This window comes from Photorhabdus sp. HUG-39 (genome assembly GCF_963878365.1).
Lineage (GTDB): Bacteria > Pseudomonadota > Gammaproteobacteria > Enterobacterales > Enterobacteriaceae > Photorhabdus > Photorhabdus kayaii.
On the sequence record NZ_CAWNWY010000035.1, the window covers coordinates 1 to 57,671 of the forward strand.

The following is a 57,671-nucleotide window of genomic DNA, read 5'->3' on the forward strand; positions in this document are numbered from 1 at the left end:
TATTGGCATATTAACGTCTCCTGTTTAGCTTATTTTTTGCCATAATAGGTACACCATTGTGAGTACATTCATCAATAACGGTAATAACCTTACTGCCATGATCTGTCATATCACCTAACAGAATAACCGCTTTTGACATGAAAGTTCTCCATCGTTTTTCGATTGGTAAATAACATCACTCCCATTAAACTTCGGTAATTAATGGCAGTAATCCCAGATTCACCAACTGTATTTCAACATCATTGGATTTATCAATATCCTCTTGATTTCTTCCATCAAAGATGCCTTTTTTGGTAATAATCAGGGTGCCGATCTGTTCATTATTTTGATACACAGGGAGCATATCTTCCGCCATAGGCAGGTAAGACTTATCAATAATGCGGGGTTGGTAAAGCATCCAACCAACACTTAAGCGATCAGGGAAAACTTGTTTATTCCGTAATGTATATTCGTTGGTTTCGACCTGAATATAAGGGAAGTCACGGCTGGTCACTAGATATTTGACAAGCTCAATTAACTGGGAAATACCAAGCTGACTACTGTCAATTTTCAAATTGAGTTCTAACCTAACCCAGTTAGGACCTTTTGTTGACAATTTATTATAACTAACACTACTAGATAACTCATCCTTTTCACCATCCCATATACCTTCAATAAGTGAAGGAAAGTCTTTTTTATAAGATTTTTCAAAATAACTTACTGCTTCGTCTGTAGGCCCTTGTTCATCAAACACAATATGTTTTAATGCCTCTTTTCGGGAATATCCTTTTAAAAACCATGTTTTTTTCTTCCCGAAAAATATATCGATTTGCTGTGTGATATGAAACAAATCCATCAATGCCGTATTAGCAGTAATAGTTTTTTGCTGTTCATAACGTACATTTATTTCTATACGAACTATTGTCATGTTGACCTCAGATTAAAATAAACTGTCGTAGGGGGTATAATGAACTCTGATATTTTTATACTCGCTAAACTGTACCTTAAAATAAGCATAACTGATTGGTTGTAAAAAATGCCATTCTACATAAGGTGTGCCTTCTAGAACATCACAGACTTTTTGATGCCTTTCAGCCTGTTTTTTGCCTGATTCATCACCTTTCCACCAACTTTTGGGTTTCCCCTCACTATTAAAAAACTGGTCATACCGCGCTTTGGCCTCTAGAAATAAACAATACGCTGGCCGCCAGCCATCAAACGTCACTTTCAGGCACTGAAATTCCTGAATCATTTGTGTGGTCGGGTCATATTTAGTTTTCGCAATAAATCGCTGATAGTTAATCGTGATGGCGCTCCAGCGACTCACCTTGCGATATTTTTCACTCGTCACCGGAATAGCAAGACAAGCCTGACACTCTTTTTTAGTTTCCGTTTTTTCACACTCTTCCGTCTTAGACTGAGCCTTAACTTGAACCGCACTGGTATCAACGGATTCTTCCCCTAAATCATCGTCCTCCCAAAAATCCGCATAGACCTCAGCATTCCAGACAATATTTCGATCTTCATCCGTGATGTCAGGGCTGATTACAAAGTCAGTTTTCTTATGTTGAATACTGTCATCATCTATAACGGATTTATCTTTACCCGCTTCAATGATACCGACTGCAATTAATACCCCGGCACAGGCGCTTGCGACATATTCAGCCGCACCCACTGCGACCGGAGCTAATAAGGGTATTGGCATATTAACGTCTCCTGGTTATCTTATTTTTTGCCATAATAAGCACACCATTGTAAGTCTATTCATCAATAACGGTAATAACCTTACCGCCATGATCTGTCGGATCACCTAACAGAATAACTGCTTTTAACATGAAAGTTCTCCATCGTTTTTCAATTGAGAAATAATATCCCTATTAAACTTCGGTAATTAATGGCAATAATCCCAGATTCACCAACTGAATTTCAACATCATTGGATTTATCAATATCATCCTGATTCCTTCCATCAAAAATGCCTTTTTTGGTAATAATCAGCGTGCCGACCTGTTCATTTTTTTGATACACAGGGAGCACATCCTCCGCCATTGGCAGATAGGCTTTATCAATAATACGGGGCTGGTAAAGCATCCAACCGACACTTAATCTGTCAGGAAAAACATGATTGTTCTGCAATGTATATTCGTTTGTCTCCATCTGAATATAAGGTGAATCACAGATCACAGCCAAATATTTAATCAAGTCAATTAACCGATAAAAATCAAGATGATGACTCTCAATTCTCAGATTCAGCGCTAACCAGACCCAATTGGGGCGATCCGTTTTTATTTTCGAATAGTCAATGCTGCTAATTAATTCATCCTTTTCACCATCCCATATTCCTTCCACAAGTAGGGGAAAATCTTTTTTATAAGATTTTTCAAAATAAGCCATTGCTGTTTTTGTTGGTCCATGCTCATCAAAAACTATATGTTTCAGCGCCTCCCTCCTGGAATAACCAGTTAAAAACCAGATTTTCTTCCGATTAAAAACAGTATTGAGCTGCTGAGTAACATTAAATAAATCCATTAACACCGTATTAGCGGTAATGGTTTCACGTTTTTCATAACGAACATTGATATCTATACGAACTATAGTCATCTTTAACCTCTTATTTGAACCGTACTGCTCAATTCAGGACATGGAGTATAGTGAGCACTAATATTACCCATAGCTTCAAGCAGCGGTTTAAAATAGTTATAGCTAATCGGCTGCAAAAAATGCCATTCTACGTGTGGAATGCGGTTTAACAGATTACATACCCCTTGTTGTCTGCCCGCTTGTTTACTTGCAGAACGATACCCCTTCCACCACCCTTTAGGTCTACCCTCACTATTAAAAAACTGGTCATACCGCGCTTTGGCCTCTAGAAATAAGCAATACGCTGGCCGCCAGCCATCAAAGGTCACTTTCAGGCACTGAAATTCCTGAATCATTTGTGTGGTCGGGTCATATTTAGTTTTAGCAATAAATCGCTGATAGTTAATCGTGATAGCGCTCCAGCGGCTAACCTTACGATACTTTTCACCTGTCACCGGAATAGCCAGGCAAGCCTGACACTCTTTTTTAGTTTCCGTTTTTTCACATTCTTCTGCCTTAGACTGAGCCTTAACTTGAACCGCACTGGTATCAATTGATTCTTCCCCTAAATCATCGTCCTCCCAAAAATCCGCATGAGCTTCGGCACTCCAGACAATATTTCGATCTTCATCTGTAATGTCAGGGCTGATTACAAAATCCGTTTTCTTATGTTGAATACTGCCATCGTCTATAACGGATTTATCTTTATCGGCTTCCATGATACCGACTGCAATTAATACTCCGGCACAGGCGCTGGCGACATATTCAGCCGCACCCACTGTGACCGGAACTAATAAGGGTATTGGCATATTAACGTCTCCTGTTTATCTTATTTTTTGCAATAATAGGAACACCATTGTGAGTATATTCATCAATAGCGGTAATCACCTTACCGCCATGATCTGTTGTATCACCCAGCAGAATAACCGCCTTTGACATTAAAGTTCTCCATCGTTTTTCGATTGGTAAATAGCATCATTCCTCATCAAATTTCGGTAATTAATGGCAGTAATCCCAGATTCACCAACTGAATTTCAACATCATTGGATTTATCAATATCATCCTGATTCCTTCCATCAAAGATGCCTCTTTTGGTAATAATCAGGGTGCCTATCTGTTCATTATTTTGATACACAGGAAGCACATCCTCCGCCATAGGCAGATAAGATTTGTCAATAATGCAGGGCTGGTAAAGCATCCAGCCAACACTGAGGCGATCAGGGAAAACTTGTTTGCCTTTTACGGTATAACCATTATTTTCGACTTGAATATAAGGAAAATCACGACTAGCCGCTAAATATTTGACAAAATCAATTAATCGAGAAACATCAAACTGATGACTGTCAATCCTTAGGTTCATTTCCAGCCAGACCCAATTAGGGCGATCAATTAACATTTTTCTATAACTCATGCCACTGGATAATTCATCCTTTTCACCATCCCATATTCCATTAATAAGAGCAGGAAAATTTTTCTTATAATCTTTTTCGAAACTTTTTATGGCAACCTCCGTTGCTCCCTGTTCATCAAACACAAGATGTTTTAGGGCCTCCTTTCGGGAGTAGCCAGTTAAGTACCAAGCTTTTCCTTGGTTAAAAAAGACATCAATTTGCCGTGTAATATGAAACAAATCCATCAAAGCTGTATGGGCGGTAATGGTTTCTCTCTGCTCATAATATACATTAATTTTTATACGAACTATTGCCATGTTTACCTCGTGTTAAACTAAACTGTCGCAAGGGGTATAGTGAACACTGATATTTTTATATTTACTAAACAGTACTTTAAAATATCCATAACTGATGGGCTGTAAAAAATGCCATTCCACATGAGGAGTACTATCCAGTACATCACAGACGGCCTGATGTCTGACAGCCTGATTTTGTGCTGATTTAACACCTTTCCACCAACCCTTAGGCTCATCCTCACTAATAAAAAACTGGTCATACCGCGCTTTGGCTTCCAGAAATAAGCAATACGCTGGTCGCCAGCCATCAAACGTCACTTTCAGGCATTGAAATTCCTGAATCATTTGTGTGAGCGGGTTATATTTAGTTTTCGCAATAAATCGCTGATAGTTAATCGTGATAGCGCTCCAACGGCTAACCTTACGATATTTTTCACTTGTCATCGGAATAGCAAGGCAAGCCTTGCACGCTTTTTTAGTTTCCGTTTTTTCACACTCTTCCGTTTCAGACCGGGCTTTAGTTTGAACTGCACTGGCATCAACAGATTCATCTCCTAAATCATCGTCCTCCCAAAAATCCGCATGGGCTTCGGCGCTCCAGACGATATTTCGATCTTCATCTGTGATTTCAGGGCTTACCACAAAATCCGTTTTCTTATGGTGAAGGTCGTCATCCTCTATAATGGATTTATCTTTACTGGCTTCCATCAACCCAACCGCAATTAATACTCCGGCACAAGCGCTGGCGACATATTCAGCCGCACCCACTGCGACCGGAGCTAATAAGGGTATTGGCATATTAACGTCTCCTGTTTATCTTATTTTTTGCAATATAAAGAATATCTTTAAACTGCTGTTCGGATTTTTGATCAGAGGATTCCAGGGCTGTCTTGATTGGCAAAGCGTGCTGAAAATCAGGATTAAACGCGACCAGAGATAAATAGGATTGAATCAAGTATTTATCCTGAAAGTTTAATGTCAGCAAATAATCATAGGCAGCCATTAGCCGTTCGTTCAGCGAAGATGGGGAAGGAATTAAATCCGCATGTTTGGCAAGAAGTTCGGCCTGTATATGATCAATCACCGTCTGTTTTTCCAGTTTGGTAATAATATCAAACTGCTCCTGAGTCAATTCAATCATAGTGGAACTCCTGACACCGAATAATAAGTGGCATTGTATTGATAAACCCATTTATTAATACAATGTGTGAATGCAGACAATTGCTCATGGCTAAAAATGTCACTGATGCGATGCAAAATACGAGGATCATAAAAACGTAGAAGCGCCATCTGTTTTGTCGGCAGTTGAATATTTAAATATGACACAAGATGGCGGGTCAGCTTATCTAATGACAGAGAGGTTAATAACCATGATACTGCCGGATACGTTTCTTCAAGTATTGACAATTTCTCTTGCCATTGATGCGCATATTCCATATCAAACAGCCACGGGCCTGCAAACGCAATTTTTGAATCTGGATAGTGCCGAAATAGTGGGTTGTTGACACTCGCGATATAATTAATTTCCTCACCAAAACAGCGCTCATACTGTAAACCATTCACCAACGCATAAAGCCGAATGCCGGGATGTTCTTTCTGATAATTAACCAGTTTTTCGTTTAATTCAGGTGTCATAATTACCCCCGGATAACGGTTATTGCTTCTTCAAGCTCAGCTTTCATCAAACAACTGAGACAAATTTCTTTAAGTGGTGCTTTAGCAACAGGAGTTGGTATTTCAGCACTGACCTGTTTCAGTTTATCCAGCTTATCTGGCAGTTTTCCTCCCCAACCCGAGCCTGTGCCCGGTGTTCCACTGGCAAAACTGATCCCGGCACTACTGCTGATACCACTGGCATCAATTTTAATAAAATGCCCCGCAGCCTGTAAGGTGAGCTCACTGCCGGCATCAATGACTACCTTCGCCCCGGAACTGAGATGAATTTCATTTCCACTTTGTACCAACAACGCATCGTCAGCTTTGATATGAAGTTTTTGCCCGGTTGAAACGGAAATGTCATGCTGCGCCAGAACACGATATTCATTATCAACACGTAAGTGGGCGTCGTGTTTAATATGATGAGTCTGATTATGCGCAATATTGACCATTTCATCGTTTAAAATCTCCGTTTTCATGTTCTTCTGAGCATGAATATAGATTTCCTCACCGCCTTTATCATCATCAAAACGAAGTTCATTAAACCCTTCCCCTTTATGGGTTTTTGATCGGATTACCATCTGCGTTTTTGCCATCGGTAAACGGTTCGGTGGGAGATTAATGGCATTATAGGTACGACCAATAATAATCGGCTGGTCAGGATCGCCATGCATGAAATCAACCAGTACTTCCTGACCAACACGCGGGATGGTCATCATTCCCCAACAGTGTCCAGCCCAAGCTTGGCTAACTCTTATCCAGCAAGAACTTTGATCATTAAGCTTGCCATACCGATCCCAGGCAAATTGCACCCGTACCCGTCCATATTCATCACAAAATATTTCTTCTCCCTCTGGCCCCACCACGGTGGCAATTTGCAGGCCATCAATACGTGGCTTCGGGTAAGGCAAGGGACGCCATACCCGATTGGGACTACCAAAGGTAAAACCATTCGTCAAAGTCGTCCCTCTGCTACCAAAATGGGACTCATCTGCTTGAGGTTGATGACCGCGGTGAGTAATTTGGATTATTTGCCACGGCGCATTAAATTTTTCTTTCGGATGATCGGTAAGCGTAAACCACATGCCCGGTAAAAGAGCAAAACTGTCACTTTGCCCACTGCCGAGCAAAGCATCATTACGCAATGCCTCCAACCGGTACTGACTTATTCGCTGCCCATTTTCATCTTTATAACGTCCGGGAAAGTCATAGTAATAGTAGCTATTTAAATCCGAACGCTGATTGCCGATGTACCTGTGATTTTCATGGAATTGAAAATCGGAAAGCCACCGGGGATGTTTAAATGTGTAATCTCTCACCGAAATTTCAGCAATGCCCACTCGTTCTCCCCAACGAAACTGGCTGATGCAACACTGGTTGCCTGTGGCATCAGGTTCTGGGTTGTAGGGCAGTGAAAGAGAGCCATTCTGGGCATAAGAGTCGACAAAAATCATTGTCGGCTCGCCCTTATCCTGATTGAAGTTATAGTAATAAAAGATCCCTTCATCAGCTAACAGACGCTGTAAAAAAGCCAGATCACTCTCATCGTACTGAACACAAAACTCCCGTGCTGGATGTTCATAACGCAATAGACAAGAGAATTGCCGAACGCCATTTTCTTTCAATAACCTATCAATAATATCGGAGACGGATTTATTCTGAAAAATACGGGAGTTAACCCGCAATCCAGCACGCCACAAGGAAGGGTGGAGAGTCAGGTAATAACAACTACGATAACGGCCCGTTGTTTCCTGCACAAAATGGGTCACAATCCCGGTGATATAACGCTCAGGCTGACCGTCACGATAAACGGTCAATGTGGCGTATTGATCCAGAACATCCGCAAAATCAATATCTGAATTGGCACAAGTCACTGTGGCTTGCAAACTGAATAACGTTGACAAGGCTTCATTCAGTGTAAATTCAACCACAGCAAAAGTTTTCGCAGGGAGATTACCGGCCGTGAGAGTAAAAACCAGCCCAGTTCGTTCCACATTTAAATCATTAGCCATAAGCAACTATTACCTATAATTGAGTTATCAGCCTGAAATATACCCTAAACGAAATGATCACAAAAGAAGCAATTATGATGTTTTTTAATCAATCAGGCAATAAAGTCGTAAGGAAATATGATGAAATAGCGGAAGACAGAAGACAGAAGACAGAAGGAATATATTTCTATTTCCATAGTCCAGTCCCCTTTATGCAATATGTCGCTAAACAGTTATTGGATGTGGTTGGATATGGGAATTGATAAACAATTTATTCACTATGAATGTCTTGGTTCATATAAAGTGATTTAAATTTTTAACTTAATACTAAACGATGAAACACTCTTACGTTTTTCGAGCCAAAACGGCGATCCTGTTTCAGGCGAAAAGCGCCAATACATGATTTGAGACAAATGAACGCCAACGCTATGAAAATCAGTCATATGTACCGCCTCATTATTAAGCCAAATTGACAGGTACGAATGTTCAGTTTAAAAAAGATAATAAATTTAAATTGAGAATAGTCATTAAGGTTAAATAATTTATTTATACCCGTCATCTTTCAAATTGCCTCTTTGTTGGCTGCACTCTCTCACCCCGGTCACATAGTTATCTATGCTCCCGGGGATTCACTCCCTTGCCGTCGCGATCCATCTTGAAATCCATTGGGTATATAACTGTATTTTCAAATGATTATTTAATTAACCACATTCCTGATTATGGCTGATTAAAATATTTATCTAATTTTTATATTATTAGGGTGGCCTTTTTATCTACCTGTCACCACCCCAAAAAATTTAAATTAAGTTAAATCGCCTCTTCGTCCTGCTCACCAGTACGGATACGCACAACACGCGCCACGTCGAATACAAATATTTTACCATCACCGATTTTCCCGGTCTGTGCCGTCTGCATAATGGTTTCAACACAGGTATCGACAATATCATCTGGCACGACAATTTCTATTTTCACTTTTGGCAGAAAATCCACCATATATTCCGCACCGCGATATAGCTCTGTATGACCTTTTTGGCGCCCAAAACCTTTCACCTCTGTTACCGTCATTCCGGTGATACCCACTTCCGCCAGAGCTTCACGCACATCATCTAGTTTGAAAGGTTTGATAATCGCATCAATCTTTTTCATGAAGTTTTCCTGTTGTTACCAGTTTTTACGGCCGAAACCAGAGGTAATCGGGTAGCGTCTGTCTTTACCAAAATTACGTGGCGTAATACGCGGCCCCACCGGAGCCTGACGACGTTTATATTCGTTGATATCAACCAAACGAACAACTTTACGTACAATTTGTTCATCAAATCCTGCCGCCACCAGCTCATCAACCGACTTATCCTGTTCCACATAACCTTCCAGAATATCATCCAGAATGTCATAAGGCGGTAAACTGTCCTGATCAAGCTGTCCAGGCGCCAATTCTGCCGATGGCGGACGATCAATGACTCTTTGAGGTATCGCCGGCGAAACGGTATTACGATATTTTGCTAATTCAAATACCAATGTTTTCGGTACATCTTTCAGCGCATTAAAACCACCCGCCATATCACCATATAATGTTGAATATCCCACCGCTGATTCACTCTTATTACTGGTCGTCAGCACAAGACGATGGCGTTTATTAGACATCGCCATCAGAATAACGGCACGGCAACGCGCCTGTAAATTCTCTTCGGTGGTATCTTTGGCCGTTCCGGCAAACAGAGGTTCAAATTGTGCCATAAATGCATCAAATACCGGTTCGATCGACACCACATTAAACTCAACACCCAACATATCAGCCTGTTCTTTAGCATCTTCTATACTCATTTCAGATGTATAGCGGAATGGCATCATAACGGCCTGAACATGATCTTTACCCAATGCATCAACCGCAATTGCCAACGTTAAGCCAGAGTCAATCCCCCCAGATAAGCCTAACAACACGCCTTGAAAGCCATTTTTGCGAACGTAATCATGTACTGAAAGGACTAATGCTTGATATACCTGCTGCAATGGCGGTAATTCGGGTGCCGGATTAACCATAGGTTCAATCCCTAATTCATTAAAGCGGCATTGTTGGATTTGTTCATTAAATGCGGCTAACCGATGAGTCATTTCACCACTTGCATTAAAAACTTTAGAGCAGCCATCGAAAATCAGCTCATCCTGACCACCAACCTGATTAAGATAAATCATGGGTAAATCTGTACGTTGGCAATGTTCTTTAATCAGCTCATAACGGATATAAGGTTTTTCACGATTATATGGAGAAGCGTTGATAGAAAGAACTAAGTCTGCACCAGCCTGTTTCAAGGCATCAATCGGCTCATCAAACCATAAATCTTCACAAATCAATAAGCCGAGATTGTAGCCCTTAAATGGCACAACACAGCTTTGATCGCCCGCTTTAAAATAGCGTTTCTCATCGAAAACACCATAATTTGGTAACCGTTGCTTGAAATAACGGGCCAAGATCTCCCCTTGCCAGAATAAGGAAAGTGCGTTGTAAATCTCCCCGTCCTGCTCCCAAGGATGACCAACTAAAATAGCAGTTTGGCAACTGGACGCCTGTAAACGTGCTAATTGCTCACGGCAACGCTGATGAAAATCAGCCCGGAATAAGAGATCTTCTGGAGAATAACCGGATATCGCCAGTTCAGAAAACATCACTAAATCAGCACCTTGGTGCTGTTGTTCCTGTACTGTCTGCAACATACGTTCACAGTTGCCTTCAATGTCACCAATCATCCAATTAAGCTGTGCAAGGGCAATATTAAGAGTACGGCTCATACAATTTGGCTCTCCCAAGCCACCAATTTTTATGCCAGTGTAAAAACTTCCTGAGCAGCAGAAAAGTTATTCTTTAAAATCATTCGCATCCAATTCATGGCGCGCCAGTAATTTGTAGAATTCAGTCCGGTTACGCCCCGCCATACGCGCCGCATGAGTCACATTACCTTTGGTCATTTGCAATAATTTACGCAGATAATTCAGTTCAAACTGATTTCTGGCTTCTACAAAAGTAGGTAACGCTGTATTTTCCCCTTCCAGGGCCTGCATAACCAAGGCTTCACTAATAACCGGCGCAGTAGTCAGCGCAACACACTGTTCGATCACATTAACAAGCTGACGCACATTGCCAGGCCAACTTGCCGCCATCAGGCATTTCATCGCATCAACTGAAAAACTACGGACAAAAGGTTTATGACGCTTCGCTGATTCACGCAACAGATGATTCGCCAATAAAGGAATATCTTCAACCCGGCCATTCAAAGCTGGAATTTTCAAGTTCACCACATTTAGGCGGTAATAGAGATCTTCGCGAAACTCATTTTTTGCCATAGCTTTCGGTAAATCACGGTGAGTCGCTGAGATAATCCGTACATCAATATCCAGATCACGGTTACTTCCGAGCGGGCGTATTTTACGTTCCTGCAATACGCGCAATAATTTAACCTGCAAAGCCAATGGCATATCACCGATTTCATCAAGAAACAGCGTTCCCTCCTGTGCAGCAAGGAATAGCCCTTCACGGCTGCTGACCGCACCGGTAAATGCGCCTTTAGCATGACCAAACAGTTCTGACTCAAGGAGTTGTTCCGGCAAAGCACCACAGTTAATCGCGATAAATGGCTTTTTCGCCCGGGGACTGGCGCGGTGAATTGCCTGGGCTAGCACTTCCTTCCCCGTACCACTCTGACCGTTTATCAGTACACTGACATCAGATTGAGCAACCATTCGCGCCTGCTCCAACAAGCGCAACATAGCAGGACTGCGGGTAACTATCTGCTCCCGCCACTGTTCATCACTGGCAGGCGTGGATAACGCCAATGCGCCATCAATCGCTTTATAAAGCGCATCCCGATCAACGGGTTTAGTCAGAAAACTAAAGACACCCTGTTGAGTGGCCGCTACTGCCTCTGGAATTGAGCCATGAGCCGTCAGAATGATAACCGGCATACCCGGTTGTTGCTTCTGGATTTCAGCGAACAGTGCCATACCATCCATTTCATCCATACGCAGGTCACTGATCACCAAATCGATTTTTTCTTTAGTTAACAATCTTAACGCTTCACCGCCACTTTCTGCGGTTGTGACACGAAAGCCTTCACTGGTAAGACGCATTCCCAACAATTTCAACAAACCAGGATCATCATCAACAAGAAGAAGATGGGCTGGTTTACGCGCTGTCATGGTGCTGCTCCTTTATCTGATTCAGAAGTATTGTTTGGCGTACTATTTTTGTCAGGTAATGCCGTCGTCTCTGGCATTTCAACATGTTTATCCAAATTGCCTGAGCCAGTACTCCCCTGATTTTGTTTACGGGAAGAGAGCTGACGTTCAATATCTGTCAGATTTTCCAGTTTACGAGAAGTTTGCTGTAGCTCAAATTCCAACCGTGCACGACTTTCACGCAGACGATCAAGTTTATTATCCGTATCTGCCTGTAATTTTTGGAATTTTGCCCGTTCCTCAGCCACTGCAATTTGCTGAACCTGCTGCTCACGCCATAACTGTAATAACGGTCGCAACGGATTTGGGAATTTCAACCTGTATTTGTTGAAGTTTTCAATCATCTTCCGACGCTCAGACAATGTAGGCCCGGCACTGTTAAGTAAGATACTTTGTTTAAAAGCCATATCCCAAGTAACCGGAAGCGTGTATTTCGCCATATTACGTGCTTTCGCTGATGTCAGGCGATCTGAACAATCCATCAGTCGCAGCCAGTAAAGCGCATTCTCAATCGATGGCGTCGTCTCTAAATCCCACATTAACTCACACTCGGCAATACGGTAATCCGTTACCCGTTGCTCTGGTATTACCATTTGAGTCACTGTCGCTAAATTATTATTAACCGGATTTTTAACGCAACCCGCCAATAAAAAAACAACGAAGATCAGCAGAATCATGCTAAAACCCCAAACTGAAACTCGTGGTAATAACAATCTGGCAACCAATACGTTTTTCCCAAGTTGTACTGCAATATTCTGCCGATCCGTCTTTCGTACAAAACGGTAAGTAGACCTGTTATGCATTATTTATTCATTCTCAGCAGCTAATGGCAATTTAATACGAAAACATACATCAGCAAATTCACTCTGAATCAATATCAGTTCGCCCTCCATACGCTTAATACAATCCTGCGCAATACTTAGCCCAAGACCACTGCCTTTCACTGCACCTTTACGCTGGAGCGTTCCCTGATAGAACGGTTCAAAAATCATACTGCGTTCTGATTCAGGGATTGGCGTACCTGTATTAGCAACATTAATTTGAACATATTTGCCAATCTGACGACTTGAAACCCAGATGTTACCGGATTCGGCACCATAGTGCACCGCATTAGAGTAGAGATTATCAATAACCCGCATTAATAGTGTAGGCTCTGCCCATAAAATATCAGCATCAAGCTGGATTTCCGTCTGAATATTTTTCGATCTTGCGGGTAAACTGTGTGATAAAACTACCTCATTAACAATTTCCCGCAGAGAAACCTGTTGTTGCTCCGTCGGGCCATCTGCCAATTTACGGTTATAATCCAGTAATTGCTCGATCAATTGCTGTAAATGTTTACTACTATTATCAAGAATAGCAACCACTTCTTGCTGATCAGCCGTTAATGGCCCTGCCACTTCATCAGCCAGTAATTCTGTCCCTTCCCGCATACTTGCCAGCGGTGTTTTCAGTTCATGAGAAATATGACGTAAAAACTCATGGCGCTGTGATTCCAACCAAGCCAAGCGTTCACTGAGCCAGATGATCCGTTGCGCCAAAGAACGGAGTTCTCGCGGCCCCTGAAAAGAATCTATGCGAACGCCCAATGATTGCCCTTCTCCCAATCGGTTAATCATGCGTTCAATCCCTTTAACCGGCCCGATAATCATGCGAGTAAATAACGCGACCAATAACGCACTCAGTAGAAATAAAATAAGACTCTGCCAGCCAAAAAATTGCCCTTTTTCAGCAATATCTTTCTGTAACTGTTCTCCCCGGCTGAAAATAACATCACGGGTAGCCTGTACCATCTGGCTATTAGCATTGGAGAATTGTTCCAGTAATTGAGCGGCAGGTTGGGTAGGTTCACTATTGAGACAAGCGATTTTTGTTAACTGCGACAGCAAATCGTTAAGTGTCTTAATATACTGTTGATCATCAAGTATAACCATCTGATCTTTCAGCATCTTAAGGTATTGCTGATATTGCCTTTGGTAGAGGTTTTCCAGCGTCTTATCCCCTAACACGCAATACTGGCGGTAACTGCGTTCCATCTCCAACGCAATACCTGTCATAGCCTCACTGCGGCGGGCATCCGCTAGCGTGGTACGGTTTATATCAGCCGCTTGCTCACTGAGTTGATCAAGACTCTGATAAGCCTGATAAGCCAAGACCAACAACGGCAATAACACCAGCCAGAAGGCCATGACAACTAATTGGCGCAATGAGCGCGGAAATAAACGCCATTTTTTCAAGGAAATCATCTCGTAACCTGTCAGTACACCAATGCTAACCGACAAAGGGCTGATAGAAAAACCCATCGGCTGATAAATTTTGCTGTGACTGAAAATCAGTGTAAGACGCAAACAGTACAAAAGGGCAGGTAAACACCTGAACGATGACGACGGGATAATAGTTTTTGCTACTATCCCGCCAGTGAGGGGGACTTATGCCTGTTGTTTATCTACAGTCAGACATAGGTGGTGCCTCACTCCACGTGTCGCCCGATGTTTGATAAGGCTCGAAAGCGATATCACTGAGTTGGACGGTAGGCACCTTATTCTGGCATCATTCGATCGATAGTTTATGTGGCATTTCTCCACCTAATGTGGGCCGACATAAGAAGCTGAATGAGCAACTGTGTCAGCTTAATGCATATTCTATGCCAATATTAAAATTTTAATTATAACTAGCTGTTTTTACTTTAGAAAAAATCAAACGTAACGTTTCTGCAACCAAACAGTTTCTTTTCCGGTATGAGTAAAATTTATTTTTTGTCGCCAATTAAAGACATCTAAAATCATGAAAATAAAAATAGATTAAAATCAAATAATTAAATGTCTCCTTTTTGAGACACCCATAACACATGTTTGTCGGGTAATTGAGACAATAGAGCAATTGGGCATCTAATTCATTAATAGTCCATATTTACCCCATATATGGCCTTTATCAGCAAATGATGTATTATTACAGAAGCAACAGAGTTTCTACTCGGAGGACACTTATGTATCAAACCCCAAATTCGCGGATTACGACAGTCTCCGCGTTTAAAAAAGAATTGGCTTCTATGGATGTATCGCAGCCAGTCACAGTAACCCAAAACGGGAAGCCGTTATATGTGGTTCAAGATCCGGTTCAGTTTGAAATGCAACAAGAACAAATGGCATTGTTGCGCCTGCTGTCTTTTGCTGAAAAAGACATAAAATCTGGACGAATTGTGTCATCTAGTGAACTACGAAATAATTTACGGAACTTAGCAAACGGTGATCATAAATAAAATTGCATATACCCAGACATTTGAAAACCAGCTTCATGAACGCTTTAGCTATTTAACCAGACATATCGGTGCAGAAGCATCTTGGGAGATTCTGGAAACCTTTTTATACAATTTTGAAACTCGTGTTCTTAAATATCCTAAAAGTGCTCCGCTATGTGAGGAAACGGCTGATATTGGGTTAACCAGCCACCATGACTATGTGGATACCAAATTGCAACTGCGAGCAATCTACAAAATAGATGAAGCTAACCATACCGTAATTGCTACACTGTTCCTAAATACACGACAGAGTTTACGCCAAGCACTGATCCAATATTGCCTGCGTAGAGACTGAACTTCTGACATTCCATTAGCCAAAAGGGAGAGCAATTTTTGCTCCCCCTTGTTGTATCAATTGAAAGTATCCTTCAACTGTTTAATTTAACAATTCTTGTTTATTAGATTGCAGCACTACCCTAACTGCTTACGAGCATTACGGAAAATTCGCATCCACGGGCCATCTTCGCTCTACTACTTTGGCTATTATAAATTTCTGACAGAGTGTTTTGGGTATTCTGTAAAAAATATATTCAAACTTAAATTAGTAAGAAAAAATACCGTTTTTTGACATTTTTTAGATAAAACAACCACAAAAATATATAATGTACATTCAACTTAGACTATATTTTTATGAATACTATTTAAAAATATCTTAAAAATTCCTTAAAAACACCCCAAATAAGTATTAAAAACACCCAATTTGTTCTTATTTTGCACAATACCACCCCGCACTGTTGTTTAATTCAACTATTGGAGTTGTAAATTTCATTTTATACTCTAGCATTATTAGAGAGTTCCCACCTATATAGAGTTAAAAGTAATATTCATTATGCGACAATATAGTTAAGAAAATTTTATTAATTATGAAAAGGTAAACAGAAATGAAAGTTATTGTTATTGGAGCAAGCGGTACAATAGGAAAAGCAATCTCGGAAGAATTAAAACAAAATCACGAAGTCATTCGTGCCGGAAGAAATGGCTTAGATGCTGTAGTTGATATCACTTCCGTTGATAGTATTAAGAGCATGTATGAGAGAATTGGAAAAGTTGATGCTGTAGTCAGTGCAACAGGTAGCGCACATTTTGGATCAGTTTCAGAATTAACTCCAGAGTTAAACGAAATAGGAATAAACAGTAAACTTAAAGGCCAAATTAACTTAGTACTGTTAGGAATGGACTATATTAACGATGGTGGAAGTTTTACTTTAACAACCGGAATTATAATGGATGACCCTATCCGACAAGGGGCATCAGCAGCTATGGCAAATGGTGGTGTCAAGGCATTTGTAAAATGTTCAGCAATTGAAATGCCAAGGGGAATTCGCATAAATAGCGTTAGCCCTAATGTCTTACAGGAATCATTGGATAAATACGGTGCATTTTTCCCAGGCTTTAATGCTGTCCCTGCTAGCCGTGTAGCACTTGCTTTTAGAAAAAGTGTCGATGGAGCTCAAACCGGACAAAACTACGAAGTTTATTAATTTGGAAAAAAGAATATTAATATATAGTCCTAAAAGATTGTATATTTATATTAGTTAGCTATCAAACAGCTAAATTAAGTTATCTCGTATTCAAACTGCCTGTACCAGTTATTCCCATCAGGATAGGCAGTAAATATTCTATATTTTACAAAGTATACACTACAATAAAGGTACGTTTATGGCTAAAATATATGAGTTAATCGTTATTGGTGGTGGATTGATTGGCCTTTCCACAGCATATAATGCAACATCCTTTTTTGGAGGACACACTGCATTAAACGGAAAAGATGTTCTCGTCCTAGAGCAATCTTCATTCTTTAATCAATTATCTAGTAGCGCAGAAGCTTCCCGTCAGTTCCGCTTTCAATACAATAATGACTTTATGACCCAATTGGTTATTGATTCTGTCCCAGAATGGGAACGACTCCAAAAACAAACAGTAACTAGACTTATTTCATATGTTGGTAGCCTTTGGTTTGGAGATCCAACAATCCCAACAACCGAAGGAGGAGTTAATTCTGCCATTAATACAATGAAAAGAATGGGTATTCCTTATCAATATTTAACCGCAAAAGAAATTGAAGCTTGGTATCAATTTAAAAATATACCTGATGATTATGTCGGATTTTTCCAATCCAACGGTGGTATTATTAATTTACCTGCAACTTTAAGAACTCTCTATAATATTTCTCACAATAATGGAGTACATTTTAAAGATTACAATTCAGTAACAAAAATTGAATCAGATGGCTGTAATGAAGTAATTGTAACGACAAATAAAGAAATATATCACAGCAAAAAAATCGTTATGGCCGTTGGTCCATATACCAATAAATTAATCTCGCCTTTGGGTACTACACTTAATTTAGAAATCTGGGATATGGTTTCTGCATATTTTCGTAAAAAAAATCCCGGAATAAACTATCCAACATGGTTTGCATTCCAGAAACCTAATGCTAAAAATAGTAACTTATATTATGGGTTCCCTGAGGCGCCTTGGAAAAACCCAAGCTACATTAGAGTAGCGCCAGATTATCCATTCAGAATTTATGACAGTCCAGAGCAACGAATACCGCCAACAAAAAGTGATTTTGAAGGTACAAACCAGTGGGTTAATAACCATATGAAATATCTTGACCCAGAACCCAAATTTACATCTACATGCATGTTAGCAATGCCAAAGGATGACAAACCTTTCTATTTAGATTCGTTACCAGGTCATTCAAATATTGTCATTTATACCTCTGGATGGGGTGCTAAATTCACGCCATTACTTGGCAAGATATGTGCCCAATTAGCTATTAATGGCCATACATTTTATGACGTAACTCCATTTAAAATCTAATATTAATATATAAAAAGGAAACCAACATGACTAATTCAAGAATTGAAATGGATCAAATTTCATATAAAGATGACAGCCAAGATGGACTATCTATTGATGTCGCTATAATAGGAGCCGGTGTATCTGGCTTATATGCTGGATATCGTTTATTGACAGGTGAATTCTCAGATAATATTCACTCTCCCTCTTCAGTTCATATCTTCGATTTGGATGATCGTATTGGTGGTCGTCTACTTTCTATTAAATTACCAGGGACAGATATCATTGGAGAATTAGGTGGCATGCGCTACATGACTTCTCAAAAAATTACAACTACTCTGATCGAAGATATTTTTCTACTAAATTATAAATCATTCCCATTAGGCAATCCCAACAACCATTTCTATTATTTTCGTAAACAACGCTTTAAAGGTAATGCATGGGATATTGCACAAGACAATAACCAAGAATTCAAAACGCACTATTATCTCAATAAAGATGAAGAAGGTTATAGCCCCAATCAATTATTTAACAAGATAATTTATGATGTCCTAACAGATGATCCATGGTTTATTGAAAAATATGGAGACTCAGTGAAAATAATAAATAAATATACTTATGAGTTCAAGATAAGATCTCGCCAATGGGATGATATAAAAATTAATTTATCTTACTATAAAAAGAATAGCCCTTATAATGGAATGAAAGTCCGAGAAATTGGATTTTGGAACTTAATAAAAGATCGAATTGGGCAGGAAGGCTACTCTTTCTTAGCTGATTGTGGCGGATATTTCTCAAATACAATAAATTGGAATGCCGCAGAAGCAATGCCTTACATGGTTGGCGATTTTTCATCAGATAACGTTGAATACAGAACCATAGAAAATGGATATGATCAACTCGCCTATGCGTTAGCGAAGAACTATAATGAAACTAAAGGCTCTCAGTTATGGATGAAAAATCAACTTGTAACTTTTAAGAAAGATTCAAATGGAAAGAGGAATTATGCTCTTAATTTTTGGAATAAAAAGGGAAAATATTACTGGACAGTCTATACTGACAAGATAATTTTAGCTATGCCAAGATGGTCTTTAAAACTTTTAGATCAGGAGAATTTTTTCTTCGATAAAACAAAAGAAAATAAACTACAAAGCAATATAGACTCAGTATTTAGTGAACCTTCTTTTAAACTATTAATGGGATTTGAATATCCGTGGTGGATAAAAGATTTCGGAGCAACGGCAGGAGAATCAATTACAGATCTACCTATACGTCAGTGCTATTATTTCGGCACTGATCCTAAAAACTCACACTCATTGTTCTTAGGCAGTTATAACGATATGCGTACAGTTACCTTCTGGACCCCCCTCCTACAGCAGAAATATCATCAAAGTTTTAAATTTGATGATATAAATCCTGATAACAAATATCTGCAAAAGTTTAAACCACATTCTACTAAATTGGTATCGAAAGAAAAAATTGAGCAAATATCCGTGCCAGGTAATGAAGCTTCTAAAAACTTAGTTGATGAAGCTATAAGCCAAGTAGAAGAACTACATGGTATAAAGATTCCACCCCCGTATATTGCACGAATTAAAGATTGGTCTCAAGATCCTTATGGCGGTGGCTATCATGCCTGGCATGCAGGAATCCATGTTAATGAAGTAATGCCCTATATGCGCCGCCCTATATGCGATGAATCAATTCATATTATTGGAGAAGCTTATTCAAGTCAGCAAGGATGGACAGAAGGAGCGTTTTGTGTGACGGAAAATCTTTTACAGGAGTGGTTTAATTTAAAAAGACCACATTGGTTGGCTGATGATTATTACCTAGGATGGTAATACAATGTTTAAAATAGACTGAGTTTTATTTCTTACAGTCCTATTTTTGCATATATACTCAAGATACTTCAAAGTGCATGTTTGAAAAACGATTATGTTGTTGAATTTAAATGTTTTTATATCTGACAGCTCAAGCATCTTGAAGTTCATTCGGTATATACCTTAAATAGGTTTAAGAGCAGTCAATTCAAAAGCATGTAGGTTCAGACTCGTTTTTTTAAGTTAGAAAATGTAGTCAATTAATCCAGTTATCACCTCCAATAGGAAATTTATTGGACTATGATGCTTCGTATGTTCTATTTAATGAATATTTTTTGACTAATCAAATACAGTTTCAAAATGAATTGGAATAAATAAAAAAATGGCTTCAATTATGATTTCTCGTCAGTTACGGAATGAAAAATCTCAATGAAGCCAACGAACACTGTCAGCCGGAAAAACCGGCTGACACAATTTATACACTGGGATGCTTACCCTAACTGCTTACGAGCATTACGGAAAATTCGCATCCACGGGCCATCTTCGCTCCACTCCTCTGGATGCCACGAGTTATTCACCGTGCGGGATACCCTTTCTGGATGAGGCATCATAACAGTTGCCCGGCCATCAAGGCTGGTAACTGCGGTAATGCCATTCACTGAACCATTTGGGTTAGCCGGATAGTTTTCCGTAACCTGACCATAGTTATTCACATAACGCAGCGCCACTAACCGGCTGCTTTCAAGCATCTCAAGATGCTGTCTATCTCGGAATTCCACTTGCCCTTCCCCATGAGAAACCGCAATCGGTATACGAGAATCAACCATATCTTGCAAGAACAGTGACGGGCTGTCAGCCACTTCCACCAAACTGAATCGTGCTTCAAAGCGCTCTGAACGGTTACGTACAAAACGTGGCCAATGTTCTGCACCCGGGATCAACTCCCTCAAGTTAGACATCATCTGACAACCATTACAAACACCAAGCGCCAATGTATCAGGTTGTGCAAAGAAAGCGGCAAATTCATCACGAACACGCTCATTGAACAGTATTGATTTCGCCCAACCTTCACCCGCCCCCAACACGTCACCATACGAGAAGCCACCACAGGCAACCAGTGTCTGGAATTGGCTCAATCCAATACGTCCAGACAACAAATCACTCATATGAACATCAATCGCCTCGAAACCTGCTCGGTGGAACGCCGCAGCCATTTCAACATGGGAGTTAACGCCCTGTTCACGCAGTACAGCCACCTTCGGCCTTACCTGCTGCAAAATGTAAGGCGCTGCAATATCTTCTGAAACATCAAAAGTCAGTTTTACATTCAGTCCAGGGTCCTGATTATCCTGTTTAGCCTGATGTTCCTGATCTGCACATTCCGGGTTATCGCGCAGACGCTGCATTTGCCATGTGGTTTCTGCCCACCATAAGCGCAAGGTACTGCGATTCTGGCGATAGACTTCAGTGTTGCCGCTAAAGATAACAAAATCATCACCTGCTTTGGCTTTACCCAGATAATGTACGCAATCGGCCAGACCATGTTCTGCCAAAACGCTTTCAACAAATCCTCTATCCGATGCTCGAATCTGAACCACAGCACCCAACTCTTCCGTAAAGAGCGCCGCCAGAATATCTTCATCAAATACACTGATATCAGCTTCAATGCCACAATGGCCGGCAAAAGCCATTTCAGCCAACGTTACCAGTAAACCACCATCGGAGCGGTCGTGATAAGCCAGTAATTTTTGTTCCGAAATCAGTTGCTGAATCGCATTGAAGAAACCCGCCAATTGCTCAGCACTACGTACATCCGCGTTTTTATTACCCAGTTGACGGTAAACCTGTGCCAATGCTGTACCGCCCAGCGTGTTCTTTCCTTGCCCCAGATCGATTAATAACAACGCATTATTTTCATCAGTGGAAAGCTCAGGAGTGACTGTACGGCGGACATCTTCCACTCTGGCAAAAGCGGTAATCACCAGTGACAAAGGCGCCGTCATCTCACGCTCTTCACCTTGGTCATGCCAACGGGTTTTCATCGACATGGAATCTTTACCCACCGGAATAGTCAGCCCTAGCACAGGGCACAACTCCTCACCCACCGCTTTAACCGCCGCATACAAACCAGCATCCTCGCCAGGGTGACCCGCAGCAGACATCCAGTTAGCTGAAAGTTTAATGCGCTTTAAGTCCTGAATATAAGCAGAAGCGATATTGGTCAGAGCTTCACCGACCGCCATTCGGGCAGAAGCAGCAAAATCCAGCAAAGCGATCGGCGCACGTTCACCCATGGACATCGCTTCGCCATAGTAGCTATCAAGGCTGGCGGTGGTAACAGCGCAGTCCGCAACAGGGATCTGCCACGGACCCACCATTTGATCACGAGCAACCATACCAGTGACAGAGCGATCGCCTATCGTGATCAGGAAGGTTTTTTCTGCCACCGCCGGCAAATGCATAATGCGTTTAACAGCTTCTGTCAGATCGATATCCCGACGCTCAAGGCTTTCACCCCTCGCTTTTAATGTACTGACATTACGTAACATTTTTGGCGTTTTACCTAGCAGTACATCCAAAGGCATATCGATTGGATGATTATCAAAGTGTTCATCATTAAGCAGTAAATGACGTTCCTCTGTTGCCTCACCGATAATGGCGTAAGGTGCACGCTCTCGTCGACAAATCGCCTCAAACAGCGGAAGTTGTTCCGGCGCAACAGCCAGTACGTAACGCTCTTGTGATTCGTTACACCAGACTTCCAGCGGGCTCATTCCCGGCTCATCATTAAGAATTCTACGTAACTCAAATCGTCCACCGCGACCACCATCACTGACTAGCTCAGGCATCGCATTGGAAAGCCCACCAGCACCCACATCATGAATAAACAGAATCGGGTTGTTTTCGCCTAACTGCCAACAGCGATCGATCACCTCCTGACAACGGCGCTCCATTTCCGGGTTATCGCGTTGTACCGAAGCAAAATCCAGATCAGCATCGGATTGCCCCGATGCCATAGAAGATGCGGCCCCTCCCCCCAAGCCAATATTCATGGATGGGCCACCAAGCACAATCAGTTTTGCGCCAACAGAAATTTCACCCTTTTTGACATGTTCATCTCGGATATTACCGATCCCACCTGCCAGCATGATGGGCTTGTGATAACCACGTAATTCGCTGCCGTTATGACTGTTGACTTTTTCTTCATAGGTACGGAAATAACCCAACAAAGCCGGACGACCAAATTCATTATTAAATGCCGCCCCCCCTAAAGGGCCTTCCATCATGATATCCAGAGCACTAACGATACGCTCCGGTTTACCGAAATCCTCTTCCCACGGCTGTTCAAAACCCGGTATCCGCAAATTGGATACCGAAAATCCCACCAGACCCGCTTTTGGCTTAGCCCCACGACCGGTCGCCCCTTCGTCGCGGATTTCACCACCCGAACCTGTCGATGCGCCCGGCCAAGGAGAAATTGCTGTCGGGTGATTATGCGTTTCCACTTTCATCAGAATATGAGCCTGCTCCTGATGGTAATCATATGAACCATTTTCCGCACGGGCAAAGAAACGGCCAACAGAAGATCCCTCCATCACAGCGGCATTATCTTTATAGGCTGACAGGACATAATCAGGTGTCTGCTCATAGGTGTTTTTAATCATTTTGAACAGCGATTTTGGCTGCGTCTGACCATCAATAATCCAATCAGCATTAAAGATTTTATGACGGCAATGTTCTGAGTTAGCCTGAGCAAACATATAAAGTTCAACATCTGTTGGATTGCGCCCTAATTTCTGGAAAGCCTCCATCAGATAATCAATTTCATCCGGGGCCAACGCCAATCCAAGTTCAATATTGGCAGTTTCTAACGCACTGCGTCCTGCTTGCAGAATATCAATACGTTTTAACGGAACGGGTTGCTGACGAGAAAATAATTTCTCCGCCTGTTCCAATTGAGTAAAGACCGTTTCCATCATCCGATCATGCAGCAGTGATGACAATATTTGCCACTGTGCACCACTCATTTCATCGCTCTGGATATAATAAGCCAGGCCACGCTCCAGACGCACAACCTGGGACAGGCCACAATTGTGAGCAATATCGGTTGCTTTGGAAGACCAAGGGGAAATCGTTCCCGGACGGGGTGTGACTAACAGCAATGTACCTTGGGGTTCATGTTCAGCCAGCGAAGGTCCATATTTTAGTAATTGTTGTAACTTTGCTGAATCAACATCACTCAAAGATGCATTAATCTCTGCAAAATGAACATATTCCGCATAAATATCATTGACCGGAAGTTGCTGTTCTTGGCACACAGAAAGGAGTTTAGTGATACGAAATGCAGATAAAGCAGGTGAACCACGTAGAATTTTCATAGTAATCAATTCTCTCATCTTAGAAGCAAAGCTTAATAGATGCCTAAGGGGAAATGAGGCCATTATAGAGGATTGTAACCCATGACGAAACCGTTTGCGTGACGATTATTACAGCCAATTATCCTATCGCCAAATCATGCAAATAGTATCAATTAGGTTGCACAGCCCGTTTTTGTTCCGCAAAATGCTCAATCACTGGAAATTTAACCATAACAATATAGCGCGTTTCCACATAGCACCACACTGCGTTATACAGAGATAACCATTTGAATAATATAAAAATAAATTATTTCGTTATCATTGTTATCGCTCTTTTTTCTGCCGCCATCATTAGTCTGAACATCAGTTGGCCGAATAAACAGCAGGAGCAGATTAACAGGATCATTACCAGAGGAGAGCTACGGATCAGCACCATTAGCTCACCTCTGATCCATCTTACCGGTAAGAAAGAACTAAATGGATTTGATTACGAACTGGTACAACGCTTTGCTAATTACCTTGGCGTCAAATTAGAAATCAAATTTAGAACAAATATCAATCAGTTATTTGATGACCTGGAAAAGGGTGAAGCTGATTTTCTGGCCGCCGGCCTGACTTATCATCAAGAAAGGCTGGATCAAACCCGCACAGGTCCAGCCTACTATTCTGTATCCCAACAACTGATTTATCGCAAAGGAACTCCACGCCCCCGCTCTTTTAAAGACTTAAAAGGTAAACTACTGGTCGCTTCTGGTTCTGCTCATGTCAGCACATTGAAAGAAATGAAAGCGAGTTCCTTCCCTGAGCTCGAATGGAAAGAGACACAGCAATATAACACTCGTGAACTACTGGAACAGGTATCAGAAGGTAAACTGGATTATACGTTAGGTGACTCGATTAATGTCGCGTTGCAACAACGTACTCACCCTAATTTGGCCGTCGCTTTTGATGTGAGTGAAGATAACCCACTGACATGGTATTTAAAACGCATTGACGACTACAGCCTTTACGCTGCCATGCTGGATTTTTTCAGCCAGCTAACGGAAAAAAATGTCATGCCACGATTGGAGGAGAAATACTTTGGTCACGTCCACTCATTTGATTATTTCGATACACTCTCTTTTCTAAGTGCCATCGATAATATTCTGCCTACCTATCGGCCACTATTTGAAAAATATTCCGGTGATATCAGTTGGCAACTCCTCGCTGCCATTGCCTGGCAAGAGTCTCATTGGGACCCACAGGCAACCTCACCCACGGGTGTACGTGGCCTGATGATGTTAACCAGCCAGACGGCTAAAGGGTTAGGCGTCGTTGATCGCCTTGATCCAGAGGAAAGTATTAAGGGAGGGGCTATCTATCTGCAAAATCTAATGAAACGACTACCTGAAAATATCCCTAAAGATGAGCGCATCTGGTTTGCACTGGCAGCTTACAATATGGGTTATGGACATATGTTAGATGCCCGCAAACTGACGGCATCACAGAAAGGAAATCCCGATAGCTGGCTCGATGTCAAAAAACGGATTCCACTATTAAGCCAGAAAAAATATTATACAAATACCACCTATGGCTATGCCCGTGGACATGAAGCTTATCGCTATATTGAAAATATTCGCCGTTATCAGCTTAGTTTAGTCGGATATTTACAGGCCAAAGAAAACCGGAAAAAATTAATTCCCCAAGAAAACCAACCAAAATAAAAGTAAACAAATATAAGGCCCTAAGGAGTCAATTACAGCCATTATATATCCTCAGTTATATTATGTTTGACAGCTAATTCAGCTAACCATACTAAATTCGTCAGGACACTATCTCTCTCAAAGGATAAATCATGATTAATTTAGACATTAACGAACAAAACAAAATTATGGTCGTCAGCAGCCATGTATTTAGCCCGACGACAGCGAATGGTCGTGCTTTTACAGAGTTAATAGAAGCATTAAAAAAGAACAATTTCGCTGTTATTCTGGCTGCTACATTCCAAGATGGCATCGCTACCGTTTCTTCTGACTCCTCACTATGCTGTATTTTTGTTGATTGGACTTCAGGAGATAATAACTATGAATCTCATAAACAAGTCTTAGAATTACTGAAAGAAATACGCAGACACAATACAACCATTCCGGTATTGTTGACCGCGGAATATTCCAGCATCGACACACTGACACTTGAAGTCATGGGATTGGCAAATGAATTCGTCTGGATGCTTGAAGACACGGCTGGATTTATCGCCTCTCGCGCCAGTTCGCTAATTAAGAAATATTATGCTCAATTATTACCGCCTTTCACTCGTGCATTACTTCAATACACCCAAGAATCACCAGAATATTCCTGGACTGCTCCTGGGCATCAAGGCGGTGTTGCACTGACTAAGACAGCGGTAGGAAGAGAATTAATTAATTTCTTTGGGGAAAATTTATTCCGAAGTGATATTGGCATAGAAAGAAAAATACTTGGATCACTGCTAGATCATACAGGTGCAATTAAAGAATCAGAAGAATATGCCGCAACGATTTTTGGTGCCCATCAAAGCTATTGCGTTCTTAACGGCACTTCGGGTTCTAACCGTATTATCATGGGTGCCATTATTGGTGAGAAAGAGATTGTTATATGCGATCGCAATTGCCATAAATCTATTGGACAAGGTTTAATCATGACTGGCGCTTTGCCCGTATATCTTATTCCTCAACGCAACCGCTATGGTATTATTGGCCCCATTCCCAGAGATCAATTTCAACCAGAATATATCCAACAACTCATTGATCAACACCCATTAAAAGCGATCGCGATAGACAATAAGCCTGTTTATGCGGTCATCACCAACTGTACTTATGATGGAATATGTTATCACGCAGAACAAGCCCAAGATTTACTAGCAAAAAGTGTTGATCAAATTCATTTTGATGAGGCCTGGTTTGCTTATGCGCGTTTTAATCCTATGTATAAACATCGTTACTCAATGCGTGATGACCCAAATGATTTTGACAATAATGGCCCGACAATATTTGCCACTCAATCCACGCATAAGATGTTGGCAGCGCTATCACAATCATCCTATATCCATATCCGCAATGGTAAAAAACCCGTTGAACATTCCCGTTTCAACGAGTCTTATATGATGCACTCCACAACCTCACCGCTATATTCGCTTATCGCCACTAATGAAATTGGAGCGGCCATGATGGATGGCCCGCAGGGGCAAAGACTGATACAAAACGCGATTAATGAAGCCGTAGACTTCCGTCTGACATTAGCAAAAACCCATCATCAATTTAAACAAAAAGATGATTGGTTCTTCTTACCCTGGAATGCCAGAGAGATTATCAGCGCAGATAGCGGTAAATTAATTCCCTTCCATGAGGCAAACAGAGAACAATTGGCAACAGATCCTGCCTGTTGGGTATTAAAAGAGGGAGACAAATGGCATGGATTTACCAATCTATCAGAAGAATGGTGCCTGCTAGATCCAACAAAAGTCGGTATTTTATGCCCAGGAATGAATGATAATGATGAATTGCTGGAAAATGGCATTCCAGCCGAAATTCTTTCCGCTTATCTCAGTCAGCATGATATTGTGCCGGCACGTACCACCGATTTTATCGTTCTTTGCCTGTTTTCTATTGGCGTCACCAAAGGTAAATGGGGAACATTGATCAATGTATTGTTGAATTTCAAGAAACACTATGACGCTAATACTTCACTTAAACAATGTTTGCCAAAACTCGCGAAGCAATACCCTGAATATTATGAAAATATGGGGCTCAAAGATATTTCGGATAAAATATTCGGGTATATAAAAGAATATGAAATAGATATTGAGCAAAAGAAATCATTTAGCCAATTACCTGAGATAGTGAAACTCCCCCGACAAGCACACCTTGATCATATGGGAGGCCGCACTGAACATATACCACTTAATAAACTAGCAGGGCGCATATCTGCTGTAAGTGTCATTCCTTATCCACCAGGTATACCCATAATCCTACCGGGAGAACGTTTTGGTGATGAACATGCCCCACGGTTACAATATATTCGCCAACTCGGTGAATGGAATAACAAGTTCCCCGGCTTTGAAAAAATTCTGGAAGGCGCAGAGATGATAAACGGCGAATACCATATATGGGTACTAAAAGAGTGAATCTTGATTTTCTTCCTGCTGTTTTCTGGCGGCTTTTAATGCCTTATGTTGCAGCCGACGTTGTTTGAAAAAAGCACTCAACATCGTCGAACATTCCTCAGCAAGCACGCCACTGGTAATATCAATTTGATGATTCATGCCAGGATGGCGCAATATATCAACCAAAGAACCTACGGCGCCAGTTTTCATATCACTGGCGCCATAAACCAGCCGCTGTATTCGGCTATGTATTATAGCACCAGCGCACATAGTGCAAGGCTCAAGCGTGACGTATAAGGTGGTATTTATCAAACGATAATTTTGTAACTGCTCTCCCCCTTTGCGTAACGCAATAATTTCAGCATGAGCGGTAGGATCATGCGCGATAATAGACTGATTCCAACCTTCCGAGATGATTTTATTATCAGCAACCAATAGAGCACCAACAGGTATTTCCCCCTGCTCTTGCGCTTTCATTGCTCGTTCTATCGCCTGCTGCATCCAATATTCGTCACTATAGATTTCAATCACTGCCATATCTCATTTGATTACATCAGGGACAATTATAACGATTTGTTTTACCTATTTTCCAGATATATTTACTTATCATTCCATTGAAAATATATCGGAGACCATTTTATCTACTTTCTGTCACTGTAATATAGCCAAAATCAATTCACATAATGTATTTTAAAATAAAACAAATAAAGCCGAAATAAATTCGGCTTATTTTTATTTTTCAATTATTAATTAATAACCGATTGCGAAATAATCTCCATATACATAAGTATCATTAGCAGATAACTTAATTTCACTTCCATAAGCGTTAACCGTTCGCGCAGCAACCCAGGAGTTAAAAGTATTCAATGTCCCGTTAGGTGCTGCTGACATCGGAAATATCCAATCACCAACAGGTGACATAAAAACCTTCAGACAACCATGCTTAAACGGTGTTGGTAAAATAACTTTGTTTATCGCTAATGGCGTAAAATTATGTCTTCCCCATTGAAGTATTAATCCACCCGGCAGTTGTTGATAACCATTATGAGATAAACTACCGGGGAATTTTTTGTTCGCGTGACACTCTAATGAATCAGCAAAAGTCTTATTAAGTGTTGCCAAATCACCATTATCCAAAACATCCTTTCCACACTGCGTGGACATAAAATTAGCCACGACAGAGGCTATTGTTGATGATTGTCGTAATGCCTTATTTAACACATGAGTAGTAATACTTTCTGGAGGAAACCCAGTTTGTAAATTCTGACTTTCTTCGTATCTTTCTTGACTGACTACATGAGCGTTATTACCAATAGAAAATGCTTTAAAATCATTCTTATTACTCATTTATCCACCTTACAAAAAAATAATAGTTTTCATTCAATAAAAACTTATTTACATAGAAATTTTCAAACACAAAGATAACATCAATGTAAAAACAAGAAATGAATCTATTTTAATCATTATGTTATTAAAGAAAATATAGCAAAATAAACCAACACCACCTCAGCAATAATAGCATTACATATATCCGCAAAAACAAAAAAATAGCCCACATTTCTGTGAGCTATTTTTATTTCTACGACAATTATTTTGCTAATTTACAGCGAACTAATTAGGCAAATTTCCCCTTACCAATAGTGACATCGGTCCATGCCGTGGCAACAGCCACGCTCGCCTTACTGTCCAGACTTTCAATAAAACCATTATCGCCCGCTGTCGGGGAAAAACTACTCATTGCCTGAATCAATGAATCCACGGCATTATCTGACAGTGCCGTAAATTCACGTTCGCCTGACGCCTCCTTATCACTCATCAAAGCCACCAATTTGGCGCGATTGCCATTAAAGTAATCATTAAAGGTGACTGAACCCACCGATTCAAATTTCCCCTGAGCCGTGTCGGCCTGAGTATGACGGTTCACTGACAGCACCAAATCATATCCACTGCGCTGGAACCATAAGTCTTTCCAGTCAACACCATTAAACAAGATCATATCTTCTGCGTTGATATCGTTAACCCGGTTATCAATCACTTCTGCGCCGACCACAAAGCTATCGACACCGGCTCCACCCTGGAAGCTGTTCTGATAACCGCCCAGCACTAACAAATCCTGTCCATCACCGCCGTTAAACTGGCTGAACTTCGAAATCGCAGCGGCTATCAAGTGATCATCACCTTCTCCGCCATTAATCACCGCATGGTAGCCCATCAGCTTAATCGTATCATTGCCGGAATAACCGTCGACCCGGTTGTCATTACCAAACACTCTGGCAAAGTCATCACCTTCACCTAAATCAACCCGGTTGTTATTGCCGATGGTCACCGCGTAGTCCTGACCTGCCCCAGTATCCACCCGGTTATAGTTACCGGAAGTCACGACGTAATCCTGTCCATTACCGACATCAATCAGGCCGCCTTCGCCAAAGACAAACGTCTGGTCATTCCCTTCGCCCATAAAGACATGGTTAATCCGTCCGGCTACCACGGCGGTATCATCGCCATTTCCGCCAAACATCCAGTTCTCACGCCCCATTAGTACGCCCAGATCATTGCCTTCACCACCCGTAAAGATATTGGATGTGCCTAGTGAGTAATAAACATCATCACCGCGACCGCCCCAGAAGTTGTTGTTATCACCCAGATAAGCGCCAAGATCTTTACCGTCACCGCCCCAGTTGAAGTTATAGTTCCCCAACGAGATATGGATATCGCCATCCCCTTGCAAATGACCGCTATTACGCAGGAAATCAAAGGTTTTCTGCTTCATATTAAGCAGATCCGCTGTCAGGTTTTCTTTCAGGTTAGTCACTAGCAACTTCATCTCTTTTTGCTTATCTATGCTAAACATCGTTGCAAACAGGTTAGGCAAATTAAAGCCAAATGCACGTTCTGCGTTGCTATTAGCTTGAGCGCTATTTCCGTTGATGCTAACCGCAGCGCCTGGTTCCTGATTCTCATCCGGCGCTTTCTCTTTCAAACCATGACTTTCCGCAAATGTCCTGACCCCATCTTCTCCCGCTTTGATGCCGGCCGCCAAACTCTCCAGCAATTTCTCCGGGTTGGTGAAGGCTGCCAGTTGATCACCGCCAAATTCCTTTATCACTTCCAGCATCTCTTTTAGCATCGCCTCGCCATCAACAGGCTTGCCCGTGCGGGAAACAATACGTCCATCCGCGGTGTAATCCACACCAAAAATATCCGCCAAAGTGGTATCCGCCCCCACCTCCGATAATCGGCCAAGCAGCTTATTCTGAAGCTGACGCGGTAAGTCCTGCGGGTTGTAAGTAAAGGTTGTTTTTGCCATACCCGTTGCCGAGTATTGCTGGGTCATCAGACCAAACAGCGACCCCAGGTTGGTATCCAAAATTGACTGAATATTGTCACCGAACGTAAAGTTCCAGTTACCGGTCGTAACCTGAATATCCGCTCCCCGCCCGCCAACAGCAAAGTTGAAAGCCAGCGTCTGATTAGCCCGACGGAATTTATCTGCCCGACTCATTTTGCCCATTTCAATGCTATTGCCATTTTCACCTAACCACTGATTAAATTTCTTATTCAGGGCTGATTCGGCGTCATTCTGCAAACCACGGCTGCTACGTTCATGTTGTGAGTCCAAATCAAGCAGCGTTTTGTAATCCACGCTACTGGTTTGGTCTAAACCAGACATATCACGCACAAACTTCTTCGCGCCGGCAATGGTCCACTGCTGCTCTTGTGCCGCTAACCAATCCTGCGTTTCACCGGAACGGGCAATACCTTTCAATACGTCAGCAATACGGGCAGCACCATCAAATGGATTGACCAATGGCGGCGTTGGGATGGATTTATCCATCATCACAATCAGGTCATTACTGCGACCCTGGTTGAAACTGACATTACGGTTACCGATAAACATCTGCGCCCCTTCAAGCGCCTGATAGCCGCCTATATTAAAACTATGTTTGCTATCACCATGACCAATGTGAACCATCACATTGTTGTCACCGAAAGCCAGCGATTTAAAACCACCGGTTCCCACTTTAATACCTACGTTCGAGGTTCCCCAATTAAGCGCCGTAAACTCGCCTTCACCGACATCCACCTGGATATTACCGGCGTAACTGAGCTGATGAGGCGAGTTATCGCTGGCGTTAACCTTTTCACGCTTTTGCGGCTCCATGAAAATTTCTGTGTTATCTGCAATTTCCCCTTTGGTAACCAAATCAGCCTCCGTGTACCCGACTTTAGAGAAGTCGATATCGCTTTCAGCAATACCACGACGAACCTGTTCGGTATGCGTTATCAGTTTATTCTCAGCATTCAAACTCAATACAATTTTGTTATCAGGCGAGTTGTTAACCCATTGGTTATTTTCGTCACGGGTAAATTTACGGCCTGTTGCGTCAACCGCGACTTCGCTACTACGGGCTGACACATCACTGCGAATACCTTGTTTATCCAACTCAGTAATAAAGCGACGCGCAAAGCCATCCCGTTTATCATCACTCATCAGTGAACAACCCACCAGACTGATATGATCGGGTTTGCTGATGGCTTGTTCGCCCAGCTTAGCCGCCTGATAAAACTGCTTTAATTTCGTCGCCAATTCATCAGCGCTGTAACCACTCAGACGAATGTTATTTTGCTCTGACGTATCACGACCATGACCGACCACCTGCCAACGTAATTTATTTGATAATTTAGACAGATCACCATAAACCACACGATATTTACCGCTGGCGTCGAGTTGAATAACCACGCTGGAATCTGGGTGTTTACCCGCCAGATTAGCGGCGGCTCTGGCGGCTATCGGCTCATCTTCCATCTGAAGAATAATCTGACCATCAAAGCGGGTTTCACGACCATCAGTCTGTGGCACCACGTCCACCGTTTGCCAACCATCAACGGGCTTTTTCAGGTGACTATCGTCGATAATAGTCGGCTCTACCTCTTTATTTTTGCCAGATAATCCCTCTAACTCTTCCACCGCAGGGCGGCTTTGTGGTTTTACCACCGCATACTTCTGATAAAACTCTTGAGTTTCTTTAAACGCGTTATCCAGCGCCTGATTGACCCACACCTTACCCGATTCCCCAGCAATCTCTGCCAGATCCTGATAATTAGCCGTGTAGCTGTTCAGTATCTGCTTACGTTTTCCCTCATCAGTTGCTTGTAGTGCCTGATAAACCACCAGACTTTCGTTGACAGAGTGACCCCCATCAAATACCAAAAATGCCAGCGTATTGAGATAGCTCTGCCCGGTTGGGAAGTTGGGTTGCTTGCTGGCAATATAGTCATTGAGGTGAACCATGATATTGGTCGAACCAGATGCGCCAGTTACCACAGACTGGCCTTGTGCCAATGCATTACTCTCAAATGCAGTTTCCCGTCCAGGGGTCAAGATTCGACCTGCCGCGACCTTTCTGCCATACAAAAAGTCGTCATGTTTATTATTCGCAGGTTGGTAGGGCAACGCCGTGCCATAATCATTGGTCTGCTTTTCCGTAATTTTTACTTTGTACTTAACATCCTCCGCATTCGTCCCGGTAGTCAGTTCAGTACTGGTTGAACGAGCTTTGGTGATCACGTTCAGATAGAAAGAATCCCCTTTTCTCTTCCAGTCAGCAACATCCATCCCCATTCCCGGTGTGGTCGCCATTTTTACTGCCAGAAATGGCACTTTAATCACAGAAAAACCATCATCAACCTGGGTCATCATGGTCTTGAAATTAGCAAAAGTCGGATCGTCCAAGAATGTCGTCACCTCAGGCACCCGGCTGAACCAAGGGCGAAAATCCTTATCAATAGCCTCGGCAAAAGATTTCATCTTTTTATCAATTGCCTCGTTACGTTTCTCGCCTTCAGGGTAAATATCACCTATCCACCGCCCAAAATCTTCCACCAAGAAGTTACCTGTTCGTTCAGCGGTATTTTTCGCCTCCGGTGAAGCTGTTTTCACCAGCTCATAAGCCAGTTCAGAATCAAAATGGCGGCCAAACAGGTTATCAATATATTGTCCAGTGGCCTTCTCTTTGTTGGCATCAGTCAATAGCTGTTGAGCCAGCGTGTGCAATTCAGGATGTGCTTGCAACTGGGCAACAGCATCCTTAAATAATTCTTTGGTTTTCTGATGTGTTACTTGCCCGGTAAGCCAAAGTTCTCTGGCGCGTTCAATCAGCGGCTTACCTTCTGGAATCGCTTCCTGTTGCAATCGGCTGACGAAAACGATAAGGCTTTCGCTTTCGGTCTTAGGCGCTTCCCGCTCCGCAGCGGAGTTAATCTGGGTTAATGGCTTAATTTGTACATCAATGAGACGATTAATTTCGCTTTGCGCAATATCGCCTTTCAGGCCCACCACACGGCCAAGCCCATCGAACGATACCTGCTGTCCAAACTGCTCAACCTGCTCAGGGGGCACAGTGATACCCAAAATCCCGGCTGACTCCGCTCTCTGGGCCTGAATGTGTGCAACCAGCTCACCCATCTCAAAACGTAAACTTTTCACCAGCTTACTACGTTGAGCGAATTCCTTGGGATCATGCTGCTGCCAATGAGCCAGTGCTTGTTCAAGCTGCAATACATGCTGTTCATCGGGCCGTTCGACGGTACTGTTAAACGCCTCACGCACGGCCACCAACGCCTTACTAGGCAAATCGGTATTTATCGAACCAAGGCGTCTTTTAGTCGAATCAATAAACCGTTTGTCCTTCTTCTTCAGTAAGATAAGTTCTAATTTTTTAAGTACAGAAGAATGAGATCTAGGGTTATTTCCCCCTAGTCCTTGCAGATCAATACCTGAAATCGTCGGCGCTTTTCGGGTTAATTCTCTGGATTCATTTACGGTTGATTTCACCGTGCCATCGGATGATGTTTCGGTAAACATTGACATGATCGAAGCACTGGTATTTCCTGAACGAATCCCTTTATTAAGCTGTAACCGATTGACTGCCTGTTGCGCATTATTCAAAGCAGCCAAATCTTCTGCTGTTAGTGCCAGATCTTCACTGATCCAACCGTCAGGTTCAGCTTTTGATGCAGGATCGATATGACTCTTCGATTTCTCCACCTTAATCGGTGTATAAGCTTCCCCAGACAAACCGCTGCCCGTTGCCCCAGAGCGATCCGGTTTAGCATTATCAGCCTGTTTCACGCTTTTTGCATTCTTCCGCGCCTGTGTCGTTTTATTTTCCGCCGCTGTACTATCACTTTCACCACGCTGTTTCGCTTTGTCATACGCGGTATTGGCGTCACTCACCGCTTTATCGGCTCGTTGTTTCTGTAATAATGCCTCTTCTTTTCTCTGCTCTGCTTTTTTCTCAGCGTCTGCAATATCGTCGTCTGCACTATCTAGATTCTCAGCGCTTTTCGTGAAACCTACTTCTGATTTCTCAATGGCTGTTATTACTGTTTCTCGTTTATCAATAAAGTGCTGCTGTGCATCAGCTAATTTTTTCTGTGCAGTCAGTTTGGCATCATTTAATTTATTCTGGATATTATCCAGATATCCACCAGCAAACCGATTACGCCACTCATCACCTGATTTGCCATCATAATTCCCATAGTTATTAAGCTCGCCCATACCTTGAGTCAGGGAGAATAGTTCTTCCGTGACTCCCCTAGACTCTTCACTTATTGCATCACGCTGTACTTGACCATTGGTATTCAGTGCTGCCTGATTGGTTGATTCTAGTTGGCCTTGTGATTTTGAAATCGTTTTAAGCTGTTTATCTTTTTCTTGTTCCAAACGATGATGGTTCATCTCCGCTTTTTCTTTATCGCTTAACGCATTTTGCGCGGCTTTATCCTGCTTCGCATGTCTGACAACCGCATCAGCGTGTGGTGATGCCTGATCCTGAGCTGAACCAACATTATCTCCAATCTGCAAGGCATCCTGAATAACCTGAGTATCAGGCGTTTCTACCGGGGTTATTGCGCCACTCAAGTTGTTAGCCAGATCCGAACTCACTTCATCAATTTTATCCATCTGGAAGCCATCAATGGCGGAAACTTCGGTTAAATTAATCGCCCCTCTGCCTTTATTAACGCCAGAAGTATTTGCCTCATCACCACGAATCAGATAATTAATCGCCTGGCTACCCTCTACATTGAACACAGTTTGTTTAATGTTCTCAAACAGAGAAGAGAGATGACGACTTTGTGTGTTGCTCTCTGCAATAGAAAGACTGTAGAAATCACCATTACCCACCTTAATCGCCACATTATTGCGGGCATAAGAGGCATTGATCCCCAAGCCATCACCAATATGAATATTGGCATTACCTTTGCCTTTCATGATCGCAACATTGAGACCATTTCCAACTTTGGTATTGACGTTATATTCACCCCACACCGCGTTGACTGAAACTCCGTCACCCACTTTGGTATTGACATTAAAATCGCCATGCGTCGCCGTCACGCTTAAACCATTCCCCACCGTAGTGGTGATATTGGCTTTACCCTTTGCCGCGGTAACCTGCATACCATCACCCACTTTGGTGACGATATTGCCTTTACTCCACAACGCATTAAAGCTGTCACCGTTACCGACTTGAGTCACAATGTTGGCATCGGCTTTAGCAAGTACCACATTATTCCCATCGCCTACCTTAGTAATGACATTAGCTTTGCCCCAGGCTCCCGTGTAATCATCACCGTTACCAACGTGGGTGATAATGTTAGCATCGCCCTGAACTACCGTGACTTCTCGCATTCCGCCCACTTTGGTAATGATATTCGCTTTGCCTTTCGCGAAATTGTAACGGTCGCCATCACCAACATGAGTCAGGATATTAGCCTCACCCCAAACGGCGTTAATCCCTGTACCTTCTCCCACTTTTGTTATGATATTGGCTTTACCTTTAGCGAAACCAACGGTTGTGCCATCACCAATGTGGGTCATGATGTTACCCACATCGGAAATAAGCAGGCCGACCGTCGTCCCACTACCCACTTTCGTCAGAATATTGCCTTTACCTAATAGCATGGCAGCCGTCGTTGATGCTCCCATATGAGTAACAACGTTAGCCTCGGCCGCTGCCACCACTCCCATAAAACCCTTACCCATTTTGGTGACAATATTGGCTTTACCCAGTGCCAGTACGCCAGTTAAACCGTCGCCATAATGGGTCATGATATTCGCTTCGCCAAACATTGCCGCCAGCGTTGTCCCGTCACCTACTCTGGTCATCACGTTCAACTCACCGGCAAACAAGCCAATGCTGGTGCCATCACCTACATGCGAATAGATATTAGCTTCACCAACCATCAAACCGAGCGCCAAATCATTGCCCGCTTTCGTCAGGATATTGCCCTGCCCGATCATCGCGGCAAAGGTTGAGCCATTACCGACATGGGTCATCACATTGGCCTCACCGATCATTGCTGCCAAGGTCGTCCCATTACCCACTTTGGTTGCAACATTACCTTCCGCCAGCATCAGGGCAACGCTCATCCCATCCCCAACGTGGGTAAACACATTGCCTTCGGCTACCATCAGTGCCAGCGCTTTACCATCCCCGACTTTGGTAAAGATATTACCCAGCCCCCCCATCAACGCCCATGCATCCCCCTTGCCAACATGGGTAAAGATATTGCCGACCCCAATCATGGCCGCAATTGCGGTTCCATCTCCCACTTTAGTAAAGATGTTACCTGCTGCTCCCATGACCCCTAATGTCTGATCATCGCCAACATGCGTCAGCACATTACCCATCCCAAGCATAATACCGGTAGTATCACCATTGCCTACTTTGGTCAGGATATTGGCACCCCCCAACATCACCCCCGTCGTACTTCCATGACCAATGTGAGTCAGAACATTTGCGCCACCGCCCATCAGCGCAACAGCATCACCTCTTCCCTTTTTGGTGAGGATATTGGCACCGCCCAGCGCAATTGCTGTGGTGTTTGATATTTCATTATCACCCGTAATATGCGTGATAATGTTGGCTCCCCCGAGCATGCCGGAAACCAGATTATCTCCGCCAAGCTTGGTCAACACATTAGCTCCCCCCAAAAGTAGCGAGGAAATACTCCCTTTACCTTTTTGGGTCATGACATTAAAACCGCCGGCACCTAACCAATTCGCGCTGCCATTACCTATTTGGGTATGGGTGTTATACCCCCCCAACATGATGACCCGGCTGTCGCCATTACCTTGGTGGATTGAGATATTACCAATCGCCAAAAGATGAGCCAGATACCGTCCATCACCGACACGCACCAGAACGTTTGCCGCACCGCCGGCGTAAACATCCATTTCCCCACTCCGGCCTTGGTGAACAAGGACATTCGCCAAGCCTGCACCACGGAATGTCAGATTGCCATCTATGCCACTTTTTTCGATGATATTGGCAGCACCTGCGCCTTCAAAATGCGTATTACCCGATCTCGAACTATGAAGAATGATGTTAGCAATCCCATCACCTTCAAAATTAACATTGCCATTTATTACACTGGATTTAATGAGGTTTCCGCCACCCATACCGCTAAAATTAACGTCACCGGAGCTATCACCGATACCCGAAGATGATTTCACCAATTCCTGACGGCTATATTCTTCAATATGTTCTAAATGCTCAGAGACACGACGTACAGTATCGACTTGATATTTAAGGTTAGTGAGTGAATATCCCCCCACCTCCATCGAGCTATAACCATTTGCGCGTGAAAAATCTTCATTGGCTAAATCACGGGTATGGTCGCCCGCTTTATACCAGGCACTGGCATAATATTTCAGCTCGCCGGTTTTATCATCATTCTTCAATTCCACCACAACCACTTTGGTATATGACTCGACATATTTGGCATAGACATAAGCATTTGATCGACGATTCGATTTCACCGCCGAAACATCCAATACCGAACCATTAGAATGGATTGAACGCCCATGCATTTTTGCATCAATCAGCTTGATATCTTCTGCTTTAGCGGTGGTTCCGCCGGCATAAGTCACCCATTGATTTTCTCGCAAATCTTCTTCGACAATATGCTGAATAGTAACGGGTTGATGATGTTCAAAGATTAAATTAAAAAGACGATAATCACCATCATTGCTTATATCATCATATCCATTCTCTAAAGAGATATTTTCCGTAGCAAGATTTGCGAGTTGATTACCATTTTTACGCCATGAAGTGGCGTAATAACTCAATTTATCGGTTTTAGGATCATTTTTTAGCTGAACTTTGCTGATCTTAGTATATTTTCCGTCAGCAAACGCAAAGAGATAAGTATTGGGTTCAATCGTTGATTTAATAGCAGTTACTTGCTGAGGCTTCTGGGCTCCCATCTTCGCCGTTATTAATACAATTTTCTCCGCGCTAGCGTATCCCAAAGCTTTATTATACGAATCGCTATCCTCACCCATTCTTGATATTTCATTGTAACCACCGGCACCGGAGAAACGGATATTACCATGAGCTATATCAGAATAAATTTTGTTATAACCACCGGCACCTTCAAATTCGATATTACCGCGAGTCTGTTCATATTTATCTTTACTATTTCGCAAACGTTCAATGCGATTTGATGCTCCAGCACCCTGAAAGATAATATTGCCTTCTCTCCCTTTACGAATAATGTGGTTATCAACCCCAGCACCAGTGAAATTAATATTACCGCTTTCCACCCGCGAACTGATGCTATTTGCTGCCCCTCCACCAACAAATATCACATTTCCCTTGCTTCCTTCATAACGGTCATGCCAGGTACGGTCAATTTTATTACCCGCCCCTGCGGCATTAAAGTTTAAATCCCCCTGATTAGTTTCGTGCCATAATCCGTTATAACCACCGATACCTTTAAATGCCACATTACCGGATTGACCTTTACGACTGAGGTTATTATAAGCGGCCGCCCCAGAAAAGTTTAGATTACCGCTGCTCCCTCGGTGATCCATGGAAACACCACCCGCCGCGCCAGCAAATGAAATATTGCCATTACCGCTTTTATCAATACTTGCGTAACCCGCAGCACCATGTACCTTCAGATTACTGTCAATATCCACTATTTTTAGATATCCGGCAGCACCCTCTACAGCCTTATCGCCAGAAGTGGCATGGATTGTTGTCTCAAGCGCACCAACGGTAATATTATCATTCCCTCTTTTGGCATAAATCTCCCCTCCCAATCCAATAGCAACAATATTATTCCCACCATCATCATCGTAATATTTCCCAGTAATGAAAAATTCCGCACTACGGTTTGATGATTTCCCCATAAATAATCCCTTAATTAAGTTTAGGTTAAATATACCCGTTATCTTTCAAGCTGCCTCTTTGTTGGCTGCACGCACTCACCCCGGTCACATAGTTACCTATGCTCCCAGGGATTCGCTCCCTTGCCGTCGCGATGCAACTTGAAATCCATAGGGTATGGAAAACTACTGCATCTGACAGATACAACAGTTGTTTTGAAAATCTAATTTCCCGTGGATGATACAAACCCCTGACCTTCCGACGGCAAAAAGCACAATGACAGCAATCAATTAAGCATGCTTTATATAATTTGTTTTAATTCAGGCTGATTGCTGTTTTCAGCCACTATCTTAATTTACCCAACTGTTCTTTTTGCAACCAAAGAGATAAAATGCTTTTGTTATCACAGGTATCAAAGATGACTTGTTCTAATTTTTTAAACATATTCCTCCCTTAAGAATAAATTTATTCACAAAGACAACCCAACATATCGAAAAATAGAAGCATTAACCCCAAGGATATAATGAGCTTATATCTCTATAAATATGGTCAAATGAATAAGAAAAATAAAATAATAGTTCATCTACAAAAATATCATCTAACAATAATAGTCTGATTTTTTTATAAAAACGCATATAAATCCTCAAAGCATAATATTAACAAAAGAAAAACAAAAATATATCATAAATAAAATTTCTTATTTATGTATATAAGAATCTTTCAGTTGCTGCCCAGAGCTAACACCCATCCTTTCATAAAGAAATTTTCATAATCATGATATAACTTCTAATTAAACCGTCGAGATTAATAGTTGTAGTAATATAGTATTCCCTTTCCAAATTAATAATTCAGTTATAAAAACAAAGACCCAGAACCCAATGCCTTGGTATATTTTAGATCACAAGAGATTAAACTATTTATCACTATCAGTCATATACAAACAGTCATACACAAACAATTAATCGTTTAATCTATAATAGCATCTTACCAACCTTTTTTTGGTCTAAACTCTATAGTTGAAATCAATCGCGAGAAATCATGTGTACTATAACCCAAGCTATTAATTACAAAACAATATTATTTAATTTAAGGAAAGCATATGAGTCCTAAAAATGATTTTAAAGCGTTTTCTACTAGCGCCAACGCCAATGTAGTGAGTCAAGAAAGATATGAAGAAAGTCTGAGTTTATATTCTGGATTTCCACCAGATAATGTTCCTACTCACTTATTAAATAAAACATTACGCCAATCATCAACAATAGCCTCTGTAGTCGCTAATTTCATTTCGACACAATCTGGTGAAGATGTTCTTGATGATGGTGATACCGCTAAACTTAATATTCAATTAAATAAGGCGTTACAACAAAAATTTGCAACACAAGTTCCCAATGCCTCATTAATACAGAAAGGTGTTGTTCAACTTACAGATGTGGTTGGCAATAATAATACACTGGCTGCAACACAGAAACTTGTCTCCGATATCAATAATAATTTGAATAATAGAATTAATCAGCTTCCAGATATGTCTCTTTTTACCGCAAGCTTGATCCAGAATGGCTGGCAAAAATTACCTTCAGGTTTAATTGAAATGTGGGGAATAGCTCAAATTGATGGTTATGGCTCTTACACGTCTGGATATTTAAACAACTTTCCAATACCATTCCCAAAGAAATGTTTTAATGTCACATTAACTCATAATGGCCATAGCCCTAACGCAGCAGGAATATTTTCAGTAATCATAGAAAATCAACGTGAGTTTCGATGCTTTAGGAGTCCTACTAATTGGACTCCCGTTGTTACAGCATATTTTAGAGCAGTAGGATATTAATTTAAGGAAATATTTTGATTATTGCATTGCAATTGGTTGGCAATTATAAATGATAAAATCCATATACTTATCACATTAAGCAGAGAATTATTTTCACAACAATTCAACATATTATTTATAAATTACATCACTTAAGGAGTTTAATATGAGTCCAAAAAATGATTTTAAGGCTTTTTCTATTAGTATCAATGCTAATGCAGCGAGCCAAGAAAAATATGAAGAAAGTCAGAATTTGAAGACTGGGTTTGCGCCCGATGGTATTACCACTAATATATTAAATAAGGCATTACGTCAATCATCCACGATAACCTCTGTAGTCGCTAATTTTATCGCGACACAATCTGGCAATGATGTTCTGGATGACGGAAATATAGAAAAACTTACCGCTCAATTAAATAAGGCGTTGGAACAGAAAATGGCGCCAAAGATTCCCGATGCCTCATTAACACAGAAAGGTATTGTTCAGCTTACCGATGTGGTTGGTAATAGTCATTCACTCGCTGCAACTCAGAAGCTTGTTTCTGATGTCAATGATAATGCTAACAATAGATTAGCCAAAAACCAAAATGGGGCAGATATTCCCAATAAAAATGAGTTTGTGAAAAATCTCGACTTATTGGAAACCGTCAATCTGGCGAAAAATGCTGTGCCGAGTAGTAGGAAGATTAATGGTAAGGCACTGACTGGAGATATCAGTTTAGGGGCTGGCGATGTAGGGGCATTTAGGCTCGGATTAACAGGAAAATACTCTGTTGATAACCAGGTCCCGTGGAATGCAGATTCAGGGTCATATGACTTACTGCTGCCGAAATTTAGTGATCATGTTGTGCATTTCTATAATGGAGTTGGGAGTTGTCCGGCTTTTCAGTTGAAAGTGCATTACAAAAACGGGGGTATTGCTTATCGCTCGGCTCGTGATAATTATGGATTTGAAGAAGATTGGACTAGCATTTATACAACCAAAAACAAACCTACTGTAAATGAACTTGGCTTATCAGAAACCGTGACATTGGCAAAAAATGCGGTTCCTAATAACAGGAAAATTAACGGCAAAGCACTGATTGAAGACATCAATCTGGAAGCCAGAGATGTGGGGGCATATTCACGTTCAGAATCCGACGAGCGATATCAAAAGAAAGGCCCTAATCAGGGATGGCGAAAAATAGGAAGGAGTGGAGATAGTGGAAGTAGCATATTACTGAGTCAGGACATACGAGGAAGATGTATATATTTACGTACTGGTAGCCCAGGTATATTTTTACCTTTACAAATGCCTCCGATCGATAATATTTTGGTTGGCACTGGATATGGATCAAAAGGATGGCTCGTTGTGCACTCATCAGACGGAGGAGTGAGGTTATCTATAGTAAACAAAGAGGATTGCCCTGATATTACAGAAATTTATATTGCTGATTAGAATTATGGGCTGCATAGCAGCCCTTTTATTTTTTAGGAGATAATTTATCTTCCTATTTTACAAAGATATTTCTCTCTATTTATCTGGCAAACATAAATAAATTGCCAAAAAAGATAAGATAAAATAATTTATTATCATCAGCCATACGTAAATAATTAATCATTTGATTAAAAATAAAATCTTACTGTTCACTTTTTGGCGTAGACTATAATTGAAATTAATCTCGATAAATTACCTATACTATAACTCAACATGTTAATTACAAAACAATATTATTTAATTAAGGAATATATATGAGTCCTAAGAATGATTTTAAAGCGTTTTCTATTGGTAATAACGCTAATGTAGTAAGCCAGGCAATATATGAAGGAGAGCAAAGTTTAAAAACTGGGTTTCCACCAGATGATACGATTTCTCGTCATGTATTAAATAAAGCATTACGCCAATCGTCCACAATAGCCTCTGTTGTCGCTGATTTTATCGCGACAGCTGGCAGTGATGTTCTCGATGATGGTGATACCGTTAAGCTCAACGCTCAATTAAATAGCGCGTTAGAAAAAAATTTTATAAATAAAATTTCCGATTTCGCATTGGAAAAAGCACAAAACGGCGCAGATATTCCTGATAAAAATGCATTTGTGAAAAACTTAGGTTTAAATGAAGCAGCAAAACGAGAAGTAGGGGCTGGAATTAATCAGATTCCAGATATGTCGTATTTCACTGCAAACTTGACTAGCGCTGGTTGGCAAAAATTACCTTCAGGTTTAATTGAAACATGGGGATTTGTACTGGCTAACGGCTATGGCTCTCTTGAATCTGGGTATTTAAATAATTTTCCAATACCATTTCCTAACGCCTGTTTAAATATCACATTAACTCATGGTGGTTATAACCCTCAAGACGCCGGAATATGTTCAGTACACGTAGTAAATCGGAGCCAATTCCGATGTTATAGAAGTCCTACTAATCATGTTCCTCCTGTTGGAGTCTATTTTAGAGCAATAGGTTATTAATTAAAAAATTAAATTACTCAAAGAATGGAAAAAATACCGGGTGATGCTTAATCGGGTTGATACTTCGAAAGCACCTGAAATTGACTGGTCAATTCCACCCTTATCGTAATTAACAAAAAGACCGGGATTCAGGTAGAACCCGGTCTTAATCATTTTATTGATTCAGGTATTTTGTAGTTATTCAACACCAATAATCATTAAAATATTAAACCAATTCAGTCATACCACATAATTTCTCCAAGGAATAAATGAGACTTTATTAATGCAAATAGTTTAGATACATTTCAGATTACAAAAAATTAACATATTTATTACCAACAATTATATAAAAATAGTTAACCCTATAAGTTATAAGAGTATTCCATTATTCTTTTTTCTAACTAAACTATAGCTGGCGTGAATAGGGAAAAATTATTTTTATAAAAATTCACCACATTGATTATAAAATACACTGCTTAATTGGAGAAAAATATATGAGTCAAAAGAATGATTTTAAGGCTTTTTCTATTAGTGAAAATGCAAATATAATGACCCAAGAAACATATGAAAAAGAACAAAAATTACAAACTGGGTTTCCAACAGCAGATATTACCCCTGAACTATTAAATAAAGCATTACGTCAGTCGTCAACCATATCCACTGTCGTCGCTAATTTTATCGCAACACAATCTGGCGAAGATGTTCTGGATAATGGGGATATAGACAAACTCACCACCCAATTCAAGAAATCCTTAGAACAAAAAAACACAACAGAAACTCCCGATGCCTCATTAACAGAAAAAGGAGTTATTCAGCTCACAGACCAAATAGGCAACAGTAATACACTCGCTTCAACTCAGAAGCTTGTTTCTGATGTAAATGATAATGCTAATAATCGACTGGCAAAAGACCAAAACGGCGCAGACATTCCTGATAAAGCTGCATTTATAAAGAACCTTGGTTTATCCGATTCAACAAATATAACGATAGGGAATGGTGAAAATCAAGTGCCTAATATGTCGTTTTTCACCTCTAGCCTGAATCAGGTCGGATGGCAAAAATTACCTTCGGGCTTAATTGAAATGTGGGGAATAGCATCAGTTAAAGGCAATGCTTATGCCGAAGCTGGTGCTTTAAATAACTTTCCAATACCATTCCCGAATAAATGTCTCAACGTCACGTTAACTCACGTTGGTAACGCCCCTCAACATGCTGGCACATTTTCAATAATGACAGTCAATAATACCCAATTCCAATGTTTTAGCAGTATTCCAAATTTACAAGTTCCTGTAGCCGCATTTTATAGAGCAATAGGGTATTAATATGAACGATAAAAACTATGTATTTAGCGCATTAAATAAAGCATTTTATCCACTATTATTACAGCAGGATTATATTGCAGCAAGCTCATGGCCAAACGATCCCATATCTGTAACTGATGGCATATTCAATAAGTTCTCGGGAATACCTCCCGCCGGAAAAATACTTTCCTGTGGCGAAGAGGGTCTTCCTTGTTGGGAAGACACTCCACCACCAACAAAAGAGGAATTAATATCCATAGCGGAAAGCCAAAGAACGCAATTTATATCTCACGCGAATGAAAAAATAACCCCACTTTCCGATGCTATAGAACTTGATATAGCAACAGATGAAGAAATACTATTACTCAAAGAATGGAAAAAATACCGCGTCATGCTTAATCGGGTTGATACGTCAAAAGCACCGGAAATTGACTGGCCTATTTCACCATTATTGTAACTAATAAAAGACCGGGATCAGGATGGTGCCCGGTCTTTATCACTCTATTCATTCTGGTATTTTAGTTATGCAATATCAAGAACCATTGAAATATCAACCCAATCCAGTAATATCATATACTTTTCCCCGGAGAATAATGACTCATTATTATTCCTTCTGCTCACCCTGACAAGCTTTTATGATTTAAATATATTTTCACCATCCTATTTATCAATATCAGGTTATTTGATTGAAAAATTAAACCAATTATCATCAACTACACATAAATAGTTAATCGCCTAAGTTATAAAAGTATTTCATTATTATTTTTCCGAACTAGACTATGAATTTCTTAAAGTTATCTTTATAACAATTCAATATTATTAATTATAGAACACACTATTTAATTTGAGGAAAAAACATGAGCCAAAAAAATGATTTTAAGGCTTTTTCTATTAGTAACAATGCTAATGTTGTGAGCCAAGAAAAATATGAAGAGAACGAGAGTTTAAATACTGGATTTCCACCAGAAAGTATTACTACTCATGTATTAAATAAAGCATTACGTCAGTCATCAACAATATCCTCTGTTGTAGCTGATTTTATTGCGGCAGAATCTGGCAGTGATGTTTTGGATGATGGTAATATAACCAAACTCACTACCCAATTAAATAAAGCGTTAGAACAAAAAATTATAACTAAAATTTCCAACTCCGCATTAGAAAAAGCAAAAAACGGGGCAGATATTCCCAATAAAAATGAGTTTGTGAAAAATCTCGGTTTATTGGAATTATTATTGGCAGGTACTCCTTTGTTTACACAAGGGAATAATTTCATGACTTTTAAAATTCCATTTTTGAGTGGATTAAAGAGAAAATATATCTTATTCCAATCTGTATATGTAATAGCTCCAAATTTAGCTAACGAGGGAAAATTCACTATCACATACCCAATTGCATACTCTTATGAACCTCATGCTATACTTTCCAGCATGGGAGGATATATCAGTGGAGGTAACTATGGTGAAGGAGCTGATATATTAAAAATCAATAAAGAAAACCTAGTAATAGTATCACATTGGCAATCTCGCAGTGCAAGCTTTCCTCCTGTACGCATATTTGTAGTAGGGATATCAGATAACTAACTTTGTTAACTATCTAAAATTTTATAATTATTTTGATAAAGCCCCAGAAATTAGCTGGCCAATTGCACCATTATCGTAATTCACAAAAAGACCGGGATTCAGACTGAATCCCGGTCTTAATCATTTTCTTATTACTAATACTACAACAGCCATAAATATTTTGTTATTATTCGAGCTGTTCTTCCTCAAAAGAATGAAAAAAAAATATAAAGTGAAAAATAAGTTAATATATTAAAATGTCATTATTAATCAAAAAAAGCTGTATCAATTGTGATATGTGTGAACCCGAATGTCCCAATCAGGCGATATCAATGGGAGATGAAATTTATGAGATTGATGCCAACCGTTGCACCGAATGCATCGGTCATTATGATGCACCAACCTGTCAATCAGTCTGTCCGATAAATAATACCATTATCACCGATCCAAACCGACAAGAAACAGAAGAACAACTATGGGATAAATTTGTATTACTACATCATGCAGATAAAATCTGAAATCAGCGCTCAAGAATAACGGTCGCACAGGCATAGCGGCGCTCATCAGCCAATGTCACATGTAAAGAGGTCGCCCCCAATTGCTGAGCTAACGCTGCGGCCGCACCATAAAGTCGCAAAATCGGTTTTCCCAGTGCATCATTGACCACTTCAAACTGGTTAAATGCCAGCCCATTACGGATACCCGTTCCTAATGCCTTTGCTGCGGCTTCTTTTACCGCAAAGCGTTTAGCCAAAAAACGAACCGGTTTTTCATGTTGCTGATATTGTTCCCATTCGAATTCACTGAGAATGCGTTTTGCCAAGCGCTCACCTGAGCGCTCGACGACCCCTTCAATACGGGCAATTTCAACAATATCTGTACCTAACCCAATAATAGCCATTAACGGCGAGCTTTCCGCATTTGGGTTTTCATATCCGCCACAGCAGCAGTCAAGCCACTGAATACCGCACGTCCAATAATGGCATGACCAATATTCAACTCATAAATCTCTGGCAGAGCAACAATACGTTGTACATTATGATACGTCAGCCCATGACCCGCATTAACCGTTAGACCTTTACTCGCTGCATAAGTCGCGGCTGCTTTAATACGATGAAACTCTTTTTCCTGTTCTACTTCACTTTCTGCATCGGCATAAGCACCAGTATGAATTTCAATGAAAGGTGCGCCAACTTCACTAGCCGCATCAATTTGTCGATGTTCCGCATCAATAAATAACGAGACAAGAATACCCGCATCAGATAGACGCTTAACAGCCGCAGCAACTTTATCTTTCTGACCAATAACATCTAAGCCCCCTTCTGTTGTCACTTCCTGCCGTTTTTCAGGCACCAAACAGCAAAATTCAGGTTTAATACGACAGGCAATATCCACCATTTCATCTGTCACGGCCATCTCAAGGTTCATCCGAGTCTGGATAGTTTTTTTCAACAGTTCTACATCCCGATCGGTAATATGACGGCGATCTTCACGCAAATGAATGGTAATTCCATCGGCTCCCGCCTGTTCCGCAACAAAAGCCGCTTGAACCGGATCAGGATAATTGGTACCACGGGCATTGCGCACTGTCGCAATGTGATCGATATTAACGCCTAATAATACTTCAGCCATATTTATCTCCTGTAGTCATATTAGAATATGACAAGTTTACACTTTCCATCTTGAAGAGAAACAAATTCATTAGTTTTCTTTCTTTTCAGGCTTCCGATGTACAAACTGCCGAAATAATTCACGACTTTTCAAAGGCTTGCCACCGAGATAAGGTTTTAATGCAATACGCGTGAAACGCTTTGCTGCCTTTAATGTCGTAGAATCAGGGAATTCACGAGTTGCCAGTGATTTTAATTCGCGCCCGGTAAAACTGTAATGATCAACAACCAAGCTAGCGATAAATCCTTTTTCTTCTCTATAACGGTAGGTCATCGTGTCAGCGACAGGTTCACCACTGCCCGCACAATGCAGATAATCAACGCCATAACCAAGATTTGCCAGCAACGCCAGTTCAAACCGACGTAATGCATGTTCCGGTGTATATTCACTGGCAGCAAGAACCTGCAAACATTGGAGATAATCAAAGAATAAGGCGGGGTAAGCCGTTCCCTGTTCAAGCACTCTTGACAACAATTCATTGATATATAAACCGCTGTACAATACGTTGCCAGTAAGAGGAAGGGCCAGAGAGATAGGATCTGCATCACGCAGCGTTTTAATTGCCCCCCGCCCACTCCAACGAACCAGTAATGGGGTAAAGGGCTGCAAGCAGCCTTTCAAATTGGAACGACGGCTACGCGCACCTTTTGCCAACACGCTAATCCGCCCTTCATTTTCAGTAAACAGATCCAGTAACAGACTCGTTTCACTGTAAGGACGCCCATGAAGAACAAAAACACGTTGCCAACCGTCCACAGGAGGATGCCTTATTTCAAATCATCGACGTAACCCAAGCTACGTAACGCTCGCTCATCATCAGCCCAACCCGCTTTAACTTTAACCCACAGTTCTAAGTGGATTTTTGCATCAAACAGCCTTTCCATATCCTGACGAGCTTCAATACCAATAGTCTTGATTTTACTGCCTTTATTACCAATAACCATTTTCTTCTGGCCTTCACGCTCAACCAGAATCAAACCATGGATATGGTAACCACCGCGCTCATTCGCCACGAACTGCTCAATTTCAACCGTGACAGAATATGGCAATTCATCACCAAGAAAACGCATAAGCTTTTCTCGAATAATTTCAGAAGCCATAAACCGCTGAGAACGGTCAGTAATGTAATCTTCTGGAAAATGGTGAGTCGCTTTCGGTATATATCCGCGCACAATTTTGGCAATCGTATCAACATTCATGCCTTTTTCAGCGCTCATTGGAACAACATCAAGAAAACTCATCTGTTTACTGAGAAAACCAATATGTGGCAACAAGCTGGTTTTATCGGCCACGTTATCCACTTTATTGATAGCCAGCAAAACCGGACAATGCAGATTACGCAGTTTGTTCAGTACCATCTCGTCATCCGGGGTCCAATGAGTCCCTTCGACAACAAAAATAACCAACTCCACATCACCAATAGAACTGCTGGCTGCCCGGTTCATCAACCGGTTAATTGCCCGTTTTTCTTCAATATGCAATCCCGGTGTATCCACATAAATAGCCTGATAAGCACCTTCAGTATGGATACCCATAATACGGTGACGGGTCGTCTGCGGTTTACGAGAAGTGATAGATATTTTCTGACCTAAAAGCTGATTTAGCAGCGTGGATTTCCCCACATTAGGCCGTCCAACTATTGCCACGAATCCGCAATAGGTTTCTTGTTCGCTCATTCAAGCTCCAATTGTTTTAATGCTTGCTCAGCCGCTGCCTGTTCCGCTTTGCGACGGCTGGAGCCTGTTCCTTTAACCGGCTGTTCAATACCGCTCACTTGACAGTGAATAGTAAATTCTTGATCGTGAGCTTCACCACGAACCATAACAACCAGATATGACGGCAGAGGCAGATGATGCCCTTGCAAATATTCCTGTAAACGGGTTTTCGGATCTTTCTGTTTGTCGCCAGGGCTGATTTCATTCAGACGGGTTTCGTACCATCTCAGAATAATTCTTTCAATAGTCTGGATATCACTATCAAGGAAAATAGCACCAATCAGCGCTTCAACCGTATCAGCCAGTATTGATTCACGGCGGTAACCGCCGCTTTTCAGTTCCCCCGGCCCCAAACGAAGGCATTCACCTAATTCAAATTCCCTTGCCAACTCAGCCAGCGTATTACCACGCACCAATGTAGCACGCATGCGGCTCATATCCCCCTCATCAATACGAGGAAAGCGATGATACAACGCATTGGCAATAACAAAACTCAGGATTGAGTCACCAAGAAATTCCAGCCGTTCGTTATGTTTACTGCTGGCACTACGATGAGTTAACGCTTGTATCAGCAAATCATGCTGATCAAAAGTGTACCCCAGCTTACGCTGCAATCTGTTAATTACGATGGGATTCATGTGCTACCAATATCGGTCAGAATTCGTCAAATAAAAACGCACACGCAACAGACCTGTAACAGGAACCCCTGACAAAACTGTTGCGTTTGCACTGGCTCCTTATAGGAGCCAGTTATTAAGTTTGAAAGGACATTCTACACCGCGAGTAAAATTAATGCTTCGCTAATATAAAAATATTAATTAATTCCACCAATACGGCTGAAGCGAACTCCGGTAGGCCATTCCCCTTCCTGTTTTTCAAAACTCATCCAGATGGCGGAAGCGCGACCGACCAAATTCTTTTCAGGGACAAAGCCCCATGCACGGCTATCAGCGCTATTATCACGGTTATCACCCATCATAAAATAGTGGCCTTCGGGCACAATCCACATTCCCTCTGGCAAGCCAGGTTGACGGAAATTAGGTACCGATAGTACACCGGGAATCTCCAAAATATGGTGAGTTACCGCGCCCAAATTCTCAATTCGTTCACCCTGCCGCATACTGTAAGGCGGCAACGTTTCTTCAACAGGGATTTGGAAAACACCTACCTTTCTCAAACTTTCACCCTTGGAATCGACACCATACTGCTGCATTGTCCATTCACTTGGGAATAGTGAACCGTAAGAAACCGGTAATTCTTCCTGACAATTCCCTGTTTTGCTGCAATTAGAAAAAATACGCAATTCTTTCTTTGCCGGATCATAAATAATTTTATCTCCCGGTAAACCAACCACCCGTTTAATGTAATCAAAACTGGGGTCCAACGGGTATTTAAATACAGCAACATCACCACGCTTTGGTTCGCCAGTCTTAATCAATGTCGTTTGAGTGATGGGATCTTTCAATCCGTATGAATATTTCTCTACCAGAATGAAATCACCAATCAATAAAGTTGGCATCATGGAACCCGATGGGATCTGAAAAGGCTCATAAACAAAAGAGCGCAGGATCAGAACCACGGCTAACACAGGAAAAATAGATGAACAGGTATCCACCCATGTTGGCTTGTTAATAGTCTCAGCCAGATGCTCCTGATCCATTGTACCTTCAGTCAGCTCCTGCAATCTGGCAAGTTTTTTCTTGCGCTCTGGTGCCCATTTGAAACGATCGATACACCAAATAATGCCGGTGACTAACGTTGCCAACGTTAGGATCAGGGCAAAAGTGTTAGCCATTTAGACTCCTTACAAGCTTATTAATTGTCTTTACCAACATGAAGAATGGCTAAGAAAGCTTCCTGCGGTAACTCAACGTTACCCACTTGTTTCATACGTTTCTTACCCTCTTTCTGTTTCTGCAATAGCTTTTTCTTACGGCTGACGTCACCACCATAACACTTCGCCAAGACGTTTTTACGCAATTGCTTCACTGTTGAGCGCGCAATAATATGATTACCAATCGCAGCCTGAATTGCGATATCGAACTGTTGACGAGGAATAAGTTCTTTCATCTTCTCCACCAGCTCCCGGCCACGGTACTGTGCATTGCCACGGTGAGTAATCAACGCCAATGCATCAACTCGTTCAGTATTAATCAATACATCCACACGAACCATATCAGATGACTGGAAACGAGTGAAATTATAATCCAGTGAAGCATAACCGCGAGAGGTAGATTTCAATCGATCGAAGAAGTCCAAAACCACTTCCGCCATCGGTATTTCGTAAGTCAGTGCAACCTGTTTACCGTGGTAAACCATGTTAGTTTGCACCCCGCGCTTCTCAACACATAAGGTAATGACGTTCCCCAAATACTCCTGAGGTAATAGCATATGGCACTCAGCAATTGGTTCACGTAACTCTTCAATATTATTCAGCGGTGGTAGTTTAGAAGGGCTATCCACATAGAGAATATCGCGGCTAGTTGTCTCCACTTCATACACAACCGTTGGGGCCGTTGTAATAAGGTCGAGATCATATTCACGTTCCAGACGCTCTTGAATAATCTCCATATGCAACAGGCCAAGGAAACCGCAACGGAAACCAAAACCCAACGCAGAAGAACTTTCTGGCTCATAAAATAGTGAAGCGTCATTCAGACTCAATTTACCTAATGCGTCACGGAACGCTTCATAGTCATCAGAACTGATAGGGAACAGCCCTGCATAAACCTGTGGCTTCACTTTTTTAAAGCCTGGAAGTGGTTTTTCCGCAGGTTGACGGGACAATGTCAAGGTATCCCCAACGGGTGCACCAAGAATGTCTTTAATTGCACAAACTAACCAGCCCACTTCGCCACAACCCAATACATCACGATCAACACGCTTAGGAGTGAAAATGCCAAGACGATCGGCGTTATATACCTGACCGGTACTCATCACCTTGATTTTATCACCCTTACGCAAGGTGCCGTTTTTAATCCGCACTAGGGAGACAACACCAAGGTAATTATCAAACCATGAGTCAATGATAAGAGCCTGTAATGGCGCATCAGGATCGCCTTCCGGAGCTGGAATCTCTTTAACCAAGCGCTCAATGACGTCTTGTACGCCGACGCCCGTTTTGGCCGAACAGCGCACTGCATCGGTAGCATCAATACCGACAATATCTTCGATCTCTTCCGCTACGCGCTCAGGCTCTGCCGCCGGCAAATCGATTTTATTTAGAACAGGAACAACTTCTAGATTCATATCCAACGCGGTATAACAGTTAGCCAGCGTCTGGGCTTCCACTCCCTGTCCAGCATCAACCACCAGCAATGCCCCTTCACAGGCAGCTAGTGAACGGGAAACTTCATATGAGAAATCAACGTGCCCCGGCGTATCGATAAAGTTTAATTGATAGAGTTGCCCATCATTCGCCTTGTAATCCAAGGTAACACTTTGGGCCTTAATGGTGATACCACGCTCACGCTCAAGATCCATAGAATCCAGTACTTGCTCTGCCATCTCACGATCTGTTAAGCCACCACAAATTTGAATAATACGGTCAGATAACGTCGACTTACCGTGGTCAATGTGAGCAATAATGGAGAAATTTCGTATTTGCTTCATTATAAGTATTTTTCTGCCTTGATATTTCTGAATCATTCGCCTATATGGACACACAGAGGGACATAAAGCGACGGTTTATTAGGTCGGCCACCGGCCTGAAAGGCTGTATTCTACATGCCAAATCTACGAAAACCTAGTCATGCATGCAGCTTTAAGGTATGAATCATTCAACGTTTTGGATAACTAAAATATACCCGTTATCTTTCAAGTTGCCTCTTTGTTGGCTGCACTCATTCACCCCGGCCACATCGTTCGCTATGTTCCCGGGGATTCGCTCCCTTGCCGTCGCGGCGCATCTTGAAATCCATAGGGTATAGATTTATTCCCGATGCTGAATGTGAATGGCATCAGGAGGCAAGCCGATTTGCAAAACGACAGGTTGATATTCCTGCCGATTATCCCAATAAGTGGCGATTCTACGGGCAAAGGAGAATCCTAACGCGCCTCCTAAAACACCGCCACAAAACACCCATAATTGATTGGTCACCCATAACTGAAAAAGCGCACCACCAAGGAATAGCCCAATAAGTGGAGTCAGATAAACCAACAACGCCGAACGCAGCAAGCTCCCTTCAGAGATCCCAACTTCCACTTTTTGCCCGGGTTGCAGCGGTTGTAAAATCTCAAGTTCAAGCTGATGTATGCCATCAGACCCTAATTTATTGAGTAAATAAGAACCACACGTTGCTCGCGCCTGACAACTGCCACAACCAGAAGAGGAACCATAACGTAATAATGCCCGCCCCTGTTGCCAGTGAATTACTGTTGCCCACTCTTTAACCATCAGTCAGCTCCTATAAATGCGACACCAGCGGCGATACGCTTGGCAGTTGCCAGTGGTAATTCACCAATAATTGTCACCTCATTTGCACCACGTATTGCACTATAAATCGTTCGAGGCCCACGACGGAGAGGATATTCCAACTTACCAGTTTTATCCGCATTAGTTACATTCACAGAAAAGCTAAATAAACCATCACTGAACATAATAGATTCAAGTGTGCCACTATTATTTGACAATTTACGACGGTTACGCGAAACCTCAACGAAACCAGCCGGCAACTTACCCACTTTCCAATTAAATACGACCTTCTCTAATGGTGGAATGACCAGCATTGGCGGCATATTTAAGCGAGTAATCACACTCATTGCATTATTGATATCCCCATCGATGGTAGAAGAAACAACCCTAAATTGTTCAAGCGCCTCACTATCACGATCAAGTAAGTCAATACGTAATGGTAAATGAGTTTCTTCGTCGATCAGTAAAATATAATTATAACGCACTTCATCTTTGGAGGTGATGCGTACAACCCTACAAGGCCTATCACCGATATGGGTACGACCAACGTCAATGAAATTGTAATATTTTTTCAACTGATTGAAGTCAGCAAAAATGACGGTCGGTAAATAATCAATAATATGATTACCACTAAGACTGAAAGCATCCAATCCAGGTTCAAAATAACTGATCTCATTACCACGCTGGACAACTTCCCTACGAGAACCATCCATCTGCATAATCTGAGCTATTGGAATACCATTTATAATAGCGTGGCGATAACGAACTGAGACAATAGCCTGCTGGTTGAGATTAATAAAAGCAAGCTCGTAAGTTAGAGACCGAGTGGCATTACCCATCTCCCGCAACAAAACCTCAGCACTGTTGAGCTGTGCCGAGGCTTGTAAAGGAGCAAGCAGGCCGCCCGCCAGCAAACAAACGGAGAACCAAATCTGTTTCATTACTGCTATTGTGTTCCTAAAGATTGCGTTCCTAAAGATTGCGTTCCGGGAACCGGAATAGCAACCTGTGGTGAAATTCCCCGTTCATCATTTTGCCTAAAATGCACACGGCGATCGAGTTCATATTGTTGCAGCATGATGTTAATACGTTTATTACGCTCCTGCATTTGAATGCGCGGATCATTGCCAAATATATCATCACCAGAAGGCACTCCCAAACTCACCGGAGAAGCCGATCCCATCATTGGCAAAGTGTTAAATGCAGGCGTATCAGATTGATATTCAAGATCCTCAGCACTATGGCTGTTGTACTGCTGTACACCAACCAATACTGCCAGCGAAACACAGGCTGCAACACTCACTTGAACCATTTGACTCACCCAAGGACGAAGCTTTTGCCAGAACGGCATTTTTTGCCAGCTCTCTGGTTGAGGCTGAGATTCAGGTATAGCCCCAGGGGTGAAATGAACCGGCTCTTTTTCAAGTGCCAATGCAACCCGACTAGCAATATCCAGATGCAATACTTCCGTCACATCACCGCGCAATGTATCACGGATCAAGTGGTAATTTTCCCAGCGTTTCTGCATTACAGAATCTTTAGACAAAATACTAACGACTTCACTATCAAGAGTTTCGCCATCCATCAATGCGGAAAGTTTTTCTCTTTGCATGCCAAAGTACCTTTCAGTATTGTTCCACTATTTTTAATTTTAAATCAGTGGTTGAATTTTATCATCAATGGCTTCCCTTGCACGGAAGATGCGGGAACGAACCGTACCAACCGGACAATCCATAATGGTAGCTATTTCTTCATAGCTTAACCCATCTAATTCCCTCAGCGTTATTGCTATTCGCAAATCCTCGGGAAGAGATTCAATAGCTCGGAAAACCACCTGCCTTAATTCTTCTGACAACATTAAATTCTCAGGGTTCGAAATTTCTTTTAGTGCATTTGAAGTTTCATAATTTTCTGCGTCACTAGCATCCAAATCACTGGACGGCGGACGGCGCCCTTGAGAAACCAAATAATTCTTCGCAGTGTTTACTGCAATACGATACAACCAAGTATAAAAAGCACTATCGCCACGAAACGAAGCCAATGCACGATAGGCTTTAATAAATGCCTCCTGA

At 41.7% G+C, this 57,671-nt stretch carries 46 protein-coding genes and 1 pseudogene (1 of these 47 running past the window's edge); 15 read left to right on the plus strand and 32 right to left on the minus strand.

Annotated features, from left to right (window positions below; translation table 11 throughout):
• Nucleotides 1-10: 10 nt before the first annotated feature.
• The 16 genes from AAC155_RS19110 to AAC155_RS19185 all read right to left on the minus strand — a co-directional run bounded on the left by AAC155_RS19110 (nt 11) and on the right by AAC155_RS19185 (nt 14,365).
• Nucleotides 11-139: a hypothetical protein gene (locus tag AAC155_RS19110; protein WP_262405177.1), complete on the minus strand. Its 129-nt coding sequence runs from the start codon at nt 137-139 to the stop codon at nt 11-13.
• A gap of 45 nt (nt 140-184) precedes the next feature.
• Nucleotides 185-907 carry an Imm52 family immunity protein gene (locus tag AAC155_RS19115; RefSeq protein ID WP_113043742.1) on the minus strand — a complete coding sequence of 241 codons (723 nt, stop codon included), beginning with the start codon at nt 905-907 and terminating at the stop codon, nt 185-187.
• A 12-nt stretch (nt 908-919) separates the two neighbouring features.
• A complete protein-coding gene (locus AAC155_RS19120) occupies nt 920-1,684 on the minus strand; it encodes a restriction endonuclease fold toxin 5 domain-containing protein (protein WP_113043743.1) in 765 nt (254 codons plus the stop codon).
• Between the two features lie 172 nt (nt 1,685-1,856).
• Nucleotides 1,857-2,579, minus strand: coding sequence for an Imm52 family immunity protein (locus AAC155_RS19125; RefSeq protein ID WP_113043744.1), 723 nt, complete (start codon nt 2,577-2,579; stop codon nt 1,857-1,859).
• Nucleotides 2,580-2,581: 2 nt separating this feature from the next.
• Nucleotides 2,582-3,367 carry a restriction endonuclease fold toxin 5 domain-containing protein gene (locus tag AAC155_RS19130; RefSeq protein ID WP_113043745.1) on the minus strand — a complete coding sequence of 262 codons (786 nt, stop codon included), beginning with the start codon at nt 3,365-3,367 and terminating at the stop codon, nt 2,582-2,584.
• A 1-nt stretch (nt 3,368) separates the two neighbouring features.
• On the minus strand, nt 3,369-3,497 hold the full coding sequence (locus tag AAC155_RS19135) for a hypothetical protein (RefSeq protein ID WP_262405178.1): 129 nt from the start codon (nt 3,495-3,497) through the stop codon (nt 3,369-3,371).
• Nucleotides 3,498-3,543: 46 nt separating this feature from the next.
• On the minus strand, nt 3,544-4,266 hold the full coding sequence (locus tag AAC155_RS19140) for an Imm52 family immunity protein (RefSeq protein ID WP_113043746.1): 723 nt from the start codon (nt 4,264-4,266) through the stop codon (nt 3,544-3,546).
• A gap of 12 nt (nt 4,267-4,278) precedes the next feature.
• Complete coding sequence (locus tag AAC155_RS19145) at nt 4,279-5,043, minus strand: Tox-REase-5 domain-containing protein (protein WP_113043747.1); 765 nt, start codon at nt 5,041-5,043, stop codon at nt 4,279-4,281.
• A 1-nt stretch (nt 5,044) separates the two neighbouring features.
• Nucleotides 5,045-5,386, minus strand: a complete 342-nt coding sequence (locus AAC155_RS19150; protein ID WP_113043748.1) for a hypothetical protein — start codon at nt 5,384-5,386, stop codon at nt 5,045-5,047.
• Entirely contained in the window at nt 5,383-5,880 is a 498-nt protein-coding gene (locus AAC155_RS19155; RefSeq protein WP_113043749.1) for a DUF4123 domain-containing protein, read from the minus strand. Before AAC155_RS19155 ends, AAC155_RS19150 begins: the two co-directional genes overlap by 4 nt.
• A 2-nt stretch (nt 5,881-5,882) precedes the next feature.
• Nucleotides 5,883-7,913, minus strand: a complete 2,031-nt coding sequence (locus AAC155_RS19160; protein WP_113043750.1) for a type VI secretion system Vgr family protein — start codon at nt 7,911-7,913, stop codon at nt 5,883-5,885.
• Between the two features lie 786 nt (nt 7,914-8,699).
• Nucleotides 8,700-9,038 carry a nitrogen regulatory protein P-II gene (gene glnB / locus AAC155_RS19165; protein ID WP_011147501.1) on the minus strand — a complete coding sequence of 113 codons (339 nt, stop codon included), beginning with the start codon at nt 9,036-9,038 and terminating at the stop codon, nt 8,700-8,702.
• A gap of 15 nt (nt 9,039-9,053) precedes the next feature.
• Nucleotides 9,054-10,676, minus strand: a complete 1,623-nt coding sequence (locus AAC155_RS19170; protein ID WP_113043751.1) for an NAD+ synthase — start codon at nt 10,674-10,676, stop codon at nt 9,054-9,056.
• Nucleotides 10,677-10,742: 66 nt separating this feature from the next.
• Nucleotides 10,743-12,080: a two-component system response regulator GlrR gene (gene glrR, locus AAC155_RS19175; RefSeq protein ID WP_112876349.1), complete on the minus strand. Its 1,338-nt coding sequence runs from the start codon at nt 12,078-12,080 to the stop codon at nt 10,743-10,745.
• The gene (gene qseG, locus AAC155_RS19180; RefSeq protein WP_229015604.1) at nt 12,077-12,922 is read right to left on the minus strand and encodes a two-component system QseEF-associated lipoprotein QseG; all 846 of its coding nucleotides are present in this window, start codon (nt 12,920-12,922) and stop codon (nt 12,077-12,079) included. Before qseG ends, glrR begins: the two co-directional genes overlap by 4 nt.
• Nucleotides 12,923-12,925: 3 nt before the next feature.
• Complete coding sequence (locus tag AAC155_RS19185) at nt 12,926-14,365, minus strand: sensor histidine kinase (RefSeq protein WP_191214930.1); 1,440 nt, start codon at nt 14,363-14,365, stop codon at nt 12,926-12,928.
• A 740-nt stretch (nt 14,366-15,105) separates the two neighbouring features.
• On the opposite strand from AAC155_RS19185, the gene AAC155_RS19190 reads away from it, so the two are divergent.
• From AAC155_RS19190 to AAC155_RS19210, 5 genes are all read left to right on the plus strand, one after another.
• On the plus strand, nt 15,106-15,378 hold the full coding sequence (locus tag AAC155_RS19190) for a type II toxin-antitoxin system Phd/YefM family antitoxin (protein WP_113043752.1): 273 nt from the start codon (nt 15,106-15,108) through the stop codon (nt 15,376-15,378).
• The gene (locus tag AAC155_RS19195; protein WP_113043753.1) at nt 15,365-15,712 is read left to right on the plus strand and encodes a type II toxin-antitoxin system RelE/ParE family toxin; all 348 of its coding nucleotides are present in this window, start codon (nt 15,365-15,367) and stop codon (nt 15,710-15,712) included. The genes AAC155_RS19190 and AAC155_RS19195 overlap by 14 nt, the downstream gene beginning before the upstream one ends.
• A 586-nt stretch (nt 15,713-16,298) precedes the next feature.
• Nucleotides 16,299-16,898: a short chain dehydrogenase gene (locus tag AAC155_RS19200; RefSeq protein ID WP_113043754.1), complete on the plus strand. Its 600-nt coding sequence runs from the start codon at nt 16,299-16,301 to the stop codon at nt 16,896-16,898.
• Between the two features lie 178 nt (nt 16,899-17,076).
• Complete coding sequence (locus AAC155_RS19205) at nt 17,077-18,243, plus strand: FAD-dependent oxidoreductase (protein WP_113043755.1); 1,167 nt, start codon at nt 17,077-17,079, stop codon at nt 18,241-18,243.
• A gap of 26 nt (nt 18,244-18,269) precedes the next feature.
• Nucleotides 18,270-20,066: a flavin monoamine oxidase family protein gene (locus AAC155_RS19210; RefSeq protein ID WP_113043756.1), complete on the plus strand. Its 1,797-nt coding sequence runs from the start codon at nt 18,270-18,272 to the stop codon at nt 20,064-20,066.
• Nucleotides 20,067-20,536: 470 nt separating this feature from the next.
• On the opposite strand, the gene purL is transcribed toward AAC155_RS19210, so the two are convergent.
• On the minus strand, nt 20,537-24,424 hold the full coding sequence (gene purL / locus AAC155_RS19215) for a phosphoribosylformylglycinamidine synthase (protein ID WP_113043777.1): 3,888 nt from the start codon (nt 24,422-24,424) through the stop codon (nt 20,537-20,539).
• A 266-nt stretch (nt 24,425-24,690) separates the two neighbouring features.
• Between purL and mltF the strand changes: the two genes are divergently transcribed.
• Together mltF and AAC155_RS19225 are read left to right on the plus strand one after the other, a co-directional pair.
• A complete protein-coding gene (mltF, locus tag AAC155_RS19220) occupies nt 24,691-26,106 on the plus strand; it encodes a membrane-bound lytic murein transglycosylase MltF (protein ID WP_113043757.1) in 1,416 nt (471 codons plus the stop codon).
• 131 nt (nt 26,107-26,237) lie between these two features.
• The gene (locus tag AAC155_RS19225) at nt 26,238-28,544 is read left to right on the plus strand and encodes an Orn/Lys/Arg decarboxylase N-terminal domain-containing protein (protein WP_113043758.1); all 2,307 of its coding nucleotides are present in this window, start codon (nt 26,238-26,240) and stop codon (nt 28,542-28,544) included.
• Here the strand turns inward: AAC155_RS19225 and tadA are convergent.
• From tadA to AAC155_RS19245, 4 genes are all read right to left on the minus strand, one after another.
• Nucleotides 28,533-29,060: a tRNA adenosine(34) deaminase TadA gene (gene tadA / locus AAC155_RS19230; RefSeq protein ID WP_113043759.1), complete on the minus strand. Its 528-nt coding sequence runs from the start codon at nt 29,058-29,060 to the stop codon at nt 28,533-28,535. The two genes, AAC155_RS19225 and tadA, sit on opposite strands and share 12 nt — an antisense overlap.
• A 213-nt stretch (nt 29,061-29,273) precedes the next feature.
• Nucleotides 29,274-29,870 carry a gp53-like domain-containing protein gene (locus AAC155_RS19235; protein WP_228901497.1) on the minus strand — a complete coding sequence of 199 codons (597 nt, stop codon included), beginning with the start codon at nt 29,868-29,870 and terminating at the stop codon, nt 29,274-29,276.
• Nucleotides 29,871-30,138: 268 nt separating this feature from the next.
• A complete protein-coding gene (gene rtxA / locus AAC155_RS19240; RefSeq protein ID WP_113043760.1) occupies nt 30,139-40,725 on the minus strand; it encodes an MARTX multifunctional-autoprocessing repeats-in-toxin holotoxin RtxA in 10,587 nt (3,528 codons plus the stop codon).
• A gap of 25 nt (nt 40,726-40,750) precedes the next feature.
• Complete coding sequence (locus tag AAC155_RS19245) at nt 40,751-40,948, minus strand: hypothetical protein (RefSeq protein WP_146748126.1); 198 nt, start codon at nt 40,946-40,948, stop codon at nt 40,751-40,753.
• 853 nt (nt 40,949-41,801) lie between these two features.
• On the opposite strand from AAC155_RS19245, the gene AAC155_RS19250 reads away from it, so the two are divergent.
• From AAC155_RS19250 to AAC155_RS19285, 8 genes and pseudogenes are all read left to right on the plus strand, one after another.
• Nucleotides 41,802-42,530, plus strand: coding sequence for a gp53-like domain-containing protein (locus AAC155_RS19250; RefSeq protein WP_113043761.1), 729 nt, complete (start codon nt 41,802-41,804; stop codon nt 42,528-42,530).
• A 145-nt stretch (nt 42,531-42,675) separates the two neighbouring features.
• Nucleotides 42,676-43,947 carry a phage tail protein gene (locus tag AAC155_RS19255; RefSeq protein ID WP_229015636.1) on the plus strand — a complete coding sequence of 424 codons (1,272 nt, stop codon included), beginning with the start codon at nt 42,676-42,678 and terminating at the stop codon, nt 43,945-43,947.
• 293 nt (nt 43,948-44,240) lie between these two features.
• The gene (locus AAC155_RS19260) at nt 44,241-44,960 is read left to right on the plus strand and encodes a gp53-like domain-containing protein (protein ID WP_113043762.1); all 720 of its coding nucleotides are present in this window, start codon (nt 44,241-44,243) and stop codon (nt 44,958-44,960) included.
• A gap of 13 nt (nt 44,961-44,973) precedes the next feature.
• Nucleotides 44,974-45,069, plus strand: a pseudogene (locus AAC155_RS19265) (tail fiber assembly protein); the annotation flags it as partial.
• A gap of 364 nt (nt 45,070-45,433) precedes the next feature.
• Nucleotides 45,434-46,261 carry a phage tail protein gene (locus AAC155_RS19270; RefSeq protein WP_113043763.1) on the plus strand — a complete coding sequence of 276 codons (828 nt, stop codon included), beginning with the start codon at nt 45,434-45,436 and terminating at the stop codon, nt 46,259-46,261.
• A gap of 1 nt (nt 46,262) precedes the next feature.
• Entirely contained in the window at nt 46,263-46,697 is a 435-nt protein-coding gene (locus AAC155_RS19275) for a tail fiber assembly protein (protein ID WP_113043764.1), read from the plus strand.
• A gap of 400 nt (nt 46,698-47,097) precedes the next feature.
• Nucleotides 47,098-47,820, plus strand: a complete 723-nt coding sequence (locus AAC155_RS19280; RefSeq protein ID WP_228903157.1) for a hypothetical protein — start codon at nt 47,098-47,100, stop codon at nt 47,818-47,820.
• 236 nt (nt 47,821-48,056) lie between these two features.
• A complete protein-coding gene (locus AAC155_RS19285) occupies nt 48,057-48,317 on the plus strand; it encodes a YfhL family 4Fe-4S dicluster ferredoxin (protein ID WP_112894492.1) in 261 nt (86 codons plus the stop codon).
• 2 nt (nt 48,318-48,319) lie between these two features.
• Here AAC155_RS19285 and acpS read toward each other — a convergent pair whose 3' ends face one another.
• From acpS to rpoE, 11 genes are all read right to left on the minus strand, one after another.
• Nucleotides 48,320-48,700 (minus strand): holo-ACP synthase, encoded by a 381-nt coding sequence (acpS, locus tag AAC155_RS19290; RefSeq protein WP_112894491.1) that lies wholly within the window; start codon nt 48,698-48,700, stop codon nt 48,320-48,322.
• Nucleotides 48,700-49,431 carry a pyridoxine 5'-phosphate synthase gene (gene pdxJ, locus AAC155_RS19295; protein ID WP_113043765.1) on the minus strand — a complete coding sequence of 244 codons (732 nt, stop codon included), beginning with the start codon at nt 49,429-49,431 and terminating at the stop codon, nt 48,700-48,702. The genes acpS and pdxJ overlap by 1 nt, the downstream gene beginning before the upstream one ends.
• A gap of 69 nt (nt 49,432-49,500) precedes the next feature.
• Nucleotides 49,501-50,226 (minus strand): DNA repair protein RecO, encoded by a 726-nt coding sequence (gene recO / locus AAC155_RS19300; RefSeq protein WP_113043766.1) that lies wholly within the window; start codon nt 50,224-50,226, stop codon nt 49,501-49,503.
• An 11-nt stretch (nt 50,227-50,237) separates the two neighbouring features.
• On the minus strand, nt 50,238-51,146 hold the full coding sequence (gene era / locus AAC155_RS19305) for a GTPase Era (RefSeq protein WP_113043767.1): 909 nt from the start codon (nt 51,144-51,146) through the stop codon (nt 50,238-50,240).
• Nucleotides 51,143-51,823: a ribonuclease III gene (rnc, locus tag AAC155_RS19310; RefSeq protein WP_113043768.1), complete on the minus strand. Its 681-nt coding sequence runs from the start codon at nt 51,821-51,823 to the stop codon at nt 51,143-51,145. Before rnc ends, era begins: the two co-directional genes overlap by 4 nt.
• A gap of 176 nt (nt 51,824-51,999) precedes the next feature.
• Nucleotides 52,000-52,980, minus strand: coding sequence for a signal peptidase I (gene lepB, locus AAC155_RS19315; RefSeq protein ID WP_113043769.1), 981 nt, complete (start codon nt 52,978-52,980; stop codon nt 52,000-52,002).
• Nucleotides 52,981-53,000: 20 nt separating this feature from the next.
• Nucleotides 53,001-54,797, minus strand: coding sequence for a translation elongation factor 4 (gene lepA, locus AAC155_RS19320; RefSeq protein WP_113043778.1), 1,797 nt, complete (start codon nt 54,795-54,797; stop codon nt 53,001-53,003).
• Nucleotides 54,798-55,116: 319 nt separating this feature from the next.
• The gene (gene rseC, locus AAC155_RS19325) at nt 55,117-55,581 is read right to left on the minus strand and encodes a SoxR-reducing system protein RseC (RefSeq protein WP_113043770.1); all 465 of its coding nucleotides are present in this window, start codon (nt 55,579-55,581) and stop codon (nt 55,117-55,119) included.
• A complete protein-coding gene (rseB, locus tag AAC155_RS19330; protein WP_113043771.1) occupies nt 55,581-56,540 on the minus strand; it encodes a sigma-E factor regulatory protein RseB in 960 nt (319 codons plus the stop codon). The genes rseC and rseB overlap by 1 nt, the downstream gene beginning before the upstream one ends.
• 5 nt (nt 56,541-56,545) lie before the next feature.
• Nucleotides 56,546-57,211: an anti-sigma-E factor RseA gene (rseA, locus tag AAC155_RS19335; protein ID WP_113043772.1), complete on the minus strand. Its 666-nt coding sequence runs from the start codon at nt 57,209-57,211 to the stop codon at nt 56,546-56,548.
• A 39-nt stretch (nt 57,212-57,250) separates the two neighbouring features.
• On the minus strand, nt 57,251-57,671 hold the 3' portion of the coding sequence (gene rpoE / locus AAC155_RS19340) for an RNA polymerase sigma factor RpoE (RefSeq protein WP_112876375.1). Its footprint extends 149 nt past the window's final position; the window shows 421 of its 570 coding nt (coding positions 150-570); its start codon lies beyond the right edge, outside the window; it ends in the stop codon at nt 57,251-57,253.

Bases quoted from the DNA above. Each gene is read 5' to 3' on its own strand.
- AAC155_RS19110 (WP_262405177.1), bottom strand. From the start codon at position 139: ATGTCAAAAGCGGTTATTCTGTTAGGTGATATGACAGATCATGGCAGT.
- AAC155_RS19115 (WP_113043742.1), bottom strand. From the start codon at position 907: ATGACAATAGTTCGTATAGAAATAAATGTACGTTATGAACAGCAAAAA.
- AAC155_RS19120 (WP_113043743.1), bottom strand. From the start codon at position 1,684: ATGCCAATACCCTTATTAGCTCCGGTCGCAGTGGGTGCGGCTGAATAT.
- AAC155_RS19125 (WP_113043744.1), bottom strand. From the start codon at position 2,579: ATGACTATAGTTCGTATAGATATCAATGTTCGTTATGAAAAACGTGAA.
- AAC155_RS19130 (WP_113043745.1), bottom strand. From the start codon at position 3,367: ATGCCAATACCCTTATTAGTTCCGGTCACAGTGGGTGCGGCTGAATAT.
- AAC155_RS19135 (WP_262405178.1), bottom strand. From the start codon at position 3,497: ATGTCAAAGGCGGTTATTCTGCTGGGTGATACAACAGATCATGGCGGT.
- AAC155_RS19140 (WP_113043746.1), bottom strand. From the start codon at position 4,266: ATGGCAATAGTTCGTATAAAAATTAATGTATATTATGAGCAGAGAGAA.
- AAC155_RS19145 (WP_113043747.1), bottom strand. From the start codon at position 5,043: ATGCCAATACCCTTATTAGCTCCGGTCGCAGTGGGTGCGGCTGAATAT.
- AAC155_RS19150 (WP_113043748.1), bottom strand. From the start codon at position 5,386: ATGATTGAATTGACTCAGGAGCAGTTTGATATTATTACCAAACTGGAA.
- AAC155_RS19155 (WP_113043749.1), bottom strand. From the start codon at position 5,880: ATGACACCTGAATTAAACGAAAAACTGGTTAATTATCAGAAAGAACAT.
- AAC155_RS19160 (WP_113043750.1), bottom strand. From the start codon at position 7,913: ATGGCTAATGATTTAAATGTGGAACGAACTGGGCTGGTTTTTACTCTC.
- glnB (WP_011147501.1), bottom strand. From the start codon at position 9,038: ATGAAAAAGATTGATGCGATTATCAAACCTTTCAAACTAGATGATGTG.
- AAC155_RS19170 (WP_113043751.1), bottom strand. From the start codon at position 10,676: ATGAGCCGTACTCTTAATATTGCCCTTGCACAGCTTAATTGGATGATT.
- glrR (WP_112876349.1), bottom strand. From the start codon at position 12,080: ATGACAGCGCGTAAACCAGCCCATCTTCTTCTTGTTGATGATGATCCT.
- qseG (WP_229015604.1), bottom strand. From the start codon at position 12,922: ATGCATAACAGGTCTACTTACCGTTTTGTACGAAAGACGGATCGGCAG.
- AAC155_RS19185 (WP_191214930.1), bottom strand. From the start codon at position 14,365: ATGATTTCCTTGAAAAAATGGCGTTTATTTCCGCGCTCATTGCGCCAA.
- AAC155_RS19190 (WP_113043752.1), top strand. From the start codon at position 15,106: ATGTATCAAACCCCAAATTCGCGGATTACGACAGTCTCCGCGTTTAAA.
- AAC155_RS19200 (WP_113043754.1), top strand. From the start codon at position 16,299: ATGAAAGTTATTGTTATTGGAGCAAGCGGTACAATAGGAAAAGCAATC.
- AAC155_RS19205 (WP_113043755.1), top strand. From the start codon at position 17,077: ATGGCTAAAATATATGAGTTAATCGTTATTGGTGGTGGATTGATTGGC.
- AAC155_RS19210 (WP_113043756.1), top strand. From the start codon at position 18,270: ATGACTAATTCAAGAATTGAAATGGATCAAATTTCATATAAAGATGAC.
- purL (WP_113043777.1), bottom strand. From the start codon at position 24,424: ATGAAAATTCTACGTGGTTCACCTGCTTTATCTGCATTTCGTATCACT.
- AAC155_RS19225 (WP_113043758.1), top strand. From the start codon at position 26,238: ATGATTAATTTAGACATTAACGAACAAAACAAAATTATGGTCGTCAGC.
- tadA (WP_113043759.1), bottom strand. From the start codon at position 29,060: ATGGCAGTGATTGAAATCTATAGTGACGAATATTGGATGCAGCAGGCG.
- AAC155_RS19235 (WP_228901497.1), bottom strand. From the start codon at position 29,870: ATGAGTAATAAGAATGATTTTAAAGCATTTTCTATTGGTAATAACGCT.
- rtxA (WP_113043760.1), bottom strand. From the start codon at position 40,725: ATGGGGAAATCATCAAACCGTAGTGCGGAATTTTTCATTACTGGGAAA.
- AAC155_RS19250 (WP_113043761.1), top strand. From the start codon at position 41,802: ATGAGTCCTAAAAATGATTTTAAAGCGTTTTCTACTAGCGCCAACGCC.
- AAC155_RS19255 (WP_229015636.1), top strand. From the start codon at position 42,676: ATGAGTCCAAAAAATGATTTTAAGGCTTTTTCTATTAGTATCAATGCT.
- AAC155_RS19260 (WP_113043762.1), top strand. From the start codon at position 44,241: ATGAGTCCTAAGAATGATTTTAAAGCGTTTTCTATTGGTAATAACGCT.
- AAC155_RS19270 (WP_113043763.1), top strand. From the start codon at position 45,434: ATGAGTCAAAAGAATGATTTTAAGGCTTTTTCTATTAGTGAAAATGCA.
- AAC155_RS19275 (WP_113043764.1), top strand. From the start codon at position 46,263: ATGAACGATAAAAACTATGTATTTAGCGCATTAAATAAAGCATTTTAT.
- AAC155_RS19280 (WP_228903157.1), top strand. From the start codon at position 47,098: ATGAGCCAAAAAAATGATTTTAAGGCTTTTTCTATTAGTAACAATGCT.
- AAC155_RS19285 (WP_112894492.1), top strand. From the start codon at position 48,057: ATGTCATTATTAATCAAAAAAAGCTGTATCAATTGTGATATGTGTGAA.
- acpS (WP_112894491.1), bottom strand. From the start codon at position 48,700: ATGGCTATTATTGGGTTAGGTACAGATATTGTTGAAATTGCCCGTATT.
- pdxJ (WP_113043765.1), bottom strand. From the start codon at position 49,431: ATGGCTGAAGTATTATTAGGCGTTAATATCGATCACATTGCGACAGTG.
- era (WP_113043767.1), bottom strand. From the start codon at position 51,146: ATGAGCGAACAAGAAACCTATTGCGGATTCGTGGCAATAGTTGGACGG.
- rnc (WP_113043768.1), bottom strand. From the start codon at position 51,823: ATGAATCCCATCGTAATTAACAGATTGCAGCGTAAGCTGGGGTACACT.
- lepB (WP_113043769.1), bottom strand. From the start codon at position 52,980: ATGGCTAACACTTTTGCCCTGATCCTAACGTTGGCAACGTTAGTCACC.
- lepA (WP_113043778.1), bottom strand. From the start codon at position 54,797: ATGAAGCAAATACGAAATTTCTCCATTATTGCTCACATTGACCACGGT.
- rseC (WP_113043770.1), bottom strand. From the start codon at position 55,581: ATGGTTAAAGAGTGGGCAACAGTAATTCACTGGCAACAGGGGCGGGCA.
- rseB (WP_113043771.1), bottom strand. From the start codon at position 56,540: ATGAAACAGATTTGGTTCTCCGTTTGTTTGCTGGCGGGCGGCCTGCTT.
- rseA (WP_113043772.1), bottom strand. From the start codon at position 57,211: ATGCAAAGAGAAAAACTTTCCGCATTGATGGATGGCGAAACTCTTGAT.